General features: G+C 73.2%; 8 protein-coding genes. 4 read left to right on the top strand and 4 right to left on the bottom strand.

Going from position 1 to position 40,427, the window contains the following annotated elements:
• Positions 1–23,442 (bottom strand): type I polyketide synthase (locus tag IE277_RS42900; RefSeq protein WP_229882452.1); only part of this gene is annotated, 23,442 nt, incomplete at its 3' end.
• Between the two features lie 359 nt (positions 23,443–23,801).
• Here IE277_RS42900 and IE277_RS42885 point away from each other — a divergent pair.
• Both IE277_RS42885 and IE277_RS42880 read left to right on the top strand, forming a co-directional pair.
• Positions 23,802–25,010 (top strand): cytochrome P450, encoded by a 1,209-nt coding sequence (locus IE277_RS42885; RefSeq protein WP_189959137.1) that lies wholly within the window; start codon positions 23,802–23,804, stop codon positions 25,008–25,010.
• Between the two features lie 42 nt (positions 25,011–25,052).
• Entirely contained in the window at positions 25,053–26,267 is a 1,215-nt protein-coding gene (locus IE277_RS42880; RefSeq protein ID WP_189959136.1) for a cytochrome P450, read from the top strand.
• A 514-nt stretch (positions 26,268–26,781) separates the two neighbouring features.
• Here IE277_RS42880 and IE277_RS42875 read toward each other — a convergent pair.
• A complete protein-coding gene (locus IE277_RS42875) occupies positions 26,782–28,365 on the bottom strand; it encodes a glycosyltransferase family 39 protein (protein WP_189959135.1) in 1,584 nt (527 codons plus the stop codon).
• A gap of 395 nt (positions 28,366–28,760) precedes the next feature.
• Between IE277_RS42875 and IE277_RS49075 the strand changes: the two genes are divergently transcribed.
• Both IE277_RS49075 and IE277_RS42865 read left to right on the top strand, forming a co-directional pair.
• Complete coding sequence (locus tag IE277_RS49075; protein WP_189959134.1) at positions 28,761–29,678, top strand: ABC transporter ATP-binding protein; 918 nt, start codon at positions 28,761–28,763, stop codon at positions 29,676–29,678.
• On the top strand, positions 29,675–30,850 hold the full coding sequence (locus IE277_RS42865; protein WP_229882451.1) for an ABC transporter permease: 1,176 nt from the start codon (positions 29,675–29,677) through the stop codon (positions 30,848–30,850). The genes IE277_RS49075 and IE277_RS42865 overlap by 4 nt, the downstream gene beginning before the upstream one ends.
• 99 nt (positions 30,851–30,949) lie before the next feature.
• Here IE277_RS42865 and IE277_RS42860 read toward each other — a convergent pair whose 3' ends face one another.
• Positions 30,950–31,969: a Gfo/Idh/MocA family protein gene (locus IE277_RS42860; RefSeq protein WP_229882450.1), complete on the bottom strand. Its 1,020-nt coding sequence runs from the start codon at positions 31,967–31,969 to the stop codon at positions 30,950–30,952.
• Positions 31,970–32,071: 102 nt separating this feature from the next.
• Positions 32,072–40,427: type I polyketide synthase (locus IE277_RS42855; RefSeq protein WP_189959133.1), on the bottom strand; the 8,356-nt coding region annotated here is incomplete at its 5' end.

Raw genomic sequence — 40,427 nt, 5'->3', positions numbered from 1 at the left:
ACACGCCGTGTCCACCGTCACCGCCGGGCCTTCCAGGCCGAGGGTGTACGACACGCGGCCGGAGACGATGCTCGCCGCGTTGCCGGTGCCGAGGTGGCCGCCGACGTCCTCGCCGGAGGCGACGAGGAGCGGGGTGTAGTCGTTGCCGTTGGTGCCGGCGAAGACGCCGGTCCGGGAGCCGCGCAGCGTCGTCGGGTCGATCCCGGCACGCTCGAACGCCTCCCACGCCAGCTCCAGCAGCAGCCGCTGCTGCGGATCCATCGCCAGCGCCTCACGCGGCGATATCCCGAAGAAGGCCGCGTCGAACTCGGCCATGTCCCGCAGGAATCCGCCTTCGCGGGCGGTGCAGGTGCCGGGGTTGTCGGGGTCGGGGTGGTAGAGGTTGTCGACGTCCCAGCCACGGTCGGCCGGGAACGCGGCGATGGCGTCGGTGCCGTCGGCGAGCAGTCGCCAGTAGTCCTCGGGGGTGTCGGCCCCGCCGGGGAAGCGGCAGCTCATCGCGGTGATGACGATCGGGTCGTCGGCGCTGGCGGCGGACGCGCCGGCGGGCCGCGTGGTGGCGGGCAGGCGGTCGCCGACGTCGGACGTCGTGCCGAGTTCGCCGAGTTCGCCGAGCAGCATCCGGGCCAGTTCGGCGCAGTTCGGGTAGTCGAAGACCAGCGTGGCCGGCAGCCGCAGTCCGGTGATCTTGTTCATGCCGTTGCGGAGTTCGACGGCGCTGAGCGAGTCGAAGCCGAGGTCGCTGAAGGCGCGGGTCGGCTCGACGGCCTCGGGCCCGGGGTAGCCGAGGACGGTGGCGACGTAGCCGCGGACGACGTCGAGGGCGGCGTCGGCCCGTTCGTCGGCGGCGAGTCCGGCCAGGTGGCGGCGCAGCGCGGGCCGGTCGCCGTCGGCACCGTCGCCGCCGAACGTGTCCCCGGCGGCCTGGCCGGAGGCGGTGCCGCGGGCCGGGGCGAGGCCGCGCTGGGCGTCGGGCAGGTCGCGCAGCAGGGCGCTGGGCCGGGAGCCGGTGAAGGCGGGCACGAAGCGTTCCCAGCCGATGTCGGTGACGGCGAGGTAGGTCTCGCCGTGGTCGAGTGCCTGCTGGAGGGCCTGGCAGGCCAGTTCGGGCTGCATGTCGTAGACGCCGTAGCGGCGCAGGCGTTCGCCGACCGCGCCGTCGCCCATGCCGCCGTCGGCCCAGTGGCCCCAGGCGACGGCGGTGGCGGGCAGACCGAGGGAGCGGCGCTGCTGGGCGAGGGCGTCCAGGAAGGCGTTGCCGGGGGCGTAGTTGCCGAGGCCGGGTCCGCTGATGGTGCCGGACGTCGAGGAGAACAGGACGAAGGCGGACAGGTCGCGGTCTGCGGTCAGTTCGTGCAGGTTGACCGCGGCGGTGGCCTTGGTGCGCAGCACCGGGTGCATACGGCCGGGGTCGAGGGCGTCGATGACGCCGTCGTCGAGGGAGCCGGCGATGTGCAGCACGGCATCGAGCGGGTGTTCCTCGGGGACCGAGTCGATCAGCTCGCGCAGGGCGTCGCGGTCGGCGACGTCGCAGGCGGCGAGGGTGACGCGGCCGGCGCCGAGTTCGGTCAGCTCCGCCGTCAGTTCGGCGGCGCCGGGCGCGTCGGCGCCGCGGCGGCTGGTGAGCAGCAGGTGCTCGGCGCCGAGGGAGGCGAGCCGGCGGGCGATGTGTCCGCCGACCGCGCCGGTGCCGCCGGTGATCAGGACGGTGCCGCGTGGGCGCCAGCTCTCGCCGGGCGGGGTGGCGCCGGCGAGCGGGGCGCGCAGCAGACGGCGGCCGTAGGTGCCGGAGGCGCGTAGGGCGGTCTGGTCCTCGCCGTCGGGCCGGGCGAGCAGGGCGCACAGCCGGTCGCCCGCCCGGCGGTCGAGGGCGTCGGGCAGGTCGATCAGACCGCCCCAGCGGTCGGAGTGTTCGAGGGCGGCGACCCGGCCGAGGCCCCAGACGAGGGCCTGCGGCGCGCTGAGGACGGTCTCCGAGGCGGTGACGGCGACGGCACCGCGGGTGGCGCACCACAGGGGTGCGTCGATGCCGAGGTCGCCGAGGGCTTGGAGAAGGGTGAGCGTGCCGGCGAGGCCGGCGGGCACCGACGGGTGTTCGGGGTGCGGCCTCTCGTCGAGGGCGAGGAGCGACAGCACGCCGCCGAGGCCGGCCGGTTCCAGGGCGGGCGCGCCGTCCGTGGCGGCGAGCGCGGCGGTCAGCAGGCCGGCCAGGCCCGCGCGGTCGGTGTCGGGGCTGCCGCCGTCGACGGACACGACCCGAACGGTGACACCGCGGTCGGCCAGTGCCTCCCGGGTGGCGTCCGCCAGGCGGTGACCGGCGACGGGTGCGACGAGGAGCCAGGTGCCGGACGGGGGTGCGGCCGCGGTGTCCTGGGTGAGCGGGGTCCAGCCGACGGTGTAGCGCCAGTTGTCGACGGTGGACTGCTCCTTGCTGCTGCGCCGCCAGGCGGACAGCGCGGGCAGCACCTCGTGCAGGGGTGCGTCATCGCCGAGGTCGAGGGTGGCGGTGAGGGATGCGAGGTCCTCTTCCTCCACCGTCTGCCAGAAGCGGCTCTCCACCTCGTCGGAGACCTCTGCGCCATCCTCGGCGACGGGGTCCGCGTCCCGCAGCTCGGGCCAGAACCTCAGCCGTTGGAAGGCGTACGTCGGCAGTTCGACGCGGCGGGCGCCGGTACCGGCGAAGACGCTGTGCCAGTCGACGGTGACGCCCTGGGCGTGGGCCTCGGCGAGGGAGGTCAGGAAGCGGTCCAGGCCGCCCCGGTCGCGGCGCAGGGTGCCGAGTACGACGGCGTCGGCGGCGGCGTCCTCGATGGTCTCGCGGAGGCCGAAGGCGACGACGGGGTGCGGTCCGACCTCGATGAACGCGCGGTGGCCGGCGGCCAGCAGGCCTCGGACGGCGTCCTCGAAGCGGACGGTCTCCCTCAGGTTGGTGTACCAGTAAGCGGCGTCCAGGGTCGTGTCGTCGTCCTGCCAGTCGCCGGTCACAGAGGAACGGAAGGGGATCGCGGCGGGCGTCGGCCGCAGGTCGGCGAGAGCGTCGAGGACCTGCTCGCGGATGGGTTCGACGTGGCCGGAGTGGCTGCCGTAGTCCACGGCGACCTTGCGGGCCTGGACGCCGTCCCCGGTCAGTTCGGCGAACAGCGCGTCCAAGGCGTCGGCGGCGCCGGAGACGACGACCGAGCCGGGGCCGTTGACGGCGGCCACGGCGAGCCGGTCGCCGTACGGCTCCAGGCGGGTGCGCACCTCGTCGGCGGGGAGCGGGACCGACATCATGCCGCCGTCCCCGGCGATGGCGGTGATGGCCTTGCTGCGCAGGGCGGCGACGCGGGCACCGTCCGCCAGCGACAGGGCACCGGCGACGACGGCAGCGGCGATCTCGCCCTGGCTGTGGCCCACCACGGCGGCGGGTTCGATGCCGTACGAGCGCCACAGGTGGGCGAGGGAGACCATGACGGCCCACAGGACGGGCTGGACGACGTCCACCCGGTCGAGGTCGGGGGCGTCCGGGCCGCCCCGCAGGGCCGCGGTCAGCGACCAGTCGACGTACGGCGCGAGCGCCTGCTCGCACTCGGCGATCCGTTGGGCGAACTCCGGTGCCGTGTCGAGGAGTTCACGGCCCATGCCGGCCCACTGGGCACCCTGGCCGGGGAAGACCAGCACGGGTCCGGTGCCGCGCCGGTCGACGCCGCGGACGACGTCGCTGACCATGCGGTCCTCGGCGAGGTCGCGCAGCCCGTCCGCCAGGCCGTCGTGGTCGGCGGCGAGCACGACCGCACGCTGCTCGAACGCGGTGCGGGTGGTGGCCATCGACAGGCCGAGGTCGGACAGATCGAGGCCGGGGTGGTCACGCAGATGGGCAAGGAGCCGGCCGGCCTGGGCGCGCAGCCCGTCGGAGGTGCGGGCGGAGACGGGGACGGGCACGAGCGGCAGCGACGCCAGGGTGTCGGCGGGGGTGTCCACGAGGGTGTCGGCGGCCTGCCCGGCCGCGTCGTCGTGTGCCGTGCCGTTCGGTGCCGTCTCGTTCCGTGCCGCGTCGTCGGGGGCCTGTTCGATGACGACGTGCGCGTTGGTGCCGCTCATGCCGAACGAGGAGACGCCTGCGCGGCGCGGTCGGCCGGTCTCGGGCCACGGCACCGGATCGTTGAGCAGGCGTACGGTGCCCGCGGACCAGTCGACCTCGGGGGTCGGGGCGTCGGCGTACAGCGTGGCCGGCAGCACACCGTTGCGAAGGGCCATGACCATCTTGATGACGCCGCCGACACCGGCCGCCGCCTGGGAGTGACCGATGTTGGACTTCAGCGAGCCCAGCCACAGCGGACGGTCCTCGGGCCGGTCCTGGCCGTAGACGGCGATCAGCGCCTGGGCCTCGATCGGGTCGCCCAGCGTCGTGCCGGTGCCGTGCGCCTCGACGGCGTCGACGTCGGCGGGGGTGAGCCCGCCGCCGGCCAGCGCGGCGCGGATGACCCGCTGCTGCGAGGGGCCGTTGGGGGCGGTCAGGCCGTTGGAGGCGCCGTCCTGGTTGAGGGCGCTGCCCTGGACGACGGCGAGGACGGGATGTCCGTTGCGGCGGGCGTCGGACAGCCTCTCGACGACGATCATGCCGACGCCCTCGGCCCAGCTCGCTCCGTCGGCGTCCGCGGAGAACGGCTTGCAGCGGCCGTCCTCGGCGAGCGCCCGCTGCCTGCTGAACTCGATGAGCGAGCCCGGCGTCGACATGACGGTGACACCGCCGGCCAGCGCCAGGTCGCACTCGCCCTGCCGCAGCGCCTGCACCGCGAGGTGCAGGGCCACCAGGGACGAGGAGCAGGCGGTGTCGACGGACAGCGCCGGGCCCTCCAGTCCCAGGGCGTAGGCGATACGTCCGGACAGGACGCTCGGTGAGTTGCCGGTGCCGATGTAGCCCTCGAAGCTGTCCTTGGCGGCGCCGAGGATGCCGATGTAGTCCTGGTAGGTGACGCCGGCGAAGACACCGGTGAGGCTGCCGCGCTGGGACGCCGGGTCGATGCCCGCCCGCTCCAGCGCCTCCCACGAGGTCTCCAGCAGCAGCCGCTGCTGCGGGTCCATCGCCATCGCCTCGCGCGGGGAGATGCCGAAGAAGCCGGGGTCGAAGTGGCTGGCGTTGTGCAGGAACCCGCCCTCGCGGGCGTAGCAGGTACCCGGGTGGTCCGGGTCCGGATGGTAGAGCTTGGCGAGGTCCCAGCCTCGGTCTGCCGGGAGCGGGGAGATGCCGTCGCCGCGGTTCGCGACCAGGTCCCACAGTTCCTCGGGGCTGGTGATGCCGCCCGGGTAACGACAGGCCATGCCGACGACCACGATCGGGTCATCGTCGAGCCGGACGCGGGCGGCCACGGGCGCCGCGGAGTCCGGCCGGGCGCCGAACAGTTCCTCGTCGAGGTGCGCGGCGAGCGCGAGTGGCGTCGGGTGGTCGAAGACCAGGGTGGCGGGCAGCAGTACGCCGATGTCGGCGCTGAGCTGGTTGCGCAGCTCGACCGCGGTGATGGAGGCGAAGCCGAGGTCCTTGAAGACTCGGGAGGGCTCCACCTCGTCGAGGTCGACGTAGTCCAGCACGGCGGCCACCTTGCGGCGCACCAGGTCGAGCAGCACCCGCTGCCGCTCGGCCGCGGACCGCCCGGCGAGCCGTGCGAGCAGGCCCGCTTCCTCGCCCGCGGCACCGGAGTCGGCGGCGCGGCGGCGCACCGGCCGTGCCGGGGCGGCGGGACGGGCCAGGTCCGTGGCGTCGCCGACGGTGACAGCTGTGCCCGTACGGTCCGCTGGGGTGTCGGCGTTCGTACGGTCTTGGGCATCAGCGGCGTACGCACGGTCCGGCGCACCGGAGGTGCTCGTACCGTCCCCCGCGGTCGCGGTGGCGGCGGCCGGGGCGGGCGCGCCGGAGGCGGGCCGCAGCCGCAGCGACTCGACGGCGAGGACCGGTTGTCCGGAGGCGTCGGCGGCCCGGAGCGTCACCGCGTCCTCGGCGCACCGGGTCAGCCGGACGCGCAGCGTGCCCGCGCCGTCGGCGAGGAGCGTGGCGCGCTGCCATGCGAACAGGAGCAGCCCGTCGCCGAGCCCCTCCGGCAGACCGAGGCCCAGCGGGTGCAGCGCCGCGTCCAGCAGGGCCGGGTGCACGCCGAAGCGCCGCGCCTGCTCGCGCGTCTCCTCACCGAGTGCGACTTCGGCGTACACGTCGTCGCCGTGCCGCCATACGGCGGTGAGCGCGCGGAAGGCGGGGCCGTACTCCAGACCGGCGTCGGCCGCCAGCCGTTCGTACAGGTCTCCGATCTCGACCGGTTCGGCACCGGTCGGCGGCCAGACGGCGAAGTCGGCCTCCCAGCCGGCCTGGGCGTCCCGCCGCGTGGCCGTGGTTCCGGCGGGCGCGAGCAGACCGCCCGCGTGGCGGGTCCACGGGGCCTCGTCGAGCTGGGTGTCGTCGGAACGTGAGTAGACGGCGAGGGCACGGGTGCCGCGGGCGTCCGGTTCCTCGATGCGGACCTGGAGCCGGACCGCGCCGCGTTCGGGCACCGTCAGGGGCGCCTCCAGGGTGAGTTCGCGCACCTCGTCGCAGCCGACCTGGTCGCCCGCGTGGACGGCGAGTTCCAGGAACGCGGTGCTGGGGACGACGGCGGCCCCGGCGAGCCGGTGCTCCGCCAGCCACGGGTGCGAGCGCAGCGACAGCCGTCCGGTCAGGACGACCGCGTCGCTGCCCGCGACCGGCATCGCGGCGGCGAGCAGCGGATGGCCGGTGGCGGCGAGGCCCAGCGCGGAGGCGTCGCCGGTCCCGGCGGGCACGTCGAGCCAGTAGCGCCTGCGCTGGAAGGCGTAGGTGGGCAGGGCGATCCGCGCGGCGCCGGTCAGCGACGGCAGGGGTGCCGTCCAGTCCACGTCGACGCCCCGCGTGAACAGGGCGGACACGGCCGCGAGCAGGGTCCGCGGCTCGGGGCGGTCCGGTCGCAGCACGGGCACCTGGAGGCCGTCCGTCGTGGGCAGGCACGACTGGGCGAGGGTGGTCAGGGTGCTGTCGGGGCCGAGTTCGAGGAAACGGGTGACGTTCTGGTCGGCGAGGGTGCGGACGCCGTCGGCGAAGCGGACCGCGTCCCGCACGTGCCGCACCCAGTAGTCCGGGGAGGTGACCTCCTCGGCGGTGACGGGTGCGCCGGTGACGTCGGAGATGACGGGGATGCCCGGCGCCGCGTAGGTGATGCTCTCGGCGACGGTGCGGAAGTCGGCGAGCATCGGTTCCATCAGCGGGGAGTGGAAGGCATGGCTGACCCGCAGCCGCCGGGTCCGCTTGCCCATCGCTTCGACGGCGGCGGCGATCTCGCCCACGGCGTCCTCGGTGCCGGAGACCACCACGGACAACGGTCCGTTGACGGCGGCGACACCGACCTCGGTCTCCCGGCCCGCCAGCAGCGGCAGCACGTCGTCCTCGGACGCCTGGAGCGACACCATCGCCCCGCCAGCCGGGAGCGCCTGCATCAGCCGGCCGCGCGCCGCCACCAGACGGCAGGCGTCCGCCAGCGACCACACTCCAGCGACCTGCGCGGCGGCCAGCTCACCGATGGAGTGGCCGAGGAGCACATCGGGGCGCACGCCCCAGGACTCCAGCAGCCGGAACAGGGCCACTTCGAGGGCGAACAGGGCGGGCTGGGCGTACTCGGTCCGATTCAGTACGTCGGTCCCGGCACCGAAGACCACCTCCCGCAGCGGGCGCGGCAGTTCGGTGTCCAGGTGCGCGCACACGGCGTCGAAGGCGTCCGCGAAGACCGGGTACGTCTCGTACAACTCCCGTCCCATACCGAGCCGTTGGGAGCCCTGTCCCGCGAACAGGAACGCCGTACGACCGTCCTGGAGCGCCGAGCCGATGACGGCGCCGTCGGCCTGCTCGCCGTCCGCGACGGCCCGGAGTGTGCGCAGCGACTCCTCGCGGTCGGCGCCCCACACCACCGCCCGGTGCTCGAACACCGAGCGGGAGCGCACCAGGGACGCGGCCACCTCGACCGCGGTCGCCTCGGGACGGCCCGTGACGTGGGCGGCCAGCCGCTCGGCCTGCGCACGCAGCGCGGCTCGGCTGCGGCCGGAGACCACCCAGGGCAGCAGCGCGGGCAGGTCCTCGCGGGCACCGGCCTGGGGCTCCTCCGCGGAGGGCGCCGGCTCCGTGAGAGCGGGCTGCTCCGGGGCGGGCTGCTCCAGGACGATGTGCGCGTTGGTGCCGGACACACCGAAGGCCGACACACCGGCCCGCCGCGGACGCCCCTCGGCCTGCGGCCAGTCGGCGTTCTCCGTCAGCAGCCTGACGTCACCGGACGACCAGTCGACGTGGGTGGACGGCCGCTCCGCGTGCAGGGTGCGCGGCAGCATGCCGTGCCGCATCGCCTGCACCATCTTGATGATGCCGGCGACACCCGCGGCGGCCTGGGTGTGGCCGATGTTGGACTTCAACGAGCCGAGCCACAGGGGCCGTTCGCGGTCCTGGCCGTAGGTGGCGAGGAGGGCCTGGGCCTCGATCGGATCACCCAGCGTCGTACCCGTGCCGTGCGCCTCCACCGCGTCCACGTCGGCGGGCGTCAGCCCGGCACCGGCCAGCGCCTGCCGGATCACCCGCTGCTGGGCGGGACCGTTCGGCGCGGTCAGACCGTTACTGGCGCCGTCCTGGTTGACCGCGGAACCGGCCACGACCGCGAGCACCGTGTGTCCGTTGCGGCGGGCATCGGAGAGCCGCTCCACGACGAGCACACCCACGCCCTCGGCCCAGCCGGTGCCGTCGGCCTCGTCGGAGAACGCCTTGCAGCGGCCGTCCGCCGCAAGCCCGCCCTGCGAGCTGAACTCGACGAACGCGCCCGGGTCGGCCAGCACGGTCACGCCCCCGACCAGCGCCAGGTCGCACTCGGCGGACCGCAGCGACTGGGCCGCCAGGTGCAGCGCCACCAGGGAGGACGAGCACGCCGTGTCGACGGTCACCGCGGGGCCCTCGAAGCCGAAGGTGTACGCGACGCGGCCGGAGACCACACTGCCCGCGACCCCCGTCAGCAACTGCCCGCCGAGCCCCTCGGGCACCTCACGGAGTCCGGCACCGTATCCGGAGCTGCCGGCGCCGACGAACACGCCCGTACGGCTGCCGTGCAACGAGTCCGGCCTCATCGCCGCGTGCTCCAGGGCTTCCCAGGACGTCTCCAGCAGCAGCCGCTGCTGCGGGTCGACGGCGAGGGCCTCGCGGGGCGAGATGCCGAAGAAGGCGGGGTCGAACTGCGCGGCGTCGTAGAGGAAGCCTCCGGCACGGGTGTGACTGCGGCTGGTGCCACCGTCCGTGGAACCGTACAGCGCGTCGAGGTCCCAACCGCGGTCGGTGGGGAACTCGTAGATCGCGTCGGTGCCTTCGGTGACCAGTCGCCACAGATCGTCCGGGCCCTCGACCCGGCCCGGCAGGCGGCAGGCCATGCCGACGATGACGATCGGGTCGTCCGTCGTGACCGTCACGGCCGGGCCGGGCGGCAGCGCGTCCGTTGCGCGGTCGCCGGTGTCGTCGGCGAACAGCTCCTGACGCAGCAGCCGTACGAGGGCCGTCGGCGTCGGGTGGTCGAAGACGAGGGTGCTGGGCAGCTTCAGGCCCGTCTCGGCGGCGAGCCGGTTGCGCAGTTCCACGGCCGTCAGTGAGTCGAAGCCCAGATCGCGGAAGGACCGCGTGGCCTCCACCGCCCCGGCGTCGGCATGGCCGAGCGTCGCTGCGGCTCCGGCCAGCACCAACTCCAGCAGTGCGCGGTCGCGTTCAGCCGCGGGCAGCTCGCCGAGCCGGTGGCGCAACGCCGAGCCGGCCGACGCGCCGGCGAGGGAGTCCGAGGTGGTGGTGAGGGCCGCGCGTGCTTCGGGCAGATCGGCGAGCAGTGCGCTCGGGCGGACACTGGTGTACGCGGGGGTGAACCGCGCCCAGTCCACATCCGCCACGACCACCACCGCGTCCGCATCCGACGCCGCGAGACCCAGAGCGCGTACCGCCCGGTCCGGATCCAACGCCGGCAGACCCCGCCGCCGCAACGCCTCGACCGCCTCCGCACCGGCCGCCATACCACTCCCGGCCCACGGACCCCACGCCACCGACGCCCCCGCCAGCCCCCGCGCCCGACGCACCTCCACCAACCCGTCCAGGAACGCATTGGCCGCCGCATAACCGGCCTGACCACCACTGCCCCACACCCCGGCAATGGAAGAAAACACCACGAACGCATCCAGCACACGATCACCCAGCACCGCATCCAGATGCACCGCACCCGCGACCTTGCCCGCCCACACCGCGGCCAGATCCTCCGGCGCCATCTGCTCCAACGGCAGATTCACCACCGCACCCGCCGCATGCACCACCGCATCCACCGGATACCGGCCCAGGAGTACCTCCACCGCGGCACGGTCGGCGACATCACAGGCCTCGACGCTCACCTCCACCCCGGCAGCGGCCAGCTCATCCCGCAACTCCACCGCACCCGGAGCCTCCAGACCCCGACGACTGACCAGCACCAGACGCCCGGCACCCTCCGCAGCCGCCCACCGCGCCACCCGAGCACCCAACGCACCCGTACCACCCGTGATCAACACAGTGCCCCGCGGACGCCAACCGGCCTCCCCGACCCTGCCCTCACCCGGGATCACCCGCACGAGCCGACGCCCGAACACACCCGACGCCCGCACCGCAACCTGATCCTCATCCCCGACACCAGCCAACACGGCCGCCAGCGCGTTCCCGGCGGTGCCCGCCAAGGCAGCCGGGAGGTCGACCAGGCCGCCCCATCGGCCGGGTGCCTCGAGGGCGGCCACACGGCCGAGCCCCCAGACGGCGTTCCCGGCCGGATCGATGGCTGCGTCCGACCGCCCGACCGTCACCGCTCCCCGGGTCAGCACCCACAGCGGGGCCGTCACACCGGCATCGGCGAGGGCCTGTACCAGCGCCACCGAACCCGACACGCCCACCGGCACGCCGTCCTCGGACACATCACCGGAGGGGGCGAGCAGTGACACCACGCCCTCCACGGGCGCCGTACCCTCCAGCCGCGCGGCGAGCTGCGCACGATCCGCACACGGGTCGCAGGTCAACCATTCGACGTCCGCGCTCGCCGCCGTGAGGGCCTCCCGTACCGAAACGGCCCAGGCGTCGGCCTCAAGCCCTTCCGGTACGACAGCCAGCCAACGGCCGGACAGGGTCGCCTCGCGCGGGATGCCGGCCACCGGCGCCCACTGCACCCGGTACCGGTAACCGTCCATCTCGGTCTGTTCCAGGCTCTGTCGCCGCCAGGAGGTCAGAGCGGGCAACACCGCGCCCACGACCTCCTCCTCCAGCTCCAGCGCACCGGCCAGCGCCTCCAGATCCTCACGCTCGACGGCCTCCCAGAAACGGGCGTCGATCTCACCACCGGTGTTCGTCACCGGCTCCGGACTCGCGACGGCCGGCCAATACGTCGCGTGCTGGAAGGCATACGTCGGCAGTTCTGTGATCCCCACGACGCTGTCACCGAACAACGGCACCCAGTCGACGGCACCGCCGGACACGAAGACGCCGGCCAACGCGGACAGAACCGACCTCGCCTCGGGCCGGTCCTTGCGCAGAGCGGCGACGAGAACGGGCGGGTCACGGTCCACCCTGCTCTCACCGTCCAGGACAGCCTGCGCGAGCGCGGTGAGCGTGCCGTCGGGGCCGAGTTCGAGGAAGCGGCGAACGCCGTCCTGCCCGTCCAACGTGCGTACGGCGTCGGCGAAGCGCACCGTCGCGCGGACATGCTCCACCCAGTGGTCGGGCGAGGTCAGCTCCTCCGCGGTGATCGCCTCACCGGTGACGGTCGAGACGATCGGCAGCGCCGGCTGTTCATAGGACAGGCTCTCGGCCACCTTGCGGAAGTCGCCGAGCATCGGTTCCATCAGCGGGGAGTGGAAGGCATGGCTGACCCGCAGCGACGTAACCTTCCGGTCCTGGCTGCGGAAGCGGTCCGCGATTTCCTCGACGGCCTCGGCAGCGCCCGAGATCACCACCGACCGAGGGCCGTTGACGGCGGCGATGCCCACCCGGTCGCCGAGCAGAGGCAGCACCTCCTCCTCGGCGGCCTGCAGCGCCACCATCGCCCCACCCGCAGGGAGCGCCTGCATCAACCGGCCACGCGCCGCCACCAGACGGCAGGCGTCCGCCAGCGACCACACCCCCGCCACATGCGCCGCCGCGATCTCACCAATGGAGTGACCGGCCAGCACATCGGGGCGCACACCCCAGGACTCCAGCAGCCGGAACAGCGCCACCTCCAGCGCGAACAGAGCGGGCTGGGCGTACTCCGTACGGTTCAACCGCTCCGCGTCCGTACCGAACACCACCTCCCGCAGCGGCAGCTCCAGTTCCGGATCCAGGTGAGCGCACACCGCGTCGAAGGCATCCGCGAAGACCGGGTACTCCTCGTACAACTCCCGACCCATACCAAGGCGTTGCGAGCCCTGACCGGCGAACAGGAACGCCGTGCGGCCCCCTTCACCCACCGCACCGGTCACCGCGCCGGCAGCCGACTCACCCGCCGCCACCGCCTCAAGCCCGCGCAGCAACTCCGCACGATCGGCGCCCCACACCACCGCCCGGTGCTCGAACACCGACCGGGAACGCACCAAAGAGCCGGCGATCTCCACAACGCCCAGCGCCTCGGAGCCGCTCACGAACTCGGCCAACCGACCGGCCTGCGCCCGCAAAGCGGCCCCGCTGCGCCCCGACACCACCCACGGCACCAGAGACGGCGCAGGCACGCCCCCGAGGGCAACGGGAGCCTCCTCGGAGACCGGCTGCTCCAGGATGACGTGAGCGTTGGTGCCGGAAACACCGAACGCCGACACACCGGCCCGCCGCACACGCCCCGCCTCGGGCCACTCCCGCTCCTCGGCCAGCAGTTCCACTGCCCCGGCCGACCAGTCCACGTGCGACGACGGCTCATCCACATGAAGCGTGCGCGGCAGGGTCCCGTGCTGCATCGCCAGCACCATCTTGATCACACCCGCCACACCCGCAGCCGCCTGCGTGTGCCCGATGTTCGACTTCACCGACCCCAGCCACAACGGCCGCTCACGACCCTGCCCGTAGGCGGCCAACAGCGCCTGCGCCTCGATCGGATCACCCAGCGCCGTACCCGTACCATGCGCCTCCACCGCATCCACATCCCGCGGCGACAACCCCGCACCCGCCAACGCAGCCCGGATCACCCGCTGCTGCGACGGACCATTCGGCGCCGTCAGACCATTGGACGCACCGTCCTGATTGACCGCACTGCCACGGACCACGGCAAGTACCCGGTGCCCGTGAAGCCGCGCATCCGACAACCGCTCCACCACCACCACACCGACACCCTCACCCCATCCAGTCCCGTCAGCTCCGTCCGCGAACGCCTTGCACCGGCCGTCCGCCGCCAGCCCCCGCTGCCGCGAGAACTCCACAAACGCACCCGGCGTCGACATCACCGTCACACCACCGGCCAACGCCAGATCACACTCACCCCCACGCAACGCCTGCGCCGCCAGATGCAACGCCACCAACGACGACGAACACGCCGTGTCCACCGTCACCGCCGGACCCTCCAGGCCCAGCACATACGACACCCGGCCCGACAACACACTCGCCGCGTTGCCCGTGCCCACATGCCCCTCGAAGTCCTCACCCGAGGCCAGCAGCACACCCGCGTAGTCCTGACCGTTCGTCCCCGCGAACACACCCGTCCGACTGCCCCGCAACCCACCCGGCGCGACACCCGCCCGCTCCAACGCCTCCCACGACGTCTCCAGCAACAACCGCTGCTGCGGATCCGTCGCCAACGCCTCCCGCGGACTCATCCCGAAGAAACCCGCATCAAAACGACCCACACCGTCGAGGAAGGCACCTACGTCCACGTAACTCGTGCCCCGCCGTTCGGAGTCGGGGTCGTACAGGGCGGTGAGGTCCCAGCCGCGGTCGGCCGGGAACCCGCCCACGGCGTCCTCGCCCTCCGACAGCAGGCGCCACAGACTCTCCGGATCCCGCACACCACCGGGGAACCGGCAGGCCATCCCGACGATCACCACCGGATCGTCCTCCAGACCGGCACCCGCGGAGCCCATCACCACGGGCTCCGCCCCGGCCACGTCACCCAGCAACTGCTCCCGCAGATACCGCGCCAGCGACACCGGCGTCGGATAGTCGAACACCACCGTCGCGGTGAGTGCGACGCCGGTCGCCATGGCGAGAGTGCCGCGGAGTTCGACCGCGGTGAGGGAGTCGACGCCCAGGTCGCGGAAGGCCCGTTCGGCCGGTACGGCGGACGCGCCGGCGTAGCCGAGGACGCCCGCCGCGCACAGGCGGACCACTTCGAGGAGGACGCGTTCCTGTTCGGCGGGGGTGAGTCCGGTGAGCTGGTCACGCAGGCCGGAGCCGTCGCCGCGGCCGAACCGCTCGGAGGCGGCTCCGGCGCCTTCGACGGCCGCTCGCGCCTCGGGCAGCGACTCGATCAGCGGGCTCGGACGCGTCATGGTGAAGGGCGGTGCGAATTCGCCCCAGTGGATGTCCGAGACCATGACAGCCGGCCGGGCTGAGCCGACCACGCGTTGCAGGGCCAGTACGCCGAGAGCGGGCTGGAGCGGCAGGACACCGCCGCGATGCATGCGCCAGGCCACGACTTCTTCGTCGGCCATGCCGCCGTCGGCCCAGGGACCCCACGCGATCGAGGTGGCGGGCAGCCCCGCCGCCCGGCGCCGCTCGGCCAGAGCGTCCAGGAAGGCGTTGGCCGCCGCGTAGTTGCCCTGGCCGGAGGTGCCGAGGGTGCCGGAGAGGGAGGAGAAGAGGACGAAGGCGTCCAGATCGCGGTCGCGGGTGAGCTCGTCCAGATGCAGCGCACCCAGCGCCTTCGCCCGCAACACCGTCGCGAACCGCTCCGGCGTCAACGCATCGATCACACCGTCATCCAGCACACCCGCCGTGTGCACCACCGCATCCACCGGATGCTCCGCCAACAACCCAGCGAGCACCGCACGATCCGCCACATCACACGCAACAACCGTCACCCGCACCCCGGACGCCGACAACTCCTCCCGCAACTCCCGCGCACCCGGAGCCTCCAGACCCCGACGACTGGTCAGCACCAGATGACCGGCACCCTCCCCAGCCGCCCACCGCGCCACCCGAGCACCCAGGGCCCCAGTGCCACCCGTGACCAGCACCGTCCCCCGCGGACACCAACCACCCTCCGCCCCGCCAGTCGAAACACGATCCAACCGGCGCCCGAAAGCTCCCGACGCCCGCAGCGCGATCTGGTCCTCCGTGCCGTCGCCGAGGAGAACGCCCATGAGGCGGGTGGTGGCGCGGCGGTCCAAGACCTCGGGCAGGTCGATCAGACCACCCCAACGGTCCGGGTACTCCAGCGCCGCCACCCGGCCCAGACCCCACACCGCACCCTGCACCGGATCGGCCGGACCGTCCGAACGACCCACCGACACACCACCACGCGTCAACACCCACACCCGGCCACCCACACCCGCATCACCGAGCGCCTGCAACAGCACGGCAACGGCGGCGGGGCCGAGCGGGAGGCCGTCGGCGTCGGCACCCGCGAGTCCGGCGAAGGCGAGGACGCCGTCGACGGGGTGGCCGGCGGTCGCCTCCCGGAGCCGGTCGGCGAGCGCGGCACGGTCCGTGCGGGCACTGCCGGTGACGTGGACGGTGACGACGCGGTCCGGGCCGCCCAGGGCCGTGGTGAGGGCGGTGACCGTCGGGGCGTCGCCGTCCGGGTCGCCCGGCAGGACCAGCAGCCGGCGGTGGTCGGCGAAGTCCCGTGCGGCGGACGCCGGTTCGGTCGCGGCGGGCTTCCACGCCACCTGGTAGTACAGGGCGTCGACGGCGGTCTGCTGCTGCTGTCGCTTGCGCCAGGAGGCCAGCGCCGGTACGACCGCTCCGATCTGCTCGGCCGCCAGGCCCAGGGTGTGGGTCAGCGCGTCGACGTCCTCGCACTCGACGGCCTCCCAGAAGCGGTCGTCGGCGGTGTCGGCCGCGGTCCGGGCGGATGCCGCGGCCGCGGTTGCGGTGCCGTGGTCGAGCCAGTAGCGCGCGTGCTGGAAGGCGTAGGTCGGCAGCTCCACCGCCCGGGTGGCGGGGGCGGCGCCGAACGCCGGGGACCAGTCGACGTCGACGCCATTGACGTGCAGGTGGGCGAGGGCCGCGTACAGGCTGGGGACTTCGGGACGGTCCTTGCGCAGCGCGGTGACGAGCAGCGGGCCGGGGCCGGCCGCCGGGTCGTCGGAGAGGCAGGCGCGGGCGAGGGCGGTCAGGGTGCCGTCGGCGCCGAGTTCGAGGTAGCGGGTGACGCCCTGCTCCCGCAGGCGGCGTACGTCGTCGGCGAAGCGCACGGGCTGGCGGACGTGGGCGGCCCAGTAGCCGGCCACGCACAGTTCGCCGGGATCGGCCAGGGTGCCGGTGACGTCGGAGACGATCGGGATCTGCGGCCGGTGGTAGGTGAGACTCTCGGCGACGCGCAGGAAGTCCCGGAGCATCGGTTCCATCAGCGGCGAGTGGAAGGCGTGGCTGACCCGGAGCCGGGTGGTGCGGCGGCCGAGGGCCGCGAAGTGTCCGGCGATGTGCGTGACGCCGCCCTCGGTGCCGGAGACCACGACGGACTGCGGCCCGTTGACGGCGGCGATGCCGACCTCGGCCTCCCGGCCGGCCAGCAGCGGCAGCACCTCCTCCTCCGACGTCTGCACCGCGACCATGGCACCGCCCTCGGGCAGCGCCTGCATGAGCCGGCCGCGGGCGGCGACCAGGCGGCAGGCGTCCTCCAGGGACCACACGCCCGCGACGTAGGCCGCCGCCAGTTCGCCGATGGAGTGCCCGGCGAGCACGTCGGGGCGAAGCCCCCAGGACTCCAGCAGCCGGAACAGCGCCACCTCGAAGGCGAACAGGGCGGGCTGGGTGAACTCGGTGCGGTTCAGAGCCTTTTCATCGGCTTCATCGTCGCCGAACACGATCTGGCGCAGCGACCGGCCGAGTTCGTTGTCCAAATGGGCGCAGACGGCGTCGAACGCCTCCGCGAACACCCCGAACGTCTCGTACAGTTCGCGGCCCATGCCGAGCCGCTGGGACCCCTGGCCCGCGAAGAGGAACGCCAGGCCGCCCTCGGAGTCGGCGGTGCCCACGGCAGCGGCGGGTGAGGGTTCGCCTCGGCCGACGGCCTTCAGAGCGGCGATGAGGTCGTCGCGGTCCTCGCCCACGACGGCGGCGCGGTGCTCGAAGGCAGTCCGGGAGGTGGCGAGTGCGTGCCCCACCACGGTGGGGCTGAGCTCCGGGTGGGCCTCGATGTGTCCGGCCAGCCGTGCGGCCTGCGCTCGCAGTGCCTCGTCGCTGCGACCGGAGACCAGCCAGGGCACGATGGCCGCGGGGGGCTGCGGAGCGGGTGGCGGCTCGGGGGCGTCGGCGGGGAGCGGCTCCTCCAGGACGACGTGCGCGTTGGTACCGCTGAGCCCGAAGGCGGACACGGCGGCACGGCGCGGCCGGTCCTCCTCCCTCGGCCAGTCCCGCTCGTCCGTCAACAGCTCCACGGCACCGGCCGACCAGTCCACGTGCGACGACGGCTCATCCACATGAAGCGTGCGCGGCAGGGTCCCGTGCTGCATCGCCAGCACCATCTTGATCACACCCGCCACACCCGCAGCCGCCTGCGTGTGCCCGATGTTCGACTTCACCGACCCCAGCCACAACGGCCGCTCACGACCCTGCCCGTAAGCGGCCAACAGCGCCTGCGCCTCGATCGGATCACCCAGCGCCGTACCCGTACCATGCGCCTCCACCGCATCCACATCCTGCGGCGACAACCCCGCACCCGCCAACGCAGCCCGGATCACCCGCTGCTGCGACGGACCATTCGGCGCCGTCAGACCATTGGACGCACCATCCTGATTGACCGCACTGCCCCGCACCACCGCGAGCACCCGATGCCCGTTACGCCGAGCATCCGACAACCGCTCCACCAGCAGCATGCCCACACCCTCGGCCCACCCCGTACCGTCCGCACCCTCCGCGAACGCCTTGCACCGACCGTCCACCGCCAGCCCCCGCTGCCGCGAGAACTCCACAAACACACCCGGCGTCGACATCACCGTCACACCACCGGCCAACGCCAGATCACACTCACCCCCACGCAACGCCTGCGCCGCCAGATGCAACGCCACCAACGACGACGAACACGCCGTGTCGAGGGTGATCGCGGGGCCCTCCAGTCCGAGCGCGTACGACACCCGGCCGGACGCCAGGCTCGCCGCGCTGCCGGTGAGCAGATGGCCGCGTACGTCGTCCGGGACCTCGGTGGACGTGGCGCCGTAGCCCTGGTGGCCGCAGCCGACGAACAGGCCGGTGCGGCTGCCGCGCAGGGAGCGCGGGTCCAGGCCGGCCCGCTCGATGGTCTCCCAGGAGACCTCCAGCAGCAGCCGCTGCTGCGGGTCGATGGCGACTGCCTCGCGCGGCGAGATGCCGAAGAACGCGGCGTCGAAGGCGTCTGCGTCGGACAGGAAGCCGCCCTCGTCGACGTAACTGGTGCCGGGGCGCAGCGCATCGGGGTCATAGAGGGCGTCGAGGTCCCAGCCGCGGTCGGCCGGGAAGGAGGTGATGGCGTCGCCGCCTTGGGCCAGGAGGTCCCACAGCTCCTCGGGCGAGGTGATCCGGCCGGGGAGCCGGCAGGCCATGGCGACAATGGCGATCGGTTCGTCGTCGGCACCGCCGCTGCCGCCCGCCGGGACCAGGTCCGCACCGGTGGCACGATGCCCGCCCTGCAGGGTGCCGTCGTCGAGCTCGTGCACCAGGTGGCCGGCGAGGGCCAGGGGCGTCGGGTGGTCGAAGACGAGGGTCGTCGGCAGGGTGAGGCCGGTGGCGGTGGCCAGCAGGTTGCGCAGTTCCACGGCGGTGAGCGAGTCGAAGCCGCAGTCCTGGAAGGCGCGGGTCGGCTGGATGCTCTCCGGTGTCGGATGGCCGAGTGCGGTGGCCGCGCTGTGGCGCACCAGCTTGAGCAGCAGCTGCCGGCGCTCGATGGCACCCAGCGGGGCGAGTTCGGCGCGCAGCCCGCCGCCGTGCCCGGCCGTGGTGTCTTCGGTCGCCGCCAAGCCAGGGGCGGCCTCCGGGATACGGCTGAGCAGCGCGCCGCCCGGCAGGCCTCGCCGTCCGGCGGCGATCCTGGCCCAGTCGACGTCGGAGACCAGCGCCCAGGTGTCGTCGTGGGCGAGGAGGCCACCGAGAGCGGTGAGCGCCGGCTCGACCTCCATCGGGGTCAGGCCGCCGCGCCGCAGCCGGGTCAGTACGACGGGATCGTCGGCCATGCCGCCACCCGCCCACGGTCCCCAGGCGATGGACGTCGCCGGGAGTCCGGCGGCGCGCCGCTGCCGGGCGAGGGCGTCGAGGAAGGCGTTGCCGGCGGCGTAGCCGGCCTGGCCCGCGGAACCGAGCGCACCGGCGATGGACGAGAACAGGACGAACGCCGTGAGCGGTGTCTCCAGGTTCCGGGTGGCCTCGTCCAGGTTGGCGGCGGCGCGCAGCTTGGCGCGCAGGACGGTGGCGTAGCGCTCGGGGTCCATCGCGGTGAGCGGCGCGTCGTCGAGGGCGCCCGCGACGTGCAGCACCATGGTCAGCGGCCGGTCGGCCGGGACGGTGGCGAGCAGGGCGTCGAGGGCGGTCCGGTCGGCGGGGTCGCAGGCGGCGACGGTGACGTGGGCGCCCGCCTCCTCCAGTTCGCGGCGCAGTTCGTCGGCGCCGGGGGTGTCCGGGCCGCGGCGGCTGACGAGCAGCAGGTGCTCGGCGCCCTCCCGGGCCAGGCGGCGCGCCACATGGGCGCCGATGGTGCCGGTGCCGCCGGTGATCAACGTCGTTCCGGTGAGCCGCAGTTCGGGACGGTGCTCGTCGCGGTCGCGGGCGATATGGGTCAGCCTGCGACCGAAGACGGCGGAGTCCCGTACCGCCAGTTCGTTCTCGTCCCCGGGCTCGGCGACGAGCGCCACCAGCCGGGCGAGCGCCCGCTGGTCCGGCCGCTCCGGCAGGTCGACGAGGCCCGCCCACAGGTCGGAGTGCTCGACGGCCACGGTCCGGCCGAAACCCCAGGTGGTGGCCTGCACCGGCCGGGTCAGCCGGTCGGCGGCACCGACGGACACCGCCGACTGTGTGACCGCCCACAGCCGTGCCGTGGTGCCGGTCTCGGCCAGGGCCTGCACCAGCAGCGTGTTGAGGTGCAGCCCCAGGGGTACGTCGGCGTGGGCGGGGTGGGGCGCCTCGGTGAGGGCGAGCAGCGACAGCAGCCGGACCGTGCCGCCGCGGTGTGCCGCGGCCTCGGTGAGCGCTGCCGCGACCTGGGCGCGGTCCGCGTCGGCGGCCACCGGGAGGGGGTTCGCGTCCGCCCCGGCGGCGGTGAACGCCTCCGCCACGGCTGCGGCCGTTGCGGTGGTGTCCGGGTCGCTCGGGCAGAAGGGCACCAGCCAGACCCCTGCCGGTGCAGCCGTCGGGGACGGCAGGGGTGTCCAGGTCTCCCGGTACTGCCAGGACTCGGCTGTGGCACGCCGCATACTGTCGTGGTGCCAGGCCGTGAGGGCGGGGAGCACGGGTGCCAGCACATCCGGGTCGAGTGCCAGCCGCTCGGCCAGATCCCGGACGTCGCCCTTGCGGACGGCGGACCAGAACGCCGAGTCGACGGCCTGCGTCTGACCGCCCTCGGGGTCGGACGCCGCGTCGGCCAGCCAGTACCGGGCGCGCTGGAAGGCATAGGTGGGCAGTTCGACGTTCCGCGCGCCGGGGAACAGCGCGGACCAGTCCGGGCTGTGCCCGTGCACATGCAGGGCGCCCACGGCACCGAGCAGGCTGCCCGGCTCCGCACCGTCCTTGCGCAGCGCGGGCACCACCACGTGCTGCGGGACATCCGCCTCGGGATCGTCCTGCGCCGCGAGCAGGACCGCCTGGGCCAGGGCGGAGAGGGTGCCGTCCGGGCCGAGTTCGAGGTAGCGGGTGACGTTCTGGTCGGCGAGGGTGTGGACGGCGTCGGCGTACCGAACGGTGCGGCGGACGTGCTGCACCCAGTAGTCCGGCGACATCAACTCGTCGGCGGTGGCCTCCTCGCCGGTCACCGTGGAGACCAGGGGCAACCTCGGCCGCTCGTACGACAACTCCTGCGCCACCGCACGGAAGTCCGCCAGCATCGGCTCCATCAGCGGGGAGTGGAAGGCATGGCTCACCCGCAGAGCCGTGGTCTTGCGGCCCTCGGCACGGAAATGCGCGGCCACCTCCTCCACGGCATCCGCCGCACCCGCCACGACCACAGACTGCGGGCCGTTCACCGCGGCCACGCCCACCCGGTCGCCGAGCAACGGCAGCAGCTCGCCCTCCGTCGCCTGCACCGCGACCATCGCACCGCCGGACGGGAGCGCCTGCATCAACCGGCCCCGCGCCACCACCAGACGGCAGGCGTCCGCCAGCGACCACACCCCCGCCACATGCGCCGCCGCGATCTCACCTATCGAGTGCCCGGCCAGCACGTCCGGACGCACACCCCACGACTCCAGCAGCCGGAACAACGCCACCTCGAGCGCGAACAGGGCGGGCTGCGCGAACTCCGTCCGGTTCAGGCGATCGGCGCCCTCACCGAAGACCACCTCCCGCAGGCTGAACGGGAGTTCCGCATCCACCGCGTCGAAGGCGGCGGCGAAGACCGGATACGTCTCGTACAACTCCCGGCCCATACCCAGCCGTTGAGAACCCTGCCCGGCGAACAGGAACGCCGTCCGCCCCCGTACCGCCGCACCCCGCACCACCCGCGCGTCCGCCTCACCGGACGCCAACGCCGCAAGACCCGACCGCAGTTCCTCAAGATCGGAACCCACGACCACCGCACGGTCCTCGAACACCGACCGCGCCACACCGAGCGAGAACCCCACATCAGCCGCAGAACCGGCCCGATCGGCCACGCCCTCCCGCAGCCGAGCCGCCTGCGCCCGCAGCGCCCCCTCCCCCCGCGCCGACACCGGCCACACCACGACCCCGCCACCACCGGCACCCGACGCGGCAGACTCCTCCTGCAGCTCAGCCTCTTCGAGGATCACATGCGCATTCGTGCCGCTGACCCCGAAAGCGGAGACGCCGGCACGGCGCCGATGGTCGTCGTCCCCGTGCGGCCATTCCTGACCCTCCGTCAGAAGCCGTACCTCACCCGCCGTCCACTCGACGTGGGTCGACGGGGCATCGACGTGCAGGGTGCGCGGCAGCAGACCGTGCCGCATCGCCATGACCATCTTTATGACACCACCGACCCCGGCGGCGGCCTGGGTGTGCCCGATGTTCGACTTCAACGAGCCCAGCCACAACGGCCGTTCACGGTCTCGCCCGTACGTGGCGAGCAGTGCCTGCGCCTCGATCGGGTCGCCCAGCGTGGTCCCCGTACCGTGCGCCTCCACCGCGTCCACGTCCGCCGCCGACAACCCGGCACTCGCCAGCGCCGCCCGGATCACCCGCTGCTGCGAGGGACCGTTCGGTGCCGTCAGGCCGCTGCTGGCGCCGTCCTGGTTGACCGCGCTGCCTCGGATCACGGCCAGCACGCGATGGCCGTTGCGGCGCGCGTCCGACAGCCGCTCCAGCAACAGCAGACCCGCGCCCTCACCCCACCCGGTACCGTCCGCGGCGTCCGCGAAGGACTTGCAGCGGCCGTCGGGGGAGAGTCCGCGCTGGCGGCTGAACTCGGTGAAGGTGACCGGGGTGGACATCACCGCGACCCCGCCCGCCAGCGCCAGCGAGCACTCCCCCGCCCGCAGGGCCCGGCAGGCCAGGTGCAGGGCGACCAGGGAGGACGAGCACGCGGTGTCGACCGTGACCGCGGGGCCCTCCAGGCCCAGGGTATAGGCGATGCGCCCGGAGGCGATGCTGCCCGCGCTGCCGTTGCCGATGAACCCCTCCAGGCCGGGCGGCGGTACGTCGAACCGGGAGCCGTAGTCGTTGTACATGACACCGACGAAGACGCCGGTGGGGCTGGAGCGCAGGGTGCTCGGGTCGAGCCCGGCCCGCTCCAGGGCCTCCCAGGAGATCTGCAGCAGGATCCGCTGCTGCGGATCTGTGCCGAGGGCCTCGCGCGGCGACATGCCGAAGAAGTCGGGGTCGAAGTCGGCGGCGTCGTGCAGGAAGCCGCCCTCGCGGGTGTAGCAGGTGCCCGGGTGCTCGGGATCCGGGTGGTACAGGGAGTCGACGTCCCAGCCGCGGTCCTCCGGGAAGGGGGTGATGGCGTCGGTGCCGTCGGCGACGAGCCGCCACAGGTCCTCGGGGGTGCGTACGTCGCCCGGGTAGCGGCAGGCCATGGAGACGATCGCGATCGGCTCGCGGTCCTTGGCCTCCAGCTCGCGCAGGCGGGTGGTGGTGCGGTGCAGGTCGGTCGTGACCCGCTTCAGGTAGTCCCGCAGGCGGTCTTCGCTCACAGCTCGGCCCCCTGGCTCGGGTCGCGCACCTCGGCGGACATGACCGGCGGCAGGCCCGCTGCGCTCGGAACGGTAGACGACACCGGATCTCCTCAGGCTCGGACGCCCACGCGCTCGGCATGGCTCCTCTGACACCTCGAACCCGGCCCAGTCTGGGGCGCCCGCCGCCGTCCATGGCCGCTTGACCTCCGACTCTGAAAAATCCCCTAGTTGCCCCAGGCGCCGGGCGCATGGCGCCCGGCACCGGCAAATCCCTAGATTCGCGCGGGTTTTCTGGCCTTCCCTTCCGCGAGCGTGCTGCGCTGGGGCCGCTCCCGGCCCGCCTCCACGGCGGCCTGCCCTACGAGAGGGGTTTCCCGATGACTGCGGTGCCCGCTGCTGTCGGCTCTGAGGTGTCCGCGCCGCCCGAGGTGGGTCTCGACGGCGGCGCCACGCTGCTGGCCTGGCTGCGACGGATGCGTGACGAGCAGCCGGTGTGGCGCGATCCGGCGGGCCGCTACCACGTGTTCCGCCACGAGGACGTCCAGCGGATCACCGCCGACCCGGCGGGGTTCTCCTCGGACACGGTGAGCCGGTTGTCGGGCGGGGAACGGCAACCGCCGGGCGGCACGCTGCTGTTGCTGGACCCGCCCCGGCACGGCAAGCTGCGGCGGCTGGTGAGCAAGGTCTTCACCGCGAAGATGATCAACGAGCTGACCCCGCGGATCACCGAGGTGGCCACCGACCTGCTCGATGGCCTCGACGGCAGCGACCGATTCGACCTGGTCGAGGCGTTCGCCAATCCGCTGCCGGTCATCGTGATCTCGTCCATGCTCGGTGTGCCGCCCTCCGACCGCCCGCTGTTCCAGGTGTGGGCCGACAGCCTGCTGACCGTGGACTGGGAGACCCCTGAGGGCGCCGAGGTCCTGGGCAGGACCGTGCAGGAGCTGGACGCCTATCTGCGGCAGCACGTTGCCGAGCGGCGGGCGCGCGAGCACGACGACCTGATGAGCCTGCTGGTGCGGGCCGAAGTCGACGGGGAGAGCCTGAACGACGACGACGTGGTGAGCTTCGCCGCGCTGCTGCTGCTCGCCGGCCATGTGACCACCGCCGTACTACTGGGCAACATGCTGCTGACGCTGGACCAGGAGGAGGGTCTGCTCGGCGAGTTGCGTGCGGACCGCGAGAAGATCACGGCGTTCACCGAAGAGGTGCTGCGCTGCCGGCCGCCGTTCCTGAAGATCGAACGGGTGCCCACGGCCCCCGTGGAGATCGCCGGGGAGAAGGTGCCGGAGAACACCATGGTGTACCTCTGGCTGTTGTCCGCCAACCGCGACGAGCGGGTCTTCCCCGAGCCGGACCGCTTCCTGCCGGGCCGGCCCAACGCCAAGCAGCTCGCCTTCGGGCACGGCATCCACTACTGCCTGGGCGCCCCGCTGGCCCGTATGGAGGGGCAGATCGCGCTCAATCTGATGCTCGACCGCTTCGCCGACATCCGGGTCGACCGCGACAGCCCGCTGTCCTACTTCGACAACCGCGTCAATGTCTTCGGTCTTCGGCAGCTGCCGCTCACCGTCCGGCGAGCCTGAGTGGCGCGCCCGGGCGGACGAAACCCACCCGACGGAGGATTCATGGCCTACGAGCCGAAACCACCAGTGATACCGACCAACCGCACCTGCCCCTTCGATCCCGACCCGGAGTACCGCCGGCTGCGCGAGGAAGATCCGATCAGCCCGGTTGCGTTCGACATCGCGCCGGGCCGCGACGACGGCTGGCTGGTCACCCGGCACGAGGATGTGCGGGCCATCATGACCGACCCGCGGTTCAGCCACCGCGCGGAGCTGCTGGCACTGGTGGCATCGCCGCCGTTCGAGGTGGAGAAATACGAACCGCAGCCGTCGGGCCCGGGTTCCTTCGTACGGATGGACGCGCCGGACCACACGCGCTACCGGCGGCTGCTGACGGGCTTCTTCACGGTCCGCAAGATCCAGGAGTACGAGCCGACACTGGCCGGGATCATCGACGACGTACTGGAGGAGATGGCCGGCCTGGAGCCGCCCGTGGACCTGTTGCCGGCGTTCGTCCAGAAGGTCGTGTACCGGTCGGTGCACTCGGTGATGGGCGTGCCGGAGGAGGACATCGCCGAACTGGACAAGCACTTCTCGGCGATCATGCGGATCGACTACACGCTCGAGGAGTTCATCGAGCACAACACGGCGCTCGACCAGACGCTGGCGCGGGTCGTCAAGGACCTGTTCGCCGAGCCCAACGACAAGCTGCTCGGCAAGCTGGTGAAGACCGGTGAGCTGACCGAGGAGGAGCTGTCGAACATCGCCTGGATCACCATCGGCGGTGCCCTGGACACCACCCCGAACATGCTGGGTCTCGGCACGTTCGCGCTGCTGGAACATCCGGAGCAGTTGGAGAAGATCCGCAGGCAGCCGGAACTGATGGAGCGGGCGGTGGAGGAGCTGCTGCGCTATCTGACGATCTCCCACATGGGCGCGAGCCGGGTGGCGTTGGAGGACGTGGAGATCGGCGGCAGGACCATCGAGGCCGGCCAGACCGTGGTGCTGTCGTTGCCGGCCGCGAACCGGGATCCGGAGCAGTTCGAGGACCCGGAGGTGTTCGACGTCACCCGTCCCTCCCGGCGGCACATGGCGTTCGGTTTCGGCATTCACCAGTGCCTGGGTCAGCATCTGGCCAGGGCGACCCTGCGCATCGGTTTCCAGAAGCTGTTCGACCGCTTCCCGGACCTCCGACTGGCGGCCGATCCGCAGGACATCCCGCTGCGTGACAAGGCGATGCACTATGGCGTGTACGCCCTGCCCGTGACCTGGGGCTGATCGCACCGGCCCGCGGGGCGACGGCACGCCGTTCGCGGACCCGTCGCCCTCGGGCCGGCCGCGCACGTGCCCGTCGCCCTCGGGCCGGTCGCGCGCGGACCCGTCGCTTCGAGCCCACCGCACACGTACCAAGTCGCCCTCGGGCCGGTCGCATCCGTACCCGTTGCTTCAAGCCGGTCACGCCCGTACACGTGTCCCCCAGACCGGTCGCGTCCGTACCCGTCGCCCCCGGGCCGGCCACACCCGTACCTGTCGCTTCGAGCCCACGCGTACTCGTTGCCCCCGGACCGGCCGCGCGCGGACCGGTTGCTTCGGCCCACCGCACGCGTGCCCGTCGCCCCCGGGCCGGCCGCACGCAGACCCGTTGGTTCAAGCCGATCGCCCCGCGTCCCCGCCACCCTGGGCCGATCGCGCCGCGTCCCCGTCACTCGATCGCACGCGCGCACAGGCTGCGGGCGCCGTCCCTGTCAGGGGTGGTGCCCGCAGCCTGCTTCCTTGACGCGGGGTGCCCGGCCTACTCCTTGGCCGAGTCGGCGCTCAGGTGTGACAAACGGGGCCACGTGGCGTGCCAGGGTCGGCGCAGGCCCTCGCAGATCCAGATGGGGGCGCCCCAGCTGAGGTTGTGCACCTTCTCCGCGTTGGTCACCGTGCCGCGCCGGTGGACACTGGTGAAGAACTGCCGCAGATAGCGGGCGTCGGCGCCGACGAAGACGACGGTCGCCTGGTCGTGGGCCGGGCGGCGCAGGTACCAGTAGCCGCGGTGGCCGCTGTAGGGCCTCGGCAGGCCGAGTGCCGGGCCGAACCGGTCGAGCGCGCCCGCCTGGTCGTAACGGTCGGTGATGAGCAGCGCCCGGCTGCGCCGGTCGGCGGGCAGTTCGCGGTAGACACGGGCCACCGATGTGGCGAGGTCGGGCCAGCCCACGCTCTCTCTCGCCAGCCGGTCCGAGGAGGGCTCGGTCAGCCGGTGGACTGGGTAGATCGGCAGGACCTGGACCGCCAACGCCGCCGACGCCAGATACGCCACGACCGTCGACCAGGCGCGCGGGCGGGTGGAGCGCAGCCGCTGAAGTCCCGTGGCGCCCGCGCCCCACAGGACGGCGAAGAGCCCGGAGACGTAGTAGGGCCGTCCCTGGACGACGAGGTAGCAGGCGCACAGTCCGGCGAAGGTCAGTCCCAGGAACCGGTAGGGGCGGGCCTCTCGGGCGACGAGCAGCCGCCACAGCCCGTAACAGAGGAGTACGGCGCCCACCAGCCCGGCGGCGGAGAGCACCGTGGGCAGGAACATGGCCCGCCCGCCCTCCTCGTCGGCGACCTCCTGCGCGATGACCTTGGTCATGGCCAGTTGGGGCCAGCCGTTGCGGGCCTGCCACAGCAGACCCGGGACCGCGGTGAGCAGGGCTCCCGCCGCCGACGCCCACAGCAGGGGACGGCGCAGCAGGTCCCTGGGGCCCACCAGGAGCAGGGCCACGAGGAGCACGGCCCAGAAGCCGACGCTGAGGTACTTGACCTGCAGGGAGACCGCGGCCGTCAGGCCGAGGAGGGGCAGCAGCCGGTCGCGTCGGGTGCGCGCCCAGCGCACCAGCAGCCAGGCGCTCACCGTCGTGAGGAAGATGTCCAGGGTGGCGGTGATGAGCAGGTGGCCCATCTGCACCATGACCGGCGAGACGGCGTACGCGCCGGCGGTGGCCACCTGGGCGGCTCTTCTGCCGCCCAGCTCACGGGCCGTCAGGGCGGCGGTCAGCACGCCGAGTGCGGTGACGACGGCGGCCGGTGCGCGCAGCCAGACCAGCGAGCCGTGGGAGACGGCGTCGAGGGCGTAGGCCAGCAGAGGCAGCAGCGGCGGCTGGTCGGCGTATCCCCAGGCGGGATGGCGGCCCGCGGCGAGAAAGTACAGCTCGTCGCTGAAGTAGCCGAAGCGACCGGCGGTGAGCAGCAGCAGGGCGGCGGTGGCGCAGGCGATCGATGCCACCGGCAGCAGGGCCAGGGGCGGGGGTGGGTCCGCCCCTGGGGCGGTGGAGGTGTGGAGGTGGGGGCCGGTTCCCGGTCGGTCGTGTCCGCCGTCGCGGCGCACGGACTCGTCCCGGGCTGTGGGGGGCATCGTGACGTCCTCGATCCTGTGGGTCCGCGCCCGAAGGACAGACGCGGATCGGTGAGGGTGAACGTACGGTCGGCGACCGTACTGGACCGGCTCCTTCCCTATTTCGCGGACCGGAGTACGGGCGATTCCCTAGTCTTCGGCGCCATTGTTGGCCGTCGCCCGGGCGCCTGTGCTGGGCTGGGGTTCCTTACCGCACCGCCGCAGAGCGCCCCAGGCGCCCGTCACTGTTCGGCCGTTGCCGGCTGTCGGCGGTCGGACGCGAGGCCTGGCCGACTCCCCTGGCCGGGACCTCGATCCCCCAACCGATCACGGAGAGACGGCAGTCGAGTGATGGACCTTCAGTTCATGTGCGGCGGGGCCGGGACGCGGCCCCGCACGGTCAGGGCGGGCACGTCATGACGGCGGCGATCGTCGCGGACGGCGTCCGCAAGCGGTACGGGGACATCCAGGCCGTCGACGGGGTCTCGCTGCACATCGAGGCGGGCGAGTTCTACGGCATCCTGGGTCCCAACGGCGCGGGCAAGACGACCACTCTGGAGATTCTGGAGGGCGTCCGGGAGCCCGACGAGGGCCGGATCGAGCTGTTCGGCAAGAGCCCCTGGCCGCGCAACCACGAGCTGCTGACCAGGATCGGCGTGCAGTTCCAGGCGTCGTCGTTCTTCGACAAGCTGACCACGCGGGAGACGATCCGTCTGTTCGCGTCCTTCCACCGGCTCGGCGCCCGGCAGGCCGACGCGATGCTGGCGCGCGTCGGCCTCACCGACTTCGGCAGCGTGCCGGCCGACAAGCTCTCCGGCGGGCAGGCACAGCGGCTGTCCATCGCCTGCGGCCTGGTGCACGATCCGGAGATCGTCTTCCTGGACGAGCCCACCGCCGGTCTGGACCCGCAGGCCCGCCGGAATCTGTGGGACCTGCTGCGGGACGTCAACCAGGAAGGCCGCACCGTGGTCCTCACCACCCACTACCTGGACGAGGCGGAGATCCTCTGCGACCGGGTGTCGGTCATGGAGCACGGCAAGGTGCTCAAGACCGGCGCTCCGGCGGCCCTGATCCGCGAGCTGGACGACATGGTGCGGGTCAGCGTGGAGTCCGGGCTGGTCGCACCGGACGTGCTGCGGGGCCTGCTGGAGTCCGCGGGGGTGGACAACACCATCGTGGAGGACGACGAGGTCTCGCTGACGGTGGCCACCCACACGCCGGGGCCGGTCCTCTCGATCCTGGCCGACCAGGGGGCCCTGCGCGGCCTGGAGGTACGCGGAGCGACTCTGGAGGACGTCTTCCTCCAGCTGACCGGACGGGAGTACCGCGCGTGAGCATCGAGGACACCACCGCGCCCACCACACGAACCGGCCCGTCCGACCGGAAGGAGCCCGCGGGGAAGGGCGGTCCGGGCGGCCGGCGCACAGCCGGGGACGAGCGGCTCAGCCCGATCCGTGAACTGTCCCGGGCGATGATCCTCAGCGTGGTGCGCGACAAGGGCACGATCTTCTTCCTGCTGATCTTCCCGATCCTGTTCCTGCTGTTGTTCGGCTCTCTCTTCAAGAGCGACGGCACTTCGCACATCAAGGTGGCGCAGGTCGGCGAGGTGCAGGTGCTGGACTCGCTCACCAAGGACCAGCGGGAGCAGCTGACCAAGGCGGCCACCATCACCAAGGTGAGCAGCGAGTCGACCGCGCTGGAGAAGGTGCGCAAGGGCGACTACGACGCGCTGGTCGAACAGGAGGGCGGCACCGTGGTGCTGCGCTACAGCGCCGCCGACGGTGTCAAGGGCGCCTCCGCCCGTGCCGCGCTCAACGCGATGCTGGAGCAGGCGAACCTGGCCGCGACCGGCAAGCCCGCCACCTACACGCTGAAGGCCAGTCAGGTCGAGGACCGGTCGGTCAAGCCCATCCAGTACCTGACTCCGGGTCTGATGGGCTGGGCCATCGCCTCCAGCGCGGTGTTCAGCACCGCTCTGACGCTGGTGACGCTGCGGCGCAAGAAGATCCTCCAGCGGATGCGGTTGTCGCCGATCCGGGCCTGGGAGGTGGTGGCCGCCCGTATCGCGATGAGCATGGTCATCGCGCTCACGCAGACGGCGCTGTTCCTGCTGGTGGCGACGTTGCCGTACTTCGGCCTGACGCTCACGGGCGCCTGGTGGCTGGTGGTTCCGCTGGTGATGTGCGGCACGCTGTCGCTGATGTCGCTCGGCCTGCTCATCGGCTCGGTCACCAAGACGGAGGAATCCGCCGGCGGTCTCGCCCAGCTGCTGGTGCTTCCGATGTCCTTCCTGTCCGGGTCGTTCTTCTCGCTGGACAGCGCCCCGGACTGGGTCCAGTGGGTCTCGTATCTGATGCCGTTGCGCTACCTCGTGACGGGCAGCGAGGCCGTGCTCAGCCGAGGCGGCGGCCTGATGGAGGCGCTGCCGACGATGGGCGGCATGCTCGCCTTCACCGCCGTGGTGACCGCGCTGACGCTGCGCTTCTTCAAGTGGAACGACACCTGAGCCACCGGCCGCTGACACAAAGCGCCGGGGCCCTCTGCCATTCGACATGGCAGAGGGCCCCGGCCGTTTTCCCTCAGGTTCGAAAGCCCGCACGCACCGCTACCGAGACGACCGCGAGTACGTGACCGAGTCCCGGACTGCCGCGTCCCGGCCTGCCGCCTCCCGCACCGCGTCGACCAGCTCCGCCTGTCGCAGGATGTCCTCCCCCGGCCTCTTGAGGTCGCCGCCGTCCAGGGCCGTGCGGGCGAACAGGGAGACGAGTGAGGCGAACTGGTGCCCGGCGGGCAGTGTCCGTTCCTCCAGGTGGTCCTGGCGCTGGAGACGCAGCACGGGCCGAAGGTTCGGCGGGGCGGTGAATGCCCGATCGAGGCCGATGGTGCCCTCACTGCCCCAGATGGTGCACGCACAGCGGTAGGACCGGTCGAAGCCGAACGTCAACTGCGCGGTCCGCCCGGTCGGATCGCTCACCAGCGCCGCCCCCGCCACATCGACCCCCGCGCCGGGATCGGTACGCAGCACTGCCCCCTGCACGGTCACCTGCGGCCCCAGATACAAAGAGGCGGCGCGCAGGGTGTACACGCCGGCGTCGAGCAGGGCGCCGCCGCCCAGCGCCGGGTCGTGACGGATGTCCCCCGGGGGCAGTGGCGGAAAGCCGAACTCCGCAGTGAGGTGCCGCACTTCGCCGATCGCGCCCTCGTCGATGAGGGCGCGTACGGCGTCGTGCTGGCCGTGGTGGAGGAACGCGAAGTTCTCCATCAGCAGCAGGCCGGCGACGCGGGCCGCGGCGACCAGCTCGGCCGCCTCGGCCCGGTCGACGGCGAGCGGCTTCTCGGCCAGGACGTGCTTGCCCTCCGCCAGCGCCCGCGCGACCCACTCGGCGTGCAGGGCGGGCGGCAGCGGCACGTACACGGCGTCGATGTCGTCCCGTGCGAGCAGGGCGGCATAGCCGGTGACCGCCTCGCAGCCGAACCGCCGGGCGACAGCTTCGGCCTTGTCCCGGCTGCGGCTGGCCACCGCGACCAGCCGCACCGACGGGTCGGCGACCAGCGCCGGGATGGTGGTGCGCTGGGCTATGGCGGCACAGCCGACCACACCGACGTTCAACATCCGGTCTGCCACGGTCTCGCTCTCTTTCCGGCTCTTGAGAAGGGCGCACGAAGGGCGCGCGAAGGGCGCGCGAACGATGCACGAAGGACGCGCGAAGCATGCGCCGACGTGCTGTCACTCCGACCCGAACTGCTGGTCGATGAAGTCGAAGAGGTCGTCGTCGCTGGCCGTGTCGATCTGCTCCTCCACCGCCGCCGCCGTGGCGCCGTCATGGTCACCGCGGCCGTCGTCGGCGGACATGCGTCCGGCCCCGGTGGGTGCGGCCACCTCCAGCGTGGACAGCAGCCCGCGCAGCCGGTCGGCCAGCGCGGAGCGGACCGTCTCGTCCCCGGCGATGCCTTCCAACCCGCGCTCCAGCCGGTCGAGTTCGGCCAGCATCGGCTGTACGGCCGCCGCTGCCCCCGGTGCGGTCTCGGCCCGCAGATGGCGGGCCAGCCCGAGGGGCGTCGGGTAGTCGAACAGCAGGGTGGCCGGCAGCCTGAGTCCGGTGGCGGTGCCCAGGCGGTTGCGCAGTTCGACGGCGGTCAGTGAGTCGAAGCCCAGCTCCAGGAAGCCCCGTTCGGGGTCGACGGCGTCGGAGTCGGCGTAGCCGAGTACGGCCGCCGCCTGGTCGCGGACGAGGTCCACCAGGACCGTGAGCCGTGCCTCGGCGTCCAGCTCCGCGAGCCGGCGGCGCAGCCGCTCGGCGGGCGCGGTGCCCTCGGCCGTGGCGCCGGCCGTACGACGGCCGGGGGCGGGCTTGACGAGGGACCGCAGCAGGGCCGAGACCTCCCCGTCGGGCGTCCGCAGCGCGGCGGTGTCGAAGCGGGCCGGGACCAGCACGGCCCGGTCGGCGGCGACGGCGGCGTCGAACAGGTCGAGGGCCTGCTCGGACGGCATCGGGACGACTCCGCCGCGCGCCATCCGCAGCAGGTCGGCCTCATCCAGCTTGCCGGTCATCGCCGACCGCTGCTCCCACAGACCCCACGCCAGCGACTGGGCGGGCAGGCCCTCGGCCCGCCGCCGCTGGGCGAACGCGTCGAGGAAGGCATTGGCCGCCGCGTAGTTGCCCTGCCCCGAGCCGCCGAAGACGCCGGCCAGCGAGGAGTACAGCACGAAGGCGCGCAGCTCGCCGTCCCGGGTCAGTTCGTGCAGGTGCAGGGCGGTGTCGACCTTGGCGGTGAGCACGGTGTCGAGACGTTCCTGGGTCAGCGAGCCGATGACGCCGTCGTCGAGGACGCCCGCGGTGTGCACCACGGCGGTCAGCGGGTGCTCGGCGGGGACCGTGGCGAGCAGTGCTGCCAGCGCCTTGCGGTCGGAGGTGTCGCAGGCAACCAGTTCCGCGCGGGCGCCGAGTGTGGTCAGGTCGTCGACGAGTTCCCGGGCACCGGGCGCGTCCGGGCCGCGGCGGCTGACAAGCAGCAGGTGCCGGGCACCGTGCCGGGCCACGAGGTGCCGGGCGATCAGGCCACCGAGCGCGCCGGTGGCACCGGTGACGAGAACGGTGCCGTCCCGGTCGAGCAGCATACCGGTGTCGCCGTCCGCGGCGGCCTGCGTCAGCCGCATGCGGACGAGGCGCGCCACCCGCAACTCTCCCTTGCGCACAGCGACTTGTGGCTCATCCTGACCGGCCGCCGCGGGCAGCGCCCGGTACGACTCCTGGGCGCCGTCCCAGTCGAGGAGCACGAACCGCCCCGGGTTCTCGGTCTGTGCCGTGCGCACCAGGCCCCGGACGGCCGCGGCCACCGGGTCGGGAGCGCGGTCGCCGTCGTGCACAGTCACGGCATGCCGGGTGACCAGCACCAGCCGGGTGGCGTTGAAGGTGTCGTCGGCGAGCCAGTCCTGCAACAGCCGCAGCACCTGCCCGGTCGCGCGGCGCACGGCCGCAGCCAGGTCGACCGCCGTCGGCTCCCCGGCGTCGTCACCGGGGCCGGGTACGGCGGCCAGCACCGTGCCTGGCAGCGGTATGTCCCCCGCAGCGACGGCGCGGGCGAGGCCGTCCAGCCCCGGGTGGTGGGCGCCGGAGAGCCCGGCAGCCGTCAGGGCGTTCGCGAGGGCGGGGTCGGCATCGCCATCCAGGACGGCCCATCCCGCAGAGGCGGGCCGGGCGGGCGTGGCGGCCGGGGTCACCCACTCCAGTTCGTGCAGATGACGGACGGCGGCGCGGGCGTCCGCGAACTGTCCGGCGGGCAGCGGGCGCAGGGTCAGCCCGGTCACCGTGGCGACGGGGGTCCCCTCCGGATCGGTGACCCTGAGCGCGACCGTGTCGGGTCCGGCGGGGGCGAGACGCACCCGCAGCGCGTCGGCCCCGGGGGCGTGCAGCCGTACGCCGGTCCAGCTGAACGGCATCACCGCGGTACCGGCGACGGCCGTCAGCCCGACGGTCTGCAGGGCGGCGTCCAGCAGGGCCGGGTGCAGACCGTAGCGGGCGTCGTCGGCGGCGGCCCCGTCGGGCAGCGCGACCTCCGCGTACACGTCCTCGCCGAGCTTCCAGGCGGCGGTCAGCCCCTGGAAGACGGGCCCGTAGGCGAAGCCGCCCTCGGCGAACCGCTCGTAGAGTCCGTCCACGGCGACCGGCTCGGCGCCCTGCGGCGGCCACACGTCGAACGGGGCGCCGTCGGCCGGGGCCGGCGTGCGGGTGAGCTGCCCGACGGCGTGGCGGGTCCAGGGCTCGTCGTCGGCCGCGTCGTCCGGGCGGGAGTGCACGGTCACGCCGCGCGCTCCCTGCTCGCCGGGTTCGCCGACGGTGACCTGGAGGTGGACGGCACCCTGGTCGGGCAGGACGAGCGGCGCCTCCAGGGTGAGTTCGTCGACGGCGGTGCAGCCGACCCGGTCGGCGGCCAGCAGGGCCAGTTCCAGGAAGGCGGTGCCGGGCAGGATCGCCGTGCCGGACACCGCGTGGTCGGCGAGCCAGGGGTGGCTGCTGAGCGACAGCCGTCCGGTGAGCAGGTAGCCGTCGCCGCCCGCGAGTGCCGTGCCGGCGGCGAGCAGCGGATGCTCCCCGGCGGCGAGCCCGGCCGCGGCGAGGTCCGGCGCGCCCGGGTCGGCGTCGAGCCAGTAGCGGGCGCGCTGGAAGGCGTACGTCGGCAGCTCGGCCCGGCGCACCGGGCGGCCGGCGAAGTACCCGGCCCAGTCGGGGCTCACGCCGTGGACGTGCAGCGTGGCGAGGGCGGTGGTGACCGCGGTCTCCTCGGGCCGGTCACGGCGCAGCAGCGGGGTGACGACGGCGGCCTGCGGGTCGGCGAGGCAGTCGCGCGTCATGGCGGCGAGCACACCGTCCGGGCCGAGTTCGAGGTACGTGGTCACGCCCTGCCGCTCCAGCGTGGCGACGGCGTCGGCGTAGCGGACCGTTCCGCGCACATGGCGCACCCAGTAGTCGGCGTCCTCCAGCTGTCCGGAGTCGGCGAGTTCGCCGGTGAGGTCGCAGACGACGGGCACGGTCGGGGCGGCGTACGTCAGCTCGCGGGTGACGGCCGCGAAGCGGGCCTGCATCGGCTCCATCCGCGGCGAGTGGAAGGCGTGCGACACCGTCAGCCGCTTGGTGCGCAGCCCGGCCTCCCGCCAGGCCTCGGCCAGTTCCGCCACGGCCTCCTCGTCGCCGGAGACGACCACGGACGCCGGTCCGTTGACGGCGGCGACGGACACCCGGTCCTCGTAGGTGCGCAGCGCCTCGGTGATCTGGGCCTCGCCGGCCTGTACGGCCAGCATGGCGCCGCCGTCCGGCAGCTGCTGCATCAGCCGGCCACGAGCGGCGACCAGCCGGCAGGCGTCGGTGAGGTCGAGCACCCCGGCCACATGGGCGGCGGCCAGCTCGCCGATGGAGTGCCCGACGACGACGTCCGGGCGCAGCCCCCAGTGCTCCAGCAGCCGGAACTGGGCCACTTCCAGGGCGAACAGCCCGGCCTGCGTGTAGGCGGTGCGGTCCAGCAGTCCGGCGTCCGGAGTGCCGGCCGGGGCGAACAGCACGTCCTTCAGCGGCCGTTCGAGTTCGCGGTCCAGTTCGGCGCAGACGGCGTCGAGGGCGTCGGCGAACACCGGGTACGCGGCGTACAGGTCACGGCCCATGCCCGGTCGCTGGCTGCCCTGGCCGCTGAAGAGGAACGCGGTGCGTCCGCTGCGGCGCCGCACCCCGCGCACCAGCCCGGGAGCCTCCCGGTCTTCGGCCAACGCCCTTACGGCGGCGAGGAGTTCGACCCGGCCCTGACCGACGACGGCGGCCCGGTGTTCGAACGCGGTGCGTCCGAGGGCGAGTGAGTGGGCGACGTCGACGGGCATGCCGCCGCCCTGGCGCTCCGGGTCCTCCAGATGGGCCAGCAGCCGGGCGGCCTGGGCCCGCAGGGCATCGGCGCTCCGACCGGAGAGCACCCAGGGGACCGCGTCGCCGGAGGCGACAGGGACGGGCGCCCCCTCCGGCGACGCGGCGTTCTCGGCGGACGACGACGTCGGTTGCAGGGTCTCGGCAGGCGACGTCGGTTCCAGGGTCTCGGCGGGCGGCTGTTCCAGGATCACGTGGGCGTTGGTGCCGCTGATGCCGAACGCCGACACCCCGGCCCGGCGCGGACGACCGTCCGTCTCCGGCCACTCGACGGCCTCCGCCAGGAGCGACACCGCGCCCTCGGTCCAGTCGATCTGTGTCGACGGCCGGTCGGCGTGCAGGGTGCGCGGCAGCATCCCGTGCCGCATCGCCAGCACCATCTTGATCACACCGCCGACACCGGCGGCGGCCTGCGCGTGCCCGATGTTGGACTTCAGGGCGCCGAGCAGCAGCGGCCGGCCCTCCGGCCGGTCCTGCCCGTACGTCGCCATCAGCGCCTGCGCCTCGATGGGGTCGCCCAGCTTGGTACCGGTGCCGTGCGCCTCGACGGCGTCCACATCGGCCGGGGAGAGTCCGGCGGCGGCCAGGGCCTGCCGGATGACGCGCTGCTGCGCGGGTCCGCTCGGCGCGGTGAGGCCGTTGCTGGCGCCGTCCTGGTTGACCGCGGAACCGGCGAGCACCGCGAGGACGGGGTGACCGGCTCGGCGGGCGTCGGACAGCCGCTCGAGGAGTACCACGCCGACGCCTTCGGCCCAGCCGGCGCCGTCGGCGTCGTCGGAGAACGCCTTGCAGCGGCCGTCCGCCGACAGCGCCCGCTGCCTGCTGAACTCGATGAAGGTGTCCAGGGAGGAGATCACCGTGACGCCGCCCGCCAGCGCCATGGTGCACTCGCCGGTGCGCAGCGCCTGGGCGGCCATGTGCAGCGCCACCAGGGACGAGGAGCAGGCGGTGTCGACGGTGACGGCCGGACCCTCCAGGCCGAAGGTGTACGAGATCCGTCCGGAGGCCACGCTGCCGGCGCTGCCGGTGGCCAGGTACCCCTCGAAGTCCTTCGGGGCGTGCTGCACCCGGGAGCCGTAGTCGTGGTAGTTGGAGCCGACGAACACCCCGGTGCGGCTGCCGCGCAGCACGGCCGGGTCCAGGCCGGCCCGCTCGATCGCCTCCCACGACGTCTCCAGCAGCAACCGCTGCTGCGGGTCGACGGCCAGCGCCTCGCGCGGGCTCATGCCGAAGAACTCCGGGTCGAAGTGGTGCGCGTCGTACAGGAATCCGCCGCCGCGGGCGTAGAAGGTGCCCGGACGGTCCGGGTCGGGGTCGTAGGCGCCCTTGAGGTCCCAGCCTCGGTCGTCAGGGAAGACCGACACCGCGTCGCCGCCCTGTGCGAGCAGCCGCCACAGCTCGTCCGGGCCGTCCACCCCGCCCGGGTAGCGGCAGGCCATCGACACGATCACCACCGGGTCGTCGTCCACGGCGACCGCCCGCGGCGAGGCCGACGGCACCGGGTCGGCGGCCGGGACGGCCGTGCCGAACAGGTCCCCGTGCAGCTTGGCCGCGAGAGCGGTCGCGGTGGGGTGGTCGAAGACCAGGGTGACCGGTAGCCGCAGCCCGGTGGTCTCGGCGATGGTGTTGCGCAGGGCCACCGCGGTGAGCGAGTCGAAGCCGAGGTCGCGGAACGCCCGCTCCTCGTCGATCTCCTCGGCACCGGAGTACCCGAGCGCCCCGGCAGCCAACCTCCTTACCAGAGTGAGGAGTTCACGTCGCTGCTCGTCGTACGGCAGGGCCGCGAGCCGTGCCGTGAGCGCGTTGCCGTCTCCGTGGCCGTAGCCGCCGTCCGTCGCGGGCGCGGTGCGCGCCGCCAGGGCCGCCCGCACCTCCGGCAGGTCGGCGAGCACCTGGGCGGCCCCGTCGGAGTGGGCGAACGCATACGTCTCCCACCGTACGTCGGCCACGGCCAGCACCGGCTCCTCGCCGGACACGGCCTGCTGAAGTGCCGTCAGGGCCGGCTCCGGGTCCATGGCGGGCATACCGGAACGGGCCAGCCGTTCGCCCGTCTCCCCGGAGGCGAGGCCACCGCCACCCCACGCGCCCCAGGCGACCGACGTGGCGGGCAGCCCGTCGGCGTGCCGCTGCCGGGCGAGCGCGTCGAGGAAGGCGTTGGCCGCGGCGTAGCTGCCCTGGCCCGGCCCGCCGAGCGTGCCGGCGAGCGAGGAGAACAGCACGAACGCGGACAGCTCCAGGTCCCGGGTCAGTTCGTGCAGGTGCAGCGCGGCGGCCGCCTTGGGCTGCAGCACGGTCTCGGCGCGCTCGGGGGTGAGGGCGTCCAGTACGCCGTCGTCCAGCACCCCGGCCGCATGCACGACCGCGGTGAGCGGCTGATCCTCCGGTACGGCGGCCAACAGCGCGACGAGCTGGTCGCGGTCGGCGACATCGCAGGCGGCAAGCGTGACGCGGGCGCCCAGCCCGGTCAGCTCCGCCTCCAGTCCGGCCGCGCCGGGTGCGTCCGGGCCACGGCGTCCGGCCAGCAGCAGATGGGCGGCGCCGTTGCGGGCCAGCCAGCGGGCGACATGGGCACCCACGCCCCCGGTGCCGCCGGTCACCAGCACCGTGCCGCTCGGCCTCCAGTCGGCGGGCGCGGCTTCCGGCAGCGAGGCCCGCACCAGCCGCCGCACGAACAGCCCGGAGCCTCGTACCGCCACCTGGTCCTCTTCGACGGCTCCGGACAGCGCGGCCACCAGCCGGGCGACGGCACGGTCGTCCAGCTCCTGCGGCAGATCCACCAGCCCGCCGAAGCGCTGCGGGTACTCCAGCGCGGCGATCCGGCCGAGCCCCCAGACCTGTGCCTGGACGGGTGCGGCCAGCCGGTCGGCACGACCGGTGGACACGGCTCCCCGGGTGGCGATCCACAACGGGGCGTCCACCCCGGCGTCACCGAGCGCCTGCACCAGGGCGGTGCTGAGGGCGAGCCCGTTGTCGAGCGGGCTGCCGGGCACGTACGGCGACTCGTCCAGCGCCAGCAGGGACAGGACACCGGCCGGCGGGCGGGGACCGTCATCGCCGTTCACGGCGGTGCCGAGCAGAGCGGCGAGCCGGAACCGGTCGGCGCCGGGGGCCACCTCGACGGTGGTCACCTGAGCGCCGTGGGCGGCCAGACCGGTGGTGAGGGAGGTGGTGAGGTCGGTGTCGGCGTGCTCCTGCGGGACGACGAGCAGCCAGCAACCGGTGACGGTCACGGCGGCACGGGCGCCTGGGCCGACCGGCTTCCAGACCACCTTGTACCGCCAGCCGTCCACCGCCGACCGGTCCACCTGGCCCTTGTGCCAGCTCGACAGCGCGGGGAGGACCTCCGCCAGCCGGTTGCTGTCCGGCAGCCGGAGCGTGTCGGCGAGGGCTTGCAGGTCCTCGCGTTCGACCGCGTCCCAGAAGCGGGCGTCCACCTTCTGACCCGAGGTCAGGGCCGGGGCGGGAGCGGTCTTCTCCAGCCAGTAGCGACGGTGCTGGAAGGCATAGGTGGGAAGCGCGACCGTACGGGCGCCCTGGCCGGCAAGGACGGCGGTCCAGTCGACCGGGACCCCGCGCACCCACGCCTCGGCCAGCGAGGTCAGGAAACGGTGGCCGCCGCCTTCGTTGCGGCGCAGACTGCCCACCACGATTGCGTCCGGGGCGGCCTCCTGGACCGCCATGCCCAGCACCGGATGGGAACTGACCTCCACGAACGCCCCATACCCCTGGTCGACCAGACCCTGGACCGCATCCGCGAAACGCACCCGCTGACGCAGATTGCGATACCAGTAGCCGCCGTCCAGCCGAGCCGTGTCGATGATGCCGGCCTCGGTGGTGGAGAAGAACGGCACCTCACCCGAACGGGGAGAGACAGGGGCGAGCACGTCCGCCAGCTCGGCCTCGATGTCCTCCACATGCCAGGTGTGAGAGGCGTAGTCCACCGGGATACGACGCGCCCGGATGTCGTTCCTCTCGCAATGCGCCATCAGCTCATCCAGAGCATCCGCATCCCCCGCCACCACGACCGAGCCGGGACCGTTCACCGCCGCGACATCGATCCGCCCCGCCCAACCGGTCAGCAACTCCTCAACATCCACGAGGGGCTGAGCCAGCGAGACCATGCCACCACGGCCCGCGATCGCCCGGATCGCCCTCGACCGCAGCGCCACCACCCGC

It is taken from the genome of Streptomyces alanosinicus (assembly GCF_014650595.1).
GTDB classification, from domain to species: domain Bacteria; phylum Actinomycetota; class Actinomycetes; order Streptomycetales; family Streptomycetaceae; genus Streptomyces; species Streptomyces alanosinicus.
The sequence above is the reverse complement of the archived record's forward strand: the minus strand, read 5'-3'. Positions and strand labels throughout refer to the sequence as shown.

What these genes read in the sequence shown, in the direction of transcription:
- IE277_RS42885 (WP_189959137.1), top strand. Translation starts at nt 23,802, where the DNA reads ATGACTGCGGTGCCCGCTGCTGTCGGCTCTGAGGTGTCCGCGCCGCCC.
- IE277_RS42875 (WP_189959135.1), bottom strand. Translation starts at nt 28,365, where the DNA reads ATGCCCCCCACAGCCCGGGACGAGTCCGTGCGCCGCGACGGCGGACAC.
- IE277_RS42880 (WP_189959136.1), top strand. Translation starts at nt 25,053, where the DNA reads ATGGCCTACGAGCCGAAACCACCAGTGATACCGACCAACCGCACCTGC.
- IE277_RS49075 (WP_189959134.1), top strand. Translation starts at nt 28,761, where the DNA reads ATGACGGCGGCGATCGTCGCGGACGGCGTCCGCAAGCGGTACGGGGAC.